Below are 41971 nucleotides of genomic sequence, written 5' to 3' on the forward strand. Positions count from 1 at the left end.
ATACCTGCGGCGATAGCCGACGCGACCTCGTCGGCACCGAGAGATTCCTTGAACCCGGACGGGGCGACGACGAAACGAAGTGGAGTGGAAGACGGCATGGTGATCGGTTCCTTGTCGAGAGTGGGAGATCAGGTGATGGGGGTGCCGAGCAGGGGCCACACGGCCACGGCGAAGAACAGCACGGTCGCTGCGGTCAGCGGCGCGAGAAAGGCGGACAGGCGTAGCAAGTCCTTCGGTGAATACGTCTCCACACCTTCGGCTTTGGCAAAGATTGCCACCGGCTTCGCCGACGACGGCATGGTGTGACAGAAACCCGCTGCTGCCGTCGAGGCGAATGCCGCGGCCACGGGATCGACTCCGAGCGCCAGAGCCGTGGTCACGACCAGCGGAACGAGGACGGACGAACGCGCCGAGCGAGATTGAATCAGAAGGTGCGAGGCAACCGAGACGACGATCACCACCGCGATGAACACCCAGGGCGGTGCCGACCCGATCGGGACCACCGTGAACAACCCGTCCGAGAGCCACCTTGCCGCACCGGACGTCGTCAACGCGGTCCCCAGGGCCAGCGTCGCCGCCATGAACAGCAGCAGCGACCACGGCACAGTAGCGAGAGCCTTCCCGAACTCGATCGTACCGAAGCGCGGTGACGTGGAGATCAACGCACCCAGCAGAGCGATGACGGCAGGGTGCACGCCGTGCAACGGTTCGGAGCACCACAGCACCATGACGACGGCCAGCAGGGTCGCGGCCCGGTTCTCTGCGATGGTCAGCGGTCCCGTCACCGGGGTAGGCAGCCGCGACGCCAGATCGGACACGTCGACCGCCAGTGGGATTCGACGATCCTCACGATCGGTGAACAGCAGCAGCACGAGTTCCGCTGCGCAGTGGCTGCTGACCACGGCCAGCGGAACACCGAGCAACAACCACGCGGTGAAGCTGATGCCGGTGCCCGTGGCGCTCTCGAGCACCTGGCTGGTGATCAGATGTGCCCCAGCGCCGATGAGGGTCGCCACGGCGGACAGCAGGATGACGGTAGGAAACAGGATTGCCAACGCCCGCACCACTCGCTTGCGCTCGGTTAGCGCCTGCGCCAGCGCCAGAAATACGGGCAGCGCAAGTGCCGCACGACCTGAGGTGGCGGGGATCGCGAAGGCGGTCACGATCAGTGCGGCCGTCACCAGGTGCGCCAGCTGGCGTACGGTGCCCGCGCCGCTGACGATGAACACTGCTGCGCGCGTTGCCAAACCGGACTCGCGAACTCCAGCGGCAATGATGAACGCCGCGATGAGAAGCCAGATGGTCTCCTCGCCGAGGGTGTCGAACAGTCCGTCGGTGCTCACCACACCGGTCAGTACCAGAGCCAGTGCGGCACCGAGGGCGACGTAGGTGTCGTCGATCTTCGTGAACACCCAGAGTGCGACAGCTGCAGTGAACACCACGAGCGTGGTGCGTCCCGCGGCGGGTAATCCGTCCGCCGCGCCTGCGAGTACGGCCAGGAGCACCAGCAGCGCAACCGAACTCGAGACGACCTGAAGCACCCTGCGGGTCACCAGGTCGCGAAAGCGCCACGACTGCAAGGGTTCCGGGACCGGAGGTGGCTGCGTTCTGAAGCTGACCGTGTTCATGTGAACCAGTCTCGGGCCGACCGATGAAACGTCGATGAACAGTCGATGAGCGTTCTTTCATGAGCGATCCGCTCAGGCCAGTCGATACCCCATCCCGCGCACCGTCTCGATTCGGCCGGAACCGATCTTCTTGCGCAGCATACGAACGTAGACATCGACGACGTTGGAACCGGGGTCGAAGTCGTATCCCCATACGTGACTGAGGATCTGCTCACGCGAGAGGACCTGCCGCGGGTGACGGAGAAACATCTCGAGCAGAACGAACTCGCGTGAGGTCAACGACACCACCGCATCGTTCACCACGGCACGTCTGGTGAACAGGTCCACTGCCAGAGAGCCCGATTGCAGAACGGAGACCGAGGGCTCTCGGTCACCGCCACGCAGACGCAATCGAATACGTGCGAGTAGCTCCTCGAATCGGAACGGCTTGGTCATGTAGTCGTCCGCTCCGCCTTCGAGGCCGGTCACGGTGTCGTGCACCGAATCACGGGCCGTCAGGATGATCACGGGAACTCCGACACCGGCGCCGCGCAGTGATGCGATCACCTCGAACCCGTCTTTGCCCGGCAGGCCCAGATCCAGCACGACGAGGTCGAAGTCTCCGGTCGACGCACAGTCGATCGCATTGATGCCGTCGGCAACAGTGGTGGTGGTGAAGCCGTTGGCCTTCAATCCCTTTTCGACGAAGGACGAGATGCGCTCGTTGTCCTCGGCGATCAGTATTCGGCTCATCGTCGCTCACTCATCGGGCCGGCAGGTCGAGCCCGAATGTGGCACCCGCACCGGGCCTGCTGTCGAGCGTCGCGGCACCGTGGTGCCCATCGGCGATTGCACGCACGATGGACAGACCGAGACCCGCGCCGCCATTGTCCGAGCGACTCGATCCGGTACTGCCCCGGGCGAACCGCTCGAAGATGGTTCTCGCGTCCTCGCTGGACACACCGGGTCCGGAGTCACTCACCCACAACAGAACTCGATCTTCGGCACGCTCCGATCCCACCACGATCCGGTCACCGGTCCTGGTGTGCGACACCGCGTTCTGCGCCAGCTGAAGCACTGCCTGGGTGACTCGTTGCGGATCGACCCGTACCGAGCCCGTACCGACGTGCCCCAGTATCCAGTCGCGGTCGGCGAGCGCGCGGACCTTCGCGTCGATGTCGCGCGTGAGGGTTTCGAGATCCACCGGCTGCTTGTGGACGAAATCCGGGCGCTCGGCTTTGGCGAGGAGCAACAGGTCCTCCACGATCCGGTTCATTCGGTCCAACTCGTCGGTGACGAGCCGGACCGTCTCTTCGCGCTCACGGGGATCGTCGCCCATCAGTTCGAGATGCCCGAGGACGATCGTGATCGGCGTTCGTAACTCATGGCTCGCGTCGTCGACGAATTGTCGCTGCGCGGCGAACGCGGCCTCCAGTCGATCGAGCATGTCGTTGAACGTGTCGGCGAGCTCGGCAACATCGTCGCGACCGCCCACCTCGATCCGCCTGGACAGGTCGTCGGTGGTGATTTGGGCCGCGGTCCGGCGAACCAGGCGCACGGGCGCAAGGATCTGTCCGGCCACCACCCAGGCGATGCCGCCCGTGAACAGCAATGCCATCAGTGACACTCCGACCACTACGCGAACGGTGTCGGACACGTCGCCGCGCTCGCGGTCGACGAGAATTCCGATCGCGAAAGTTCCGGCCTGGCCCCCGCCGGACGGTTCGGCGACCTGTTTCGCCCAGGCGACTTCGCCTTCCGAAGTCTGCGTGGATCCAACACTGTCGGGTGAGTTCACGATGGCCGACACGACAGCCGCATCGGCGACCAGATCTCCTGGACCGCTGCGTTCCTGACGCAACAGTCGATCGGTGTAGCCGAACAGGATCTCGTCATCGTCCGGGTATTGGCGCTGCAGGTGCAACTGGAGCAGATCGGCGACGTTGCCGAACGGCAACCCGTCGTCCGGGTCGCGACCGGTGGCAGCGAACTCGCTGAACTCGCCGATCTCCTGCTCGAGAGCTACTGCGGTGTCTCGCTCGACCTCCGCGAGGAGGATCGTTCGCACGGCAACCCCGACGGCCAGCATGGCCAGCGCCATGACGAACAACAGCCAGCCGAGAATGCGCACCCGCGCCGGAACCCGCGTCCCTACCCGGGCGCTACGGAGCGCAGGCTCGGGCACCGGCCCCTTCGGCGCGAGCGCCTCGGTGCGAGCCTTCGTGTCGTCGATCAATTCTTCGGTCGAGTTCACCCGTCGTCGTCTTCCGCGTCGTCGCTGTCCGCATCGTCCTGGTCGCCGAAGTCGTCGTCGTCATCCCGGTCCGGGTCCGGTAGGACTTCGACAGGCGGCGGGGCGGGGACGACGATGGACTGCGGCGCTGCCGGAGGGTCTGCTGCTGCCGCCGGAGTCGTCGCGCCCGCTGCGCCCGTGGCGATGGGAGGAGCTGCGGTCATCGATGGGCCCGGGTCGGCCGATGGCGCCGTATCGCCCAGTGGGGCCGGGGCGGTCGATGGGGCCGCCGACGGTGCCGCGTCGGACGGCTGGGGCGACGCGCTCGATGGCGCAACTCCGACGGTGACCCGCGGCTCGAAGCTCGGTGCCTGCGGGGTATCGGCAAGTACGGTGCTCGCCAGCGCTACGCCCACCGGAACGATCACCACGGCTGCCAGGACTGCGATCTTGGGTGCGAACTTCACGTCACCACGGTCTCTGCGGTGTGTGAGACGGCGATGAAGGCGACATGAGTAATGTCTCATGTCCGTGCCGAAGTGGGTGCCTACCCCCCAGCTGCGTGAGTGAGCGCACCGGCGCAGATCGTGGCTCTGATCTCCGTCTCGGCGAGATCGTGCACCGAGCGGTGCACGGGATGCTCGACGAGCACGGCGATGTCCGCCGCATCCCCCACTCGGAGTGGCCCACGGCCACCGCACGCCGCGCGCAGAGCAACCTCGAGGGGTACTGCTTCGTCGACGTGCCATGGAGGTCGCTCGTCGTCGGTACGGAACACCGCAGCCGCGACTCCCGCCAACGGCTCCGGCGGACTGACCGGGGCGTCGGAACCGAAGAGCAGCCTCGCACCGCTGCGGTGCAACGTTCCGTAGCCGTAGGCCACCGAACGCCGTCCTGCCCACAGATCCTCGGCGATGTCGCGATCGGACATCGCGTGCTGCGGCTGCACCGATGCAGCGACACCCAAGGCGGCGAACCGCGTGATGTCCTCCGGCAGGATCTGCTGCGCATGTTCGATTCGACCGCCGCAGCCGGCGCGCTCGAACGCATCGAGCGCGACGGTGTTGGCGCGATCACCGATCGCGTGGACGGCCGACTCGATGCCGCCGCGTGACGCCCGCGCGACGAGATCGAAGAGACTGCCCGGGGTCTCGAGCAACAGCCCGTACGCGTCGTCCCCGTCGATCCCCGGGTATCGATCGTGGCAACACGCGGTTCGGGTGTTGAGCGAACCGTCGAGCATCACCTTGAGCGGGCCGCGTCTGATCAGGTCCGAGTGGGCCGAGACGTCTCCGGTCCGCTCGCCGCGATCGAGTGCCTCGTCGAGCCATTGGGGCCACACCGTCGTGTCGATGCGGACGGCAGGCGAGCCGGCCGTCAACCGTCGATCCCAGACCGTCTTGTTGTCCGCGAACTCGAAATCCACGACGCCGGTGACACCGCGGACCGCCAGTGCTGCGGTCGCGTCGAGCACGGCCCGATCGAGTTCGGCCGGGTCGTCCTGCTCCTCGAGCGCCATGACCGCTTCGAGGCCGTCGACATCGCGGAGCACACCGGTGGGGTGATCGATACCCAGATCGTCGAGCAGCGCCGGGCTGAGCCACAACGTGTGCAGGTCCATGCTCGTCATCGCCACGCGGGCACCGGGCAGCGCATTCTCGAGCAGGTCCTTGTGCGGCTCCTCCGGCCAGTGCGCGTCACGAAAGCCGTTGGCGCGCACCACCGATTCGCCTGCTGTCCGAGCATAGGGATACACCAGTGCGACGGCATCGGCCGCCGACGCCGCGGGCCCGACGTCGATTCGTCGCCGCGCCGCCGCCCACTGTGTCAGGTGCACGTGCGAGTCCACGAACCCGGGCAGCGCCACCCCGCCACCACCGTCGAGTACCTCGTCGCTCGATGCGCGTCGGGTGCCCGCAGGGGTGATCGACGCGATGACCGAGCCCGCGAGTTCGATGTCGACGAGCAGCCCGGAACCATCCAGTGCGACGTTGGCGATAATCACTCCTGGGACTCTAGAGCGTCCTCCGCACGGGCGCGCATGCCATCCTCTAGCGATGAAGCCAGAGCCTGTTGCGATGCGGACAGAGTCGACCGAGCCCGTCGGATATCACGCGAGCGTGACGGTGCGCTGGTCCGATATGGACGCCTTCGCACACATCAACCATGCCCGGATGGTCACCCTGCTCGAAGAAGCGCGCATCGAATGGCTGCTCAGCGAGGGCGAGGCCAACGAGTCTCTGATCAAGAGTGCGTTGATCGCCGATGTCACCATCGCGTACAAGAAGCCGCTTCGGCACTCGGACGGTCCGCTGGACGTCACGCTGTGGTTCGAGAAGGTGCGCGCAGTCGATTTCACCATCGGGTACGAGGTCCGTGCCGCGGGCGCAGCACCCGATTCACCGCCCGCCGTGGTGGCGACGACCCGGATGGCGATGGTCGACGTCGGTGCCGAGACCTTGCGCCGCATCGCGCCGGAGGAAAAGGCCTACCTGGCCCGCTGGACGCGCTGAAACTCGGTCGCCCGATCCAGGAACCACGCCAACGCGGCCGGATCGTCGACGGCACTCGCATCGAGAGTGCCTGCAGCAGTGGCACCTTGGAAGAGGCGTTTCAGTGGTACCTCGAGCTTCTTCCCGGTCCGGGTGTGCGGTACCGCGGGTGCGGCGATGATGTCGTCGGGAACGTGTCGCGGCGATGCCTGTGTTCTGATGACGGATGCGATGCGCTCCCGCAGTTCGTCGGTCACACCGTCCGGGACCACCACGAACAGGGGCATCCAGTATCCACCGTCGGGTAGCTCGATGCCGAGGACGAGCGCCTCGGTCACCTCGTCCAGAGATTCGACGGCCTGGTAGATGTCGGCGCTGCCCATGCGAATTCCGTTGCGGTTGAGCGTCGAATCCGATCTTCCGTGCACGACGACGCTGCCGCGGTCGGTCATCGTGATCCAGTCACCGTGCCGCCAGATTCCCGGATAGGTGTCGAAATAGGCGTCCCGGTATCGAGATCCGTCGGCGTCGTTCCAGAAGTACAGCGGCATCGACGGCATCGGTTCGGTGACGACCAGTTCGCCGACGGTACCGCGGACGGGTTCGCCGTCCTCGTCGTAGGCGTCGAGCGCGACCCCGAGAAAGGGCACCGACAGCTCCCCTGCCCAGACCGGGGCGGTCCGCACTCCCCCGGCGAACGCCGACACCACGTCGGTCCCGCCGGAGATGGAGAAGACCGGCAGGTGCGCTCCGATGTTCTCCGACAACCAGATCGACGACGATGCAGGCATCGCGGACCCAGTGATGCCGACGGCCCGCAGCGCCGACAGATCGTGGTCGGTGCCGGGATGCGTGTCGGCCTTGATGCACGAGAGCACGTACCCGGGGCTGGTACCGAGGTACGTCACACCCAGCCTAGCGGCGATGTCCCACAGCGCATCCGGCGTGGGAAACGCCGGACTTCCGTCGGCGCACACGATTGTGGATCCGACCAGCAGGCCGGCGATCTGGAAGTTCCACATCATCCAGCTGGGGCTGGTGTACCAGAAGAACACGTCTTCGGGGCCCAGATCGGACTGTAGGGCAACGGATTTGAGATGCTCGAGCACCACACCGCCGTGACCGTGCACGATTCCCTTCGGCAGACCCGTGGTGCCCGAGGAGAACACGACCCACAGCGGGTGGTCGAAAGGCACCGACGCCGGGGCCAGTTCACGACTGTGCTCCGTTGCGGCAGACCAGCTCACTGCGTTTCCCGACGCCTCGCCGACCGTCACCACGACCTGCAGTGTCGGCAGCCCCGACGTGAGCGCGTCGACGTCGGCGGCCTTGTCTCGGAACTTCCCTCCGTACACGTACCCGTCGGCAGTGATCAGTGCCGTGGGTTCGAGCTGGCCCAGACGGTCGAGAGCCGCCGAGGCCGAGTAGTCCTGCCCGCACGCGGACCAGACCGCCCCCAGGCTCGCGGTCGCCAGGAAGGCGATCACCGCCTCGGGGACGTTGGGCAGGTATCCGACGACGCGGTCGCCGCGTCGGACTCCCGCGTCGGCCAGCATGCCTGCCAGCGCCCCGGCCTGATCGATCATCTCTTCCCACGTCACGGTCCGCGTCGAACCGTCTTCGCGGGCGTGGACGATCGCGGCGCGGCCCGATCGAGCGTGCCGAACGACCTGGTCCACGTAGTTCAGTTCGGTACCCGGAAACCAGTGTGCTCCCGGCATACCGCGCTCTGCGAGCACCGTCGTCGGCACGCTGGAGGAGCGAACCTCGAAGAAATCCCACACCGCTCGCCAGAACAGTTCCAACTCGTTCGTCGACCATCGCCACAGAGACGAGTAGTCCGGTAGCAGCACATCGTGGCGTTTCTCGACGAATCGCGCGAACTCGGTCACCCGAGCCTCGGCGACGTCGGAATCCGTCGGTGTCCACAGCGCACTGGTCATGGCAGCGAGTATGGCAGCCCGAGGGCGATAGTCAGATCAATCCGAGCGACCGTTCGCGCATTTCCACCTTGCGCACCTTGCCGGTGACCGTCATCGGGAACTCGTCGACCACGTGCACGTATCGCGGGATCTTGTAGTGCGCCAGCCGTCCGTCGCAGAAGGCGCGCACCGCAGTCGAATCGAGAGGCGCTGCACCGTCTTTCATCTTGATCCACACCATGAGCTCCTCGCCGTACTTCGGGTCGGGCACACCGATCACCTGGGCGTCGAGGATGTCGGGGTGGGTGTAGAGGAACTCCTCCACTTCGCGGGGATAGATGTTCTCGCCGCCGCGGATCACCATGTCCTTGATCCGCCCGGTGATCGCCACGTAGCCGTCTTCGTCCATCACCCCGATGTCGCCGGTGTGCATCCACCCCTCGCCGTCGATCGCCTCCGCGGTCTTGTCTGGCTGCTGCCAGTAACCGAGCATCACCGAATAGCCGCGAGTGCACAGCTCGCCGGCCTCGCCTCGGGGCAGCGTCTCGCCGAGGACGGGGTCGACGATCTTGACCTCGAGGTGCGGACCGACGCGTCCGACGGTCGACACCCTCTGCTCGATGGAGTCCTCGCTTCGAGTCTGCAGCGACACCGGAGACGTCTCGGTCATGCCGTAACAGATCGACACCTCGGCCATCCCCATTCGGTCGATGACCTGCTTCATCACTTCGGTGGGACACGGCGATCCGGCCATGATGCCGGTACGCAGACTGCCGAGGTCGAATTCGTCGAAGTTCTCCAGTGCCAGTTCGGCGATGAACATCGTCGGGACTCCGTAGAGCGACGTGCACTTCTCGGCGGCGACGGCCGTCAACGTCGCCACCGGATCGAACGAGGGACCGGGAATCACCATCGCTGCACCGTGCGAGGTGCACGCGAGATTGCCCATCACCATGCCGAAGCAGTGGTAGAACGGCACCGGAATGCAGACGCGGTCCTCTGCGGTGTAGTGGCAGAGCTCGCCGACGAAGAAGCCGTTGTTGAGGATGTTGCGATGGCTGAGAGTCGCACCCTTGGGGAATCCCGTTGTCCCCGAGGTGTACTGGATGTTGATCGCATCGTCGGGACCAAGTCGCTCGGACACATCGGTGATCATCCGCGGAGTCTTCGCCAACGCTCGATGCCCGCGATCGGTCATCGCCTCCCACTGGATGCTCCCGATGAACAGCACCTCACGCAGGGATTCCACCTCGGGGCGCACGTCGTCGATCATCGCCACGTAGTTCGATCCCTTGAACTCCGTGGCCGACAACAACACCGACACCCCGGCCTGCTTCAGCACGAACTGCAACTCGTGTGAGCGATAGGCGGGATTGATGTTGACCAACACGGCACCGATCTTGGCCGTCGCGTATTGCGCGAGAACCCATTCCGGGCAGTTCGGAGCCCAGATTCCGACACGGTCCCCCACCTCGACTCCGGCCACGAGCAAGCCGGCCGCCAACAGGTCGACGTCGGCGACGAACTCCGAGTAGGTCCACCGCCGCCCGGACGCGACATCGATCAACGCGTCACGATCCGAGTACAGCGCCGCGGTGCGATCCAGATCGGCACCGATCGTGTCGTCCAGAACTGCGGTATCCGACGCGCCGGAAGAATAACTGTCCATGGACCCCACGGTAGTGAGCCCGGTCACGTACAGCCACCCCCGAATAGGGGGACGTCACTCGAGTGTGAGGGCCTCGGCCGCTTCGAGCACATCGGCTCGCGAGGTGTCCTTCAACGCCACACCCGACCGCCCGAGTCTCCTGGCACCGGCCAACAGGCCGGCCACGATTCGTGCCGACTGTGCGTACCCCTGTCCCTCCGGCGGATGGATGTTGGAGATGCAGTTGCGATCGGCGTCGGTGCACCCGGGTTTCGGCAGATGCGTCAAATAGATGCCGAGACTGTCGGCAACCGACAACCCCGGACGCTCCCCGATCAGAACCAGCACCGTCCGAACACCCATCGCCGCGGCGATGTGATCACCGAGCGCCACCCGCGCCTCGGTCGCGATCACAGGAGCCGCGATCGAATAACGATCGGAGAGCTCTGCTTTCAACGCGTCCAGCATCGCCACACCGTGATCGGCGAGCGCACGCGGGGACAAGCCGTCGCCCAACACGATGCCGATCTCGTCCTCGGAATGCGGCACCGCCGACAGATCCTTCGGCTGCCGACCCAGATCGGGCCGTCGCAGATACTCCGCACGACTGGTCGCCAGCGACGTCACCACCGACGGTGCACCGAGACCGACCTGCTCGACCCGGCCCACGAACTCCTCGACCTCGAGCGGCATGTGCACCGCATCGCGCGCGGCGGCATGTGCGGAGCGAAACTCGAGCACCCGCGTGGTCGGCAACGAATCACCGATGCGCCCCAGTCCGATCCGGGCCTGCGTCATCGCCCGCATCTCGCCCCAGAACTCTGTTTCCGATCGTTCCGCGGGCTCCACTCCTGCACTCCCTGGTCGTTCCGCGGGCTCCACTCCTGCACTCCCTGGTCGTTCCGCGGGCTCCACTCCTGCCACCTCCGATTCACCGGTCATCGCGCACTCATCAAGGCCCGTAGCGGTGAACCCGCGGCATCGACGTCGAGGACCCGGCCGTCGGCGTCCACCATGCCCAGACGGGAGAGCCACGACTCGAATTCCGGTGCCGGCCGCAGACCCAGAACCTGTCGGACGTAGAGCACGTCGTGGAAGCTCAGCGACTGGTATCCGAGCATGACGTCGTCGGCACCGGGAACCGCGATGACGAACGCGACTCCGGCCGCGCCGAGGAGCGTCAGCAGGGTGTCCATGTCGTCCTGGTCGGCCTCGGCGTGGTTGGTGTAGCAGACGTCCACTCCCATCGGCAGTCCAAGCAGCTTGCCGCAGAAGTGATCTTCCAGGCCCGCCCTGATGATCTGCTTGCCGTCGTACAGGTACTCGGGCCCGATGAATCCGACGACGGTGTTGATCAGTAACGGCTCGAGATCGCGGGCCACGGCGTACGCGCGCGTTTCGAGGGTCTGCTGATCGACGGGGCGGTCGCCGGTACCGATGTGCGCACCCGCCGACAATGCCGAACCCTGACCGGTTTCGAGATACATGACGTTGTTCCCGACGGTTCCGCGGTGCAGCGATCGGCCGGCCTCGTTGGCCTCCCGCAGCAGCGGAACGTTCACTCCGAAGCTCGAATTGGCTCCTTCGGTGCCCGCGATGGATTGGAAGACCAGATCGACCGGAACGCCCTTGTCGATCAGTTCCATCGTCGTTGTCACGTGCGAGAGAACGCACGACTGCGTCGGAATCTCGAAGCGTTGCCGAATCTCGTCGAGCAGATGCAGCAGGTCGGCCGTCGCCTGCGGTGAGTCGGTGGCCGGGTTGATCCCGATCACCGCGTCGCCCGATCCGAGCAACAGTCCGTCGAGCGTGGCCGCGGCGATTCCGCGGGGGTCGTCCGTCGGGTGATTGGGCTGGAGTCGCGTGGTCAGTGTTCCGGGCAGCCCTATCGTCGTACGGAACGCCGACGTCACCTGCGCGGCCCGCGACACCGCGATCAGATCCTGGTTCCGCATGATCTTGCTGACCGCCGCCACCATCTCCGGGGTCAGTCCGGCAGCAACCGAGCGCAACGTCGCCGCCGCGTTCGGCCCTGCGGTGACCTGCAGCAGCCAGTCCCGCAGCCCTCCGACGGTCAGGTGCGAGACCGCCCCGAACGCGATTCGGTCGTGTGAATCGATGATGAGCCGGGTGACCTCGTCGCTCTCGTACGGAACGAGCAGATCGTGCAGGAAGACATCGAGCGAGACCTCCGACAATGCCCACTGCGCTGCAGCTCGTTCGGCATCGGACTCGGCTGCGCAACCGGCCAATTCGTCTCCCGACCGCAGCGGGGTCGCCTTGGCCATCAGGTCCACCAGACCGTCGAAGGTGTAGGTGGTACCTGAGACCTGTTGGGTGTAGATCGTCATTCCAGTTCGGCCTCGGCCTCGGCCAGTGCGGCGAATTCCTCGTCCGGCGAATTCGCAACCAGATGATGCCTGCTGTAGATGCCGAAGTAGGCCATGAACGCGACGAACACGGCCAGGCACCACAGCGCCGCGGTGGAGTCGACGACGAAGGTGGCGACAACGGCGAGGGCTGCGATGACCAACGCGAATCCGGTGGTCACGACGCCGCCGGGGGTTCGGTACGGGCGTTCCATGTTCGGCTCGTTACGACGCAGCACGATGTGGCTGACCATCATCAGAACGTAACTCAGAGCCGCGCCGAACACGGCCATGTTGAGCAACATTCCGCCCTGACCGGTCAACGAGAGCAAGAAGCCGATGACGCCCGGCACGATCAACGCCAGTGTGGGGGCCTTGCGAGAGTTGGTGATGGACAGCGTCTTCGGCAGGTACCCGGCGCGCGAGAGCGCGAACAGCTGGCGTGAGTACGCGTACATGATCGAGAAGAACGACGCGACGAGTCCGGCCAGGCCGATGTAGTTGACGATCTTGCTCGCGGTTCCGTCACCGAGAGCTTCCACCAACGGGTTCCCCGATTCCTTGACGGCGTCGGCACCGCCGGCCCCGGTCACCAGGAACAGCACGACGGCACCGGTGACGAGCAGCACGCCCATGGCGGCGATGATGCCGCGCGGGACGTTCTTCGTCGGATCCTTGGCCTCTTCCGCGGCCAGCGGAACACCTTCGATGGCGAGGAAGAACCAGATGGCGAACGGAACGGCAGCCCAGATTCCGAGGTAGCCGAACGGCAGGAATCCGGAGGCTCCTGCGGCGTCGGTGGGGGCGATGTCGGTCAGGTTGCTCGCGTCGAACTGTCCGATGGCGGCGATGGCGAAGACCACGAGTCCGACCAGTGCGATTCCGGTGATGACGAACATGATCTTGAGGGCTTCGCCTGCGCCGGACAGATGGATCCCGATGAACACGGCGTAGACCACCAGGTAGACCCACCAGCCGTCGGTGATACCGAACAGTCCGAGTGATTCGACGTAGGCACCGATGAACGTGGCGATTGCCGCCGGGGCGATCGCGTACTCGATGAGAATGGCTGTGCCGGTGGCGAATCCGCCCCACGGCCCGAGCGCTCGGCGGGCGAAGGTGTAGCCACCGCCCGCTGCAGGCAGCGCCGAGGACATCTCTGCCATGCCGAGGACCATGGCCAGGTACATGCCCGCGATGATGATCGCCGCAATCAGGAGGCCACCGAAACCGCCCTCCGCGAGACCGAGGTTCCACCCCGAGTAATCGCCGGAGATGACGTAGCTGACTCCGAGGCCTGCCAGCAGGACCCAGCCCGCTGTCCCCTTCTTCAGGGTACGTTTGGCCAGGTAGTCACCGCCCTCGACGTGCGACCGAGTGCCCTCGTGAGAGCCGGATTTCGATTGAGACGACTGGGGGTCTACCACGGACATTGCAAGCCTCTCGTAGCAAGTTCGCTCGGAGCGGGGTCACGCCCGAGGGGACGATTCACAACACGTGTGGCGCGCGAATCGGTTCAAGATAGGCCCGTGATGTAAGCGCCGCGTCATCGGTGAGTGACGGGCGAATTACGTCAGGTTCCGACGGCGTTGACGTCGCCGATGTCTCCCTCGTCCGGTTCGGCGACTGTCAGTACCGCGTCCACCACAGCCCTGTTGGTTTCCAACTCACGCTCCAGCCGCCGGAGCGTGTGCGCGATGCGTGATTCTGCGAAATCACCGACGAGATCGACACTCGCCACCACGTAGATCTGTTTGGGACCGACGAACTCGATGCGCACGAATCTGACCGACGCCACCTCGGGAAGTTGCTCGATCCGCTGCACCACCGCGTTCCATAATGCTCTCGATCCTGGTTCGCCGGTCAGGAATCGGCGGTTTCGATCGATCAACACGAAGGCGACGATTCCGAGCAGTACACCCACCAGAATGGATCCGATGGCATCGAAGGCCGCGGACCCCGTCAGTTGATGCAACCCGATTCCCGCACCGGCGATCACGATGCCGATCAATGCGGCGCTGTCCTCCGCGAACACCGCGCGCAGCGTCGGATCCGAGGTCTCGAGTGCGTAGTCGAGGAAGTCCTTGTCGTATTCGGCCGCTTCACCGCGAATCTGCCGAACCGATTGCAGGAACGACACTCCCTCGAGCAGAAATGCGACGGCGAGCACCACATACGCGACGAGGTAGTTCTCGCTGCTCGATTCGCCGGCGAGCAACGAGGTGATGCCGTGCCACACCGATACCGCAGCACCGGCGACGAAGAGACCGATGGCTGCGAGCGTCGACCAGAAGTAGGTCTCGCGCCCGTAGCCGAGCGGCCGCCGATCGTCGGGCCCGCGCGAACCTCGACGATTGGCGACGAGCAGGAAGATCTCGTTACCGGTATCCGCCCACGAGTGCGCGGCTTCGGCAACCATCGACGCCGACCCGGTGAACACTGCGGCGAACGTCTTGGCGATCGCGACGCCGAGATTGGCGACGAATGCGATCACCACGGTACGCAGGCTTTCGCCGCCCTCGGCCGCGTCGGATTTCGATGAACTCTTCATCGCTCGCACTGTATGCGCTGCGCGCAGTGGTGCGGTTGTGTGCCACCTGCGGCATCCAACCGCACCACTGCCGCAGGCACTCAGCCCTGAAGCATCCCAGGGACGGGACACGCATCGACGGCCTCGGCGACCACCAAGGGGTCTGCGGGAACCTCCGGCCGTCGACCTTCTTCCCAGTCGACTCCCACCAGTGGTGGATGCTGCGCGAGAATGTCGTTCTCCTCGGCGGTGTATGCACGTCCGCGGCTGAGGAACCGCACTCCCTCGGGCGATTCGAGCGAGAATCCACCGCCGCGGCCGGGAACCACGTCGAGCACGAGCTGGGTGTGCTTCCACGCCTGGAACTGGGATCCCGAGATCCACACCGGCACACCGTCGCTCCCGGTCGGCAGGTCCTGTGGGACCTCACCGACCCCCAGTCGAAGGTCGATGTACCCCAGGAGAACGTCCCGGTCGCCGACGATGAATTCGCCTGCGGGATAACACATCGGCGACGACCCGTCACAGCATCCCCCGGACTGATGCATCATCAGTTCCCCGTGGATACCGCCGAGGCGACGGAGCAGGTCCATCGCCTCGACGGTGGTCTTCAGCCGCGCGGGCTGCGCAGCGCTGTTCATCAGAAGAAGCCCTGGGCCTTCTGGGCGTAGCTGACGAGCAGGTTCTTGGTCTGCTGGTAGTGATCGAGCATCATCTTGTGGTTCTCGCGGCCGATACCCGACTGCTTGTAGCCACCGAACGCGGCGTGCGCGGGGTACTGGTGGTAAGTGTTGGTCCACACGCGGCCGGCCTTGATGTCGCGTCCGGCTCGGTAGGCGACGCCGCCGTCGCGAGACCAGACGCCTGCGCCGAGTCCGTAGAGGGTGTCGTTGGCGATGTCGATGGCATCGTCGTAGTCCTTGAAGGACGTGACCGACACGACCGGGCCGAAGATCTCCTCCTGGAAGATGCGCATGTTGTTCTTGCCGGTGAAGATCGTCGGCTGGACGTAGTAGCCACCGTTCAGATCTCCGCCGAGCTGCGCACGCTCACCGCCGGTGACGACCTGTGCGCCCTCGCCCTTGCCGATCTCGATGTACGAGAGAATCTTCTCGAGCTGATCGTTGGACGCCTGTGCGCCGATCATGGTCTCGGTGTCGAGCGGATCTCCCTGTCGCACAGCCTTGGTGCGGATGGCGGCCAAGGCGAGGAACTCGTCGAAGATGTCCGCCTGGATCAGCGAGCGCGACGGGCAGGTGCACACTTCACCCTGATTGAGGGCGAACATCGTGAAGCCCTCGAGCGCCTTGTCCTGGTAATCGTCGTTGGCCTGCAGCACGTCGGAGAAGAAGACGTTGGGGCTCTTGCCGCCGAGTTCGAGCGTCACCGGAATCAGGTTCTGCGACGCGTACTGCATGATGAGACGGCCGGTGGTGGTCTCCCCGGTGAAGGCGATCTTGGCGATGCGCGGGCTGGACGCCAGCGGCTTGCCTGCCTCGACTCCGAATCCGTTGACGATGTTGACGACGCCCGGAGGCAGGAGATCGCCGATGATCGAGATCAGGTGCAGGATCGATGCGGGAGTCTGCTCGGCGGGCTTGAGCACCACGGCATTTCCGGCCGCGAGAGCGGGCGCGAGCTTCCATACGGCCATGAGGATCGGGAAGTTCCACGGGATGATCTGCCCGACGACTCCGAGCGGCTCGTGGAAGTGATATGCCACTGTGTCGCTGTCGATCTCGGAGAGTGATCCCTCCTGCGCGCGGATGCAGCCGGCGAAGTAGCGGAAGTGATCGACGGCGAGCGGAATGTCGGCGTTGAGAGTCTCGCGAATCGGCTTGCCGTTGTCCCAGGACTCCGCCAGTGCGATGGACTCGAGGTTCTCGGCGATTCGGTCGGCGATCTTGTTGAGAATCACGGCGCGCTCGGCGGCGGAGGTCTTGCCCCATGCGGGCGCTGCGGCGTGTGCGGCATCGAGCGCGAGCTCGATGTCCTCGGACGTGGAGCGGGCGACCTCGCAGAAGTTCTCTCCGGTGACGGGAGTCGGGTTCTCGAAGTACTGACCCTTGACCGGCGGTACCCACTCGCCGCCGATCCAGTTGTCGTAACGCGCCTGGAACGACATGACGGAATCGGCGGAACCTGGACGGGAGTAGACGGACATTGAAAATCCTCCTGATCGACACGTGCTTCACAGTTGATGCGGTGTGTGATTCAGGACACTAGGGCTTGCAACGTTGCAACTACGTTGCCGATGCGACTGCATATGTGTTGCCGCTGCTGCCGGAGGTACCGACAGTGGCGACAGCGTCAGATTCCGAGTTCGCGGTCGAGGAGATCGATACGCGCACTGACCTGCCCGTACAGCGCGGAGTCTCGGCTCAGGGTGGCCCGGTAGGCCTCCCACGCGATCACGTCCGATCGACCGTGAATCGACGACGTCCACTGCGCCAGTAACACCGGATCTCCGAGTCGGAGCAACGCGGCCTGCATTCGGGACCGCAGTTCCTCGCGGATCTCCTCGATGCCGGGCGCGGACGATCCGGGCAGCACCGGTCCCGAGTAGATACGAAGAGCAGCCTCGACGTCGCCGCGGTCGAGGGCACGCCGGATGTCGCCGACGTCCGAGGACAGCTCGCCGACCAGACGGTAGGGCCGCGACGCCAGGCCGGCGGTACCGAATGCCTTGCGCAATCTCGACATCTCGGCGCGAATCGTCACCGAGTCCAGCTCCTGCTCGTCGAGCAGCACGGCGAGGTGGTCGGAGCTGAGCCCTTCGGGATGCTCACCGAGTAGAAGCAGTATCTCCGCGTGTCGCTGGGAGAGCGGTATCCGGCCGGAACCACGCACCACTCCCGGCCGTCCGGATCCGAGAACCTCGAGCCGAGGAGCAGTGTCGCCCAACGATTTCGGCGAGTTCATCAGATGCAGGCGCAATTCGGACTCGGCGGCGGCGACGGTGGCACGCACCAGCGAGAGCACCTCGGGCACCGCGACGCGCGGGCCACCGGTGATGTCGATCGCCCCCAGGATGTGGCCACTGGTGGGGTGGTGAACCGGTGCTGCCGAGCAGCTCCACTCGTGCACCGACCGAGAGAAATGCTCGGACGCGAAGATCTGCACACTGTGGTCGACTGCGAGCGCGGTACCGGGGGCATTGGTGCCCTTGTTCTCCTCGCTCCAATCGACCCCCTCGGCGAAGTCCATCGTGAGCGCTCGGTCCTTGGCTGCGGAGTCACCCTCGACCCACAGCAGCCGGCCTTCGGCATCGGAGATGGCGACGAGTAAGCCGGTGTCCGCCGCGTCCTCGACCAGCAGCTTTCGGATGACCGGACGAATGATCGCCATCGGATGCCCGTTGCGGTAGCGCTCGAGATCCGGCCCAGTCAATGCGGGGGTGTCGTTTCCGCCGTCGGGATCGACCCCCTTGGTGCGACTGCGCATCCACGAGTCGAGTACGACGGACCTCACCGTCGAACCGTGAGTACGGAGGTCGTCCACGAAAGATTGGTGGGCACTGGACATCTGGCGCGCGAGCACAGCGACGTCCTCGCCGGGACGCACTGCGACCCAGGGGTTGCCGCCACTGTCCGATCGGCTTGCCATTCGACGCTTCCTCCGTGACCTGTCCACATCGTTGTTACCCAGCTCACAGACCAGGATACAGCCGTGGCCGGCGCGCGCGGCTGTGGCCGGTCGCGCCGACCCCGGTTGCCTACTTCTTCTTGGCGCTCGACGTGATGATGTCGTTGCTGGTGTCACCACTCGACTTGGCCCGCTTGTCCGCGCGCTTGTCCTTGAGAGATTTGCCGGATTTCTTGGTCATCGTGTTGCGGGGCGATTTGTCCGACATGGCAGTAACCCATCTATCGGGGAACCCGAACGGTCCCCAGACCATGAACGCTACGCCTCGACACCCCTACTGTGGTCTGCAATCAAGGCCGCTGCGCGCTCGGCGAACATGATCGCCGTCGCATGCGGGCCGCGGCTGGGCACCACCGGAAACGCCGAGGTGTCGACGACGAGGACACCGTCGACACCGCGCACCCGGCAGTGGTCGTCGAGCACCGCCTCCGGGTCCGATTCCGGGCCCATCTTGGCGCTGCCGGACAGATGCAGGGAGGTACCGAGTGCCGCGAGGGGGTCGTCGATCGCGGGCACATCGACGGTCTCCGCCATGATCGGCGACGCCAGTAGATCGCGCGCGAGTTCGACGCCCTCGCGCATAGCGCGCCGGTCGACCTCCGATTCGAGATAGCGGTATCGCACGTCCGGGGACTCGAACGGATCCAAGCTTCGCAGCGTGATGCTCCCTCGTGCCGTCGAGCGCATGAGGCCGACACCGAACACGTGCGGCCCACGCGAAAGACCGGAGATCAATCGATCGAATCTCCTGGTGTACGGCCTGATCTCGACGTCGCCCGAGTGCAACACCGCTTCCAGAGCACGAGATACCGTCGAGAATTCTTCGGTCGTCGCTACCGGAACGGCAACCTCGGGGTGGTCGCTGAAGCCACGGCCGACGCCCGGACTGTCGGAGATCACCGGAATCCCGAGCGCAACACTGCTTTCGGCCGGACCGATGCCGGATCGAAGCAGCAACGCGGGGGTGTGCACAGCACCAGCAGACAGAATCACCCTGTCGGACTTCACGATACTGCGTACACCGTCGACGATGATCTCGACCCCGGCCACCCTGTTTTTCTCGAACATCAACGACGACACCGTCGTATTCCCTTGTACCCGTAAGTTCTTTCGATCGATGACCGGCAGAAGGTATGCCAGAGCGGCACTTACACGGGTACCGTTTCGGATGTTCGACGGAACTGCGCCCACTCCTCCCACGGCCGCGTCGGGTGCGTTCATGTCCTCGTGCAATCGAAAACCTGCGTTCGCGGCCGCCTGCACGAACGATGCGGTCAGCGGATGTCGGTCCTGCTCCGACGTGCGCGAGACCGGCATCGGCCCGCGGGAACCGTGCCACCGATCGACCGCGTCGGCATCGAGATCGGTTTCGGAGCCGATGTAGAACGGCAGCACCTGATCGAACGACCACAACGACTGCGGCCAGGCATCGAAGTCACCCGGCGTGGCGCGGACGAAGTAGCCGCCGTTCACTGCGCCGGAGCCTCCCAGCACCCGGCCTCGCGCGATCGTCCGGGACACACCGGCCGCGAGTTCGGCCGTATAGGTTCCCACCCATTCGCTACCGGGGCCGATGGGAAGTATCGACGCGTCGAGCACGGCCGCCGGAACGTCGGCGACGCTGTGGAACGCAGGCCCGGCCTCGAGCAACAGCACCGACCGATCGGGGTTCTCACTGAGCCTCGATGCGAGAACGCAGCCGCAGGAACCACCTCCGACGACGATGACGTCGGCGAACTCGATCGGATTCACACCGTCGACGGAGCAGACCGGGGTGGCACCACGTCAGCCGTCGAGGCGGGGCTTGAGGGCGTCGACGCTGCGGGCGGACAGTGCACCGTGCCACAGCCCCGCTCCGTAGGCGACGTCATCGGCTCGTTTGTAGAAGGCATAACGCACCGGATCGAGACCGCCGGGCTCCCGGTGCTTGTACCAATCCGAGAACGCCTCTGCCACAGCCAATCCCAGTGCGATTCTACGAATACGACTCGACAACAAGACGGCGAGCAGGGTGATCGGCCAATAGTGCCGACACAGGGCCGACGCCAGTTGCCACAACCCCGCCACGAAACCCTCGGCCGCGAGGATGGCCGCGATCCGAGTGGGCTGGTCCAGACCGACGAACATCCTGCGCAGACGAACGATCGTCACGCCGAGTGTGGCGGCAGCGCCGACAAGACCGATCCGCGTCAGACTCGCCGCGAGCAGACATGCAACCAACGTCCACGGGGACATCGCGATGGGCGGCACCATTCCCGGATGACGTGCCGACAACGGTGTGGCACCGGTGCCGTAGAACAGCTTGCGGGCGAACCATTCGGCGAAGGTGACGCGATGCTCGTGCGCGACGTGGGCGACGGGTTCGTAGCGCAGCCTCCACCCCGCTTCCTGCAATCGCCAGCACAGGTCCACGTCTTCGGCCACGTGCATCGACTCGTCGAATCCGTCGCAGTCCATCGCCACCGACCGACGCATCAACATCGCGGCGCTGGGAACGTACGACACCGAACTGCCTGCCCGTACCGCCGCTTCCTTGCGACCCAGGTCGAGCGACGAGCGGGCATGTTCGTACCTGGCCAGCGCACTGCCCTCGGGCTCGAGTGCGACGATGCGGGGGGCCACCAGGGCGACCGCCGGATCCGAGAAGTGGCCGAGCATCACCTCCAGCCACCCCTTACGTGGCACGACGTCGGAGTCCAAGAAGGCTACGAAATCCGTTGTTGCACATCGCAAGCCAGTGTTTCGTGCGGCAGCAGGTCCACGTGAGCGCTCGTGCCGCAGCACCGTCATGCTGCCCACGCTCCAGGAGATCCGCGGTACGGCGACCGGCACGTCCGAACCGTCGTCGACGATGATGACATGCAGCCCGTGGAGCGACGCGATCAAGCGCTCCAACCCCGCCTCGTTGTTCTTGAGCGGCACGACGACGGTGACGTCGCTCGGCGAGGGAATCGACATCGGCCGCGGATTCCCGACTCCGGAGTCGAGCAATTTGCGGGCCACGAGCGCGGACTGCGAGTCGGTCACTTCGATGAACCCGTCGCCGATCATGGCCGCAGCGGTCGGTGCCAGCTTGAGCATGCGGGTCGGTGAACCACCGATCAGGACGCGCCCTTCGGAGAAAGTACGTACGCGTGGATCGACTCGCACCCCGAAGCCGTCAGGCAACCGACCTTCACCCATCAGGAGATCGTAAGCGGACAAGCCGCCGGAGCGTCGGCCACCCGAGAAATCGGACGGAACATACCTGTTCCCCGTTTTCCGCAGCTTCTGCTCGGGGTCGCGACCAGGCGTTTCACCGGGTTCGGTCATGAGATCACGCCCTGCTCGGAGGGACTCCATCGCCCGACTGCATCGGCCGCTCGGGTGCACATCTGCTCGAAGGCGCGACGCCCTTCCTCCGCATCGGCCCCGGTCGGATCGCCGAGCACGCCGTTGGCGGTGACCGGAGCCAATCCACCGTCGCGAAGTGCCGGGAGCAGGGCGGCGATATCGGTCACATTTCCCACCTGCGCCTTCGTCATGTCCACCGCCTCGGGCGAAAGATGCAGCAGCAACGACGTTTCGGTCCGGCCTGCGTGAGCATCTGCTCCGGGTATCGCGCACGGAAACCACACGACATTGCGGCCCTCGTACCGGAGCTGCAGCACTGCGGTCCGCACCGTCGGTGCGTTTCCGCCGTGGCCGTTGACGAACACCACCCGCTCGGCCCACCGGCAGGCGGAGCGTCCGTACTCCACCAGAAGCGTTTCGAGCGCGGCCGCACCGATCGAGACGGTGCCGGGAAATCCTTCGTGCTCACCACTGGCTCCGTACGCGATCGGCGGGGCAACGGTTGCATGCGGAACGGTTCGCGCCACGGCGTCGGCGATACGAGTGTCGGTGTCGAGGGGAAGGTGCGGTCCGTGCTGCTCGATCGAACCGACCGGCACGACGAGGGTTCTCGACCGGTCGACGTCCGGCCAGTACTGAGCACCGAGTGAGTCCCTGGACATGGATGCAGATGATATCGGATGGAACGAAGCCGTCACGCCGCCGAAACACACGGTCGTTAATCTTCCATTCGTGCCACCCCGCCGTCGGTCCATATTGCTCTCGCAATTGTCGATATCGGCACCCGGTGGCCCGCAGCCGTCGATCCTGCGCGAATTGCGTCGGGTAATTCTCGCGGGCGACGCTCCACCGAATACCCCTATTCCGCTCAACGAAGTGGCCGAACTGTTCGGGGTGAGCAGAATACCGGTGCGCGAGTCCCTCAAGACGCTGATCGGCGAGGGCTTGGTCGATCATCGGCCGAATCTCGGCTACACGGTCGCCCAATTGACCGCGGCCGAACTACGCGAAATGTACATCGTCCGAGAGGTTCTGGAGACTGCAGCGCTGCCGATCGCCGTCGAATTCGCCACCGATGCCGACCGTGAACACCTCATCGAGATCAATCGGCAGCTCGAAGCGTCACTGGCTCGCGACGACTCGCGGGAGTATCACCGACTCTCACGTGAATTCCATCTGTCCCTGACGCGGCCTTCTCGGATGCACCGGTTGCTGCACATGCTCGAATCCGCCTGGAACATCACCGAACCCGTGCAGCCGATGGTGCATGTCGCCGGTTCCGACAGGGCATCACTGCACAGCGACCACGCCGATATGCTCACGGCATTCCTGGACGGTGATTCCGCGGGACTGCTCGGCGCAGCACAACATCACCACACGCGTCTCAATTCGGTCATTTCGACACTGTCGAACGACCATGGATTGTTTGCCGATCCGCCGTCGGAATAGCCGAGGGACGAATCCGAAAGATATATCGCTCGCGTCACGAGTGCGCAACACTGCGCCGCTAGCTTTTCCTCATTCGCTCGTTCACCTCCTTCGTTCACCTCAATGCCATGCCGTCAGGAGCATCGATGACAGATACAGCGCACGGTCCCGCTCAAACGGGAGATCTCGTGGAAGCCGCGGGCCACCCCGTCGGCGGTGGCCTGATCAAGGACAGCTACGACCCGCGGCTGACCAACGAGGATCTCGCTCCGCTGAAGAAGCAGACGTGGACCTCGTACAATCTCTTCGCCTTCTGGATGTCCGACGTGCACTCGGTCGGTGGCTACGTGACCGCGGGCAGCCTGTTCGCGCTCGGCTTGGCCAGTTGGCAGGTGCTGATCGCGCTGCTCGTCGGCATCACGATCGTGTACTTCTTCTGCAACCTCGTCGCCAAGCCGAGCCAGGTGTCCGGAGTTCCGTATCCGGTCATCTGCCGCAGTGTCTTCGGTGTTCTCGGTGCCAACATTCCGGCGATCATTCGTGGCTTGATCGCCGTGGCCTGGTACGGAATTCAGACATTCCTGGCCTCGGCCGCTCTCGACATCGTGTTGATCAAGCTGTTCCCGTCTCTCGCTCCGTATGCCGTCACCGCCGACTACGGTTTCGCCGGACTCTCGCTGCTCGGCTGGGCGAGCTTCCTGTTTCTCTGGGTCGTCCAAGCGGCGGTGTTCTGGCGGGGCATGGAGTCCATTCGCAAGTTCATCGACTTCTGCGGCCCCGCTGTCTACGTCGTGATGTTCATGCTGTGCGGCTACCTCATCTGGAAAGCCGGCTGGGGCGCAATCGATCTGAACCTCGGAGAAGTCGAGCACACGGGTCTGAGCTCCATTCCGGTCATGCTCGGTGCGATCGCTCTCGTGGTGTCCTACTTCTCGGGCCCCATGCTCAACTTCGGCGACTTCTCGCGTTACGGAAAGTCCTACGCCGCCGTGAAGAAGGGCAACTTCCTCGGTCTACCGGTGAACTTCCTGGTCTTCTCGATACTCGTCGTCGTCACTGCGTCGTTGACGCTTCCGGTGTTCGGTGAACTGATCACCGACCCGGTCGAGACCGTGGCACGGATCGATAGCACGTTCGCCATCGTCCTGGGCGCGCTGACCTTCACGATCGCCACCATCGGTATCAACATCGTCGCCAACTTCATCTCCCCTGCATTCGATTTCTCGAACGTCAGCCCCCAGCGCATCAGCTGGCGCGCGGGCGGAATGATCGCCGCCATCGGCTCGGTGCTGATCACGCCGTGGAACCTCTACAACAACCCCGACGTCATCCACTTGACGCTCGAGACCCTCGGTGCATTCATCGGACCACTGTTCGGCATCCTCATCGCCGACTACTACCTCGTCCGCAAGCAGAAGGTCGTCGTCGACGAGCTGTTCTCGATGTCGTCCACCGGGCTGTACTGGTACTCCAAGGGTTACAACCCGGCGGCGGTGTACTCCACCGTCGTCGGCGCGCTGGTCGCGATGTTCACCGTCCTCTTCAACGGGGCCATCGACGGCATGGAGATCGCCGGCATGTCGACGGCGTCGAAGTACAGCTGGTTCATCGGCTGCGGTATCGGATTCGTCATGTACTTCTACCTGGCGACACGAACCAAGCTGGCTGTCACCAACTTCGACGCCCCAGCGACGGCTTAGGATTTCTTCCGTGCTCATCAAGGTCATCAATCCGAACACCACCAGTTCGATGACCGCAACGATCGGTGACTGTGCCCGGGCCGTGGTCGGCCCGGGCACGGTCGTCGATGCGGTCAGCCCCTCGATGGGGCCCGTGTCCATCGAAAGTCATGTCGACGAAGCACTCAGTGTCCCAGGCATTCTCGCCGAGATCGCCCGGGGCGAGGCCGCTGGGGTCGACGGTTACGTCATCGCCTGCTTCGGAGATCCCGGCATCGACGCGGCCCGCGAGCTGGCGGCCGGGCCGGTCGTCGGTATCGCCGAGGCAGCCATGCACGCCGCGAGTTTCCTGGGTCGAGGTTTCAGCGTCGTCACCACACTCGGACGCACCATCGGACGTGCCCAGGATCTGGCGAACCACTATGGCTTCGGACGCCACTGCCTCGGCATTCATGCGTGCGAACTGCCGGTCCTCGATCTCGAGACCGATCCCGACGCCCGCAAGATCGTCACCGAGGCGTGCCGCGTCGCCGTCGAGACGGACGGTAGCGATGCTGTGGTTCTCGGCTGCGCGGGTATGGCCGATCTGTGCCGACACATTTCGGCCGAAATCGGAGTACCGGTGGTCGACGGCGTGGCCGCGGGAACGTTGTTCGTGCAGTCCCTGGTCTCGCTGGGACTGAGCACCGGAAAGCGCGGCGAGTTCGCTACGCCACCGGCCAAGCTCTACACAGGAATGCTCGAGGGATTCAGTAGGCAGTAGCGCCCGAAATCCACCGGAGTGCAATTTCTCGATCCGATCGCAAGATCGATGCACTCGAACAACTACTTGACCGCGTCCACTTCTACCTCGACGAGCCAGCCCGGAACCGGAAGCGAGGCGACCTCCAACGCGAATCGGGAAGGTCGCGCGGAGTTGCGTTCCAGCGGTGCCGCAGGCTCCGCGCTACCGAGCGGAACGAGTTCTGTCTCATCCGTATCGAGATTCGTATTTGCGAAGAACTGCCGATAAGCACGGTTCCAGCCCGCATAATCGGCGATGTCGGTGCCGGGCGCGTTGTCGAGAAACACGCGCATCGTCACGACGTCCTCGAGTGTGTAGCCCTCTTGTTCGAGGTTGTCGCGGATCTTCTTCAGTACGTTGATGCCTTGTGCTTCGGTGACTGTGACACCTGGAGGCAACGTGCCACCCGGGAACTCTTCGGTGTCGATGTAGGACTCGGGGGTACCGGTCGCAGCAGCGTCGTTCATGGCTGTACCTCCGATACCGCTGGTCTTGTATACAGTTGCATCGCCGGATATCTCGACGCCTTGCGCGATCATCGGGTTGTCCTCGCCGGGTTCGATCACCGACCGTGCGCCCGCGGTGGTTTCGGTTGTGTCGCCCGAGGCCTCGGAATCCGAGGAGCATGCTGCGGTGAACAGAATGGTTCCCGCTGCTGCAGCGGCGATGAGTGAGCGAGTGACGTGTGACAACGTGGTGCCTTTCGACAGGTATGGGATTTCGATCAGGACGTGGTGACGCGCTCGTGCAGCGCGGTGACGACCTGGCGAGCCGATGTGAAGGCACCGTGCTGCCAGGCAATTGCATTGGAGAGGTGATCGCCTGCGAAATAGATTCGCTCGACAGGTGCGAGCAGTTTCTCGTATTCCGGCGTGGCGGCACCGCCGTGCGAACCATCCGACCCCTCCCAATTGGCCCACGCACTCTCCGAATACTTGGTACGACGCCAACTGCCGGAGAAGGAACTCACGATATCGCGGGTGTATTTGTCGCCGTGAATCATGGATCCTTCGGCGATTGCTTTCGCCAACCTTTGCTTGTGAGTGAGGGATTCGAAGGCCTGATGCCTCTTGCCGCTGTTGTAGTACCCGACGACGACACCGCGATCGGAGTTGTAGTGGTCGTACGGGAACATGATTTGCGAAATGTCGAGGTCGGTGTTGCTGGCACCCCCGTAGATGCGCTCGTCGGTCTCCCACCATCGGCGTGAGTACTCGATCCCGAGCTTGCCCGACGAGAACGGCTTGGCCGCTCTGTTCGCCGCCAACACGTCTGCGGGTAGATTCGTATCGAGGCGTCCGATCAGGTTGGGTGGAATCGTGCAGATCAGGTAGTCGGCGTCGATCGATTCCGCTGTTCCGTCTTTCGTGTATTCGACGGCGACGCGCTCGCCGGCGTTCTTCATCGACGTGACCTCGGCTCCGTAGACGATGTTGTCGACGCCGATCGACTCCTCGAAGGCGTAGTAGATTCGGTCCATGCCACCGACAGGTGAGAACATCAACATCGCTTGGTCGTAACCGAACTCGAAGCTGAAGTTGCGGCCTATCCCGCTGCGGATGACGTCGGACATGCTGTGCGGCTTCGTTTCGGCACCGAAGTCGACACCTGCGCCCGGTTCGGACGAATAGCCGCGCCGCGTCGATCCGAGATACCGCCCGTCATCGGACAGGTCACCGAAATCGCTGAGGAACTCGGACAGGGCGTCCTTGTCGTCGCGGCTGAGCACGTCGTCCAGAGCACCCCGGTTTGCGGCTTTCTGAAGCAGTTCCGACATGTATCCGTACGTGTCTGCTTTCGCCGCTCGGTAGCTCACCGACTGCTGATTGAGCGCCGTGTCGCTCTTGTAGTTGACTACGGTGTTGGCATTTTGATTGCCGAATGTCTGGAGCTCGACACCGAGCTCCTTGCAGTAGTCCATCGTGATGTGGCTCTGCGGTATTCGGGTCGCGCCGACGTTGTAGAAGTGGCCGTCGGAGAACGTGCACGTTTGAGTTTCCCCGTTCAGATCCGTCTCCTCGGCACCACCGCGGACAGACCACACACGGCCGCCCGGCCGGTTCCTCGCTTCGAGAATCGTCACCGAGTATCCCGCTTTGCGGAGCTCGTAACTCGCACACAGTCCTGCAGGACCACCGCCGAGCACGACCACCGAAGGACTTCCCTCGACCCTCCCGATCAGGTCGGACCTCGCCGGCGGTCTGAACCGTGTGGGCACCGCCTGAGCGGATGGAGCGAGGCCGATCGTCGACATCGCTCCATAGGCGAGCCCGGCCCCTCCCGTGACTCCGAGACCTCGCATGAACGATCTCCGTGTTACTGGCAATTCATGCTCCCATTCGTGCTGCCCGGTGCCTCGGTGATCCGGGATCGAAAAGTTTCGAGTGCAATCCTGAACGGCAGGTAATTCGGGAAGATCAACCTCGGGAAACCATCGAGAAAGCGCGAGTGAGAACGGACAGGATTTCGGACGAGGCATTCCCACTCGTACGGTTCCAGCTGATTCATGTTCGCAATGCCCGTGCAACATGCGCCCACTATTTTCGGCAACCATGTCCGCACTCGAGCACGCGATCGCCAGGTCGTTCTCTGCCGGTGAGCCGGCGCAGCCCGCACTGTCACCTCTCCGCGCGCTCGGAAGGCGACAGCTGTCAGGGGTCGAGGTACTCGCCCAGTCGATCGCCACTACTGCACCCGCTGCATCGATGGTGGTGCTGCCCATCGCCATGCTGACGAACGACACAATGCTCGGAGGTGTGTTGACGATCGCTGCCGCGACGATCGTCGTATCGCTCATCGCATTCTGTATTTCGCAGTTCACCCGCAGGCTCGCCGCATCCGGAGGGTTGTACAGCTTCACCTTCCACGGCGCGCGAGCTCGCGCTGCGCTCACCGTCGGTACTGCCATGCTCGTGAAGTACTGCGCCAGTGGAGCGCTGACTCTCTACAGCGGCGGCCAGGCCGTCATGACTGTGCTCGACCAGTTCCACATCGATGCGCGCGGAGGCATTCCTACGATCACCATCTACCTGCTGATCGCCGCATCGATCCTGGCCTGTCTGCTGCGCGGTGTCAGGTTCGCCGCAACGGCGATACTCGTCGTCGAAGTATGTTCACTGGTTTTCATCCTCGTACTGCTGATGATTCCCGATGGTGCGGGCCGCGCAGTCGATGTGGAGACCGCAGAGTCGTCACACGGGCTACTGCTGGTCGCGCTGGCGGCGATGTTCTCACTGGCAGGCTTCGAGAGCGCCGCGTTCTTTGCTCCCGAGGCACGTCGCCCGCTCGTCAACGTCACTCGCACTGTGATGCTCACCCCCATCATCTGCGGAACACTGTTCACCTTCGCTGCGTGGGCTGTGTGGTCCGGCCGAGGCAGCACTCTCATCGAGGCGTACCTGCACGGTTCGTCCACCGGCATCGATCCGTCGCTCGTGATCGCGGTGAACGTAGGACTGAGTTGCTCGTGGCTGGCCTCCTCGATGGCCTCCTCCAATGCGGCGTCTCGCTTGGTCTACACGCTGGGGATCGAAAGGGTGATACCCCGAATATTCGGCTCTGTTCACCGACGATTCCGCACTCCGTCCGTGGCGCTGGTCTGTGTTGTCGTCGGCTTCGCTTCGGCCAGTATCCTGTTCTCGGTCGTGTCGGAAGGGCCGCTGATCGACAACGTAAAACTTGCTGCCCGCGCCGCCCTGATCGTCGGATACGTACTCGTCGCGGTCGCCGCCGTATTGTTCCTGCGCCGCATCGGTGAACTCGAGACACCTGTTGTCGTCGCAGCCGCGCTCGCCTCGGGCTGCGGCGTCGGGGTCCTGATGCTGCTGTTGTTCACCGACGGGATCACCGACAACCTCGTTCTGATCTCGGTGTTCTCGGTCATTGCACTGTCCGGAACGATATGGGCCTCGTGGCTGCGTACGCGCTCACCTCTCGGCCTTCGATCCATCGGTGTGTTCGACAGCGCGGAAACCACGGACGTGCTGCCCGGTTCCGCGTCCTACGGTGAGAACTCCCGTGGCGCTGTCGCTTTGGTCAAGCAGCCGCGCAGGGAGCGATGACAGTGGCCGTGCGTACACCGCGGGTCGCCGAGGTCTCGGGTCACGAGCCGCGCGCAGTACAGAAAGCGCTCGCTCTCCTCGAAGCCGTCGCACACATCGGACCAGGGGCGAGCGCCAAGGAGATCGCACAGGCAACAGGGGTTGCGCCCGCAACTGCATACAGGCTGCTCAATCTGTTGGTCGCAGACGGGTACCTCGTACGCATCGACGACCTTTCCGGGTTCGCGCTCGGTCGACGTACGCGCGAACTCGCGGGACCCGATCCCGGTCACGATCCCGATTCCATTCGCCGCGACGTGTTGGACAGTCTGCGATCCCACATTCGATTCGGTGTGTACCTCGCGTCGTACGAAGGCGGCCGCATCAGTCTGGTGGATCGAGATCCGGACCACGATTTGGTCGCAGAGAGCGCCATCTTGATACATCCCCATGCATCGGCCATCGGAAAAATGATGCTGGCACGTCGCTCCGAGACCCTCCCGACCGGGAAACTGCGGGTTTTCACGTCACACACCATCGCCGACAGCAACGCACTGTCCGCGGAGCTGACCCGAGTTCGCACGTCGGACCTCGCCACCGAAACCGACGAGATGAGAATCGGGCGTTCGGCCATTGCGGTTCCACTTCGAGACGAATCGGGCTCGGTCAGTGGATGTCTGGCAGCGATCGGCAAGACCGGACGACTACGGACGGACGACTCCGATCTGATCGATCTGCTCCGAGCATCAACGGGGAGGCTGCGCCCATGACAGTCCAATTCAGCGACGAACGGACGCGATCGTGTAGCCGATCGCTCCGCCGGCGACCAGCACGCCGACGAGCAGCAACACAACCTGCAGAGCAGTCGACATCGAGTCCTCGAACGACGCTACGTAAACCACGACACAGGACGCAACGATCGCGATGAGAGCAGACAGTGTCGGGGGGGACCTTCGGAGACTTGTCGGTCATGGTGCCAGTACACCATCTCCGAGTCCATCAGGTCTCGCACAACCTCCGATAGGCAACACCGGGTAGGTACTGTGCCCATTCGGTTTCCGTCACCACCGACCCCCCGGATTCGCACAGCTGAGTACGAACCGCGTCGGGGTCGGTCCGCCAGATGCGGACATCGCGAGCCGTGCCACCGCCGAACAGCACTCGTCCGTCCGCGGCGAACACAGCATCGTTGACGCGCATGCCATACGCGGTGAGGGCAGCGTACTGCGATGGCGCGGCACGGTCCGTGACATTCCACAGCCACACCGAGGATCCCCCGTCGCCCGCGGCCAACCGCGTGCCGGACCGATCGAACGAGAGCGAGTAGATCGGGCTGGAGGGTCCGACGATGCGAGATAGGTGTTGCGGGGCAGCCGTATTCGTCATGTCCCACAGTCGAATCGAACGATCCGCACCGCCGGCGGCGAGAGTTCGCCCATCCGGTGAGATGGCCACGGCCTGGACGTAGCCACCGAATCCGCCGAGTGTGGTCGTGCGGCGCGGGTCGGTCGGGTTGCTGATATCCCACAGTTCGACCACGCCCCCGACGCTGGCGATGGCCAGTACCGAGCCGTCGGGAGACAGCGCCATGCCCGCCGGATAGTTCCCGGCCTGCAGGGTCGACATCTTCATCGGGGCAGCCGGATCCTGGAGCGACCACACCGACACGTCGTTCGAGTTCTGACCGGACGCGACCAACATCGTCCCCGAGCGATCGAACGCCAGCACCGCGGTCAGGCTGCCGGTCGCCTCCCGGACGAAACCCAGGGCCACCGGATCGTCGAGATCGGTTGTGTCCCAAAGCTGAAATCCCCCAGTTGCGGTGCCGACCGCGGCCAGAGTGCCATCGGCCGTGAGCGCCACCGCACCCGTCTGCGCCATTCCGTCACCGAGGACCAACGGCTTCGACGGCACCGGATGCTCCACGTCCTCGACATCCCAGAGGGTTGTTGCGGACGCGCGACGACCTGCACCGACCAGTAGCCGGGTGCCCGCTGCACCGACAGGATTCTGGAAGATCGTGTCTCCGGCGTCCACGAGGGCCGGACCCGGAAGCGGCCAGATTCGGGTTGTGCCATCACCACTGGCGGTCACGATCGACGAGCGATCCGGCGTGAATGCCAGCGAACTCACCTCGATCGGACCGGGAAGCGTGAGCTGCAGCGTCCCCGATGCGGCGTCCCATACCTTGGACGAATTGTCCGAGCTCGCCGCAGCGATCTGGATTCCGTCGCCGCTGAACGCGACATCGTTGACGTAGCTGGTGAATCCCGTCAACGCAGGCAGAGGAGAAAGTCCGCCCGCGTCGACGGCCCACCGCAGAACCTCACGACCGGTGGTACCCGCTGTCAACGTCCTGCTGTCGGGAGAAAATGCCAACTGCAGTGCGGTGTAGGTGGATCCGTCCGAGGGGACGTCGATCAACGGCACTGTGGGGGCTGCCGGAGACGAGGTCAGCTGCCTCGCGTCCCACAATCGCAGCGCGCGGCCTGCACCGACCGTCACCAGGTACCGGCCGTCCGGGCTGAATTCCGTGGCCGACGGCGAACCTGGTTGGGCGATTTCACCGACCGTGCGGGGCGTGGCGGGTTCTGCCACGTGGAGAAGAGGCAATCTGTCGTCCTGGGTGCCGACGAGCAGAAATCGTCCGTCCGGCGAGAAGGACAGGTTCCCTACACCGACCACATCCGTGCTCGACAACTTCGTCGGTGTCGCCGGGTCCGATACATCCCACAGCTCGACACCGAAGGTTCCACCGACAGCGATGACTCCTCCGCGCGGATCGAACGTCAGCACCCGCGAGTCACGCGTGACTATCTCACCGAGCCGCGCATGGCCGTCGGCGAGCGACCACATCCGCACGTGCCCGTCGGAACCGCCTGTTGCCACCATGACTCCGCGTGGGTCGACCGCGGTCACGGCATTGCCCTCGACACCGAGCAGCCGCACCGGAGTATGAATCGCCGAGGAATCGAGCAGTGCCGATCGCGCCTCGGACGTTCGGTCCACCTCGTAGGACGCCAGCGCGAAGTAGGCCGCCAGGCCGGGATCCTGCGTTCGTAATTGCTGCGTGACGCCGGCGATCTGACGCGAGACGGCTTCGGCCTCGGCGTGTTCGGCCTCGAGCCGTCCGGCATTCGCGTCCGATCGGGCGACGAACGCCGTCACTGCCAGTGTCACCGACAGTACGGTCAGAATCGCCAGTGCGGTGACGAGCGTTTCCAGGGTGCGTCGTCGACGTCGGTCGTTTCTGTACTGTTGCTCGACTCGATTCGCGCTCGCTTCGAGGTAGAGCTTCTCGGTGGAGTTGAGGTCGCGCCGACGCACCGGTCCGACGGATTCCTGTACCACCAGCAGCCTGGACTCCGGCAACAGCGAGCCCTCGTCGCGGTCGTTGTTCTCCCACAGTTCGGCCGCCTGGGTGAGCCGACGGTGTTCGACCAGCCACTGACGGTCGTCGTCGAGCCACTCACGCAGCCGCTTCCATGCCGTGAGCAACGCCTCGTGCGTCACCTGGACCGTCTCTTCGTCGACGGTCAGCAGTCTGCGCGCGGCGAACCGTTCGATGACGACATCGACGTCGGTGACCACGTTCATGTCGTCGTCTCCGTGGAACAGCTCGACACGATCGACGCGGCGACGAGTGACCACGTCGTCGTCGAGATTGACCAGACGCATGAAGATGCGGCGTGCTTCGCGCTGCTGCTCGAACGTCAAGGCGGAGAACACTTCCTCGGCGCTCTGGCCGACCGCTCCGCCGATTCCGCCGGTTGCGAGATAGTCCTCGACGGTCAGCGTCCTTCCGCTCGAGACCTGCCACGTTGTCAGCAATGCGTGCGAGAGCAACGGCAGGGCACCCGAGTCGTGGGCGAACTGCGATCCACGCGGACCCAACTCCCCGACCAGTACCTGTACGAGAGCATCGTCGACGGTGACTCCCGCCTTCGCTGCAGGCGAGACGATGACTTCCCGCAACTGCGATTCGGTGAGGCGGCCGACGACCACAGGGTTGTCGGCCAGTCCGGCCAGCAGAGCATCCTCCGACACGGCGTTCTGGTAGAAGTCGGCCCGCAGACCGATGACGAGGACCGACCCGGAGTCGGTCGAGGCGGAGGCCGCACGAAGAAAGTTCTCGCGCTCGCGCGCTGTCGCCAGCGTCCACAACTCCTCGGCCTGATCCAGAACGACGACCGATCCCGACGCGAACGACCCGACTCGTTCGGGAAAGGCACGGATATCGCCCACGCCCGAACAGATTTCCGAACCGGCGAACCTCGATGCCAGGCCGGCGCGCAGCAGCGAGGACTTCCCCGAGCCCGATGCACCGACGACGAAGACGATTCCTCCACCGTTGTCGAGAGCACCGCGGACGCGCGTGCTCAGACGGTCGATGACGTCGTCGCGTCCGAAGAACCACTCCGAATCGGCGGTCCCGAACGCCTCCAGGCCCTTGTACGGTGGGCTGCCCTTCGCCGGGTCGACCGTGCGCCTGCCCGAGACGGACCGCACCCTCGACACCGCATCCCACCACCGCGCCCGCTCGTACTCGTCGTCGACTCCGCAGGCGACCAGGACCGCGGCGAACATCTCGGCGCTGGCCTTCGTGGGTACGTGGTGACCGGAGAACCAGCCGCTGATCGTGCCGTGCAGGCCACCGGAACGCTCGACGATGTCGCGGACCGTGGCATTCGCCTGGATCCTGATCACACGCAACGCCGCGGCGAATTCGGTGCGATCCGAGATCGACGAGGGATCCGGGCGATCGGAGGTCATGGGCGAAAACTATAGAGCCGGCAGATCATGCACCGATGCCTCGAACAGCCCACTGAGCAGGACAAACAGCAAATTGCTGCGTTTGAATGACGCACACGTGGAACCCGGAGTCGTCCGTATTGACCTTGTATGGACTTGCGCGCACAGCTGGATCCGCGACGCCATTGCTTCGACGATGGACGCTGAGGTCGGGGATGGACGGATACACGAGGGGGAGAATTTTCGTGCTCGAGCAGACGTCGGCATCGGCGGTACATCACCCGTTTCGAAGGCCGAGAGAGTTTCCACCCACTGCACTCCCGACACCGACCGACACTCGTCGCCCCAAGCCTGCGTTGAGCGCGCGCGAGATCGAGGTCATGCTGGCCTGGTTCGCCTCCGACTCGAAAACGGTCGCAGCTCGGTCCGTCTACATATCGGTGGGCACGATCAACACACACATCACCCGGGTCCGACAGAAGTACGCGGCAGTGGGCCGCAGCGCGCCGACGAAGGCGGCCCTGTTCGCCCGCGCCCTGCAGGACGGTCACACTCAACTGTCCGATTGGTGACCGCCGATGCGGCTGCCCCTCGCGCGGGATGGCCGGGCGCGAATCACCGGATGGGTTGTGCCGTCCTCGTTCGCATCGGCGTCGGGTATTCCGGAACGGGGAGTCGATCGGCGCGAGCGAAGTCGGTCGGTAGTACGACATCGGATGGTCCGAGCGTGTGCACCGATGCATGCCCGAGACCGAGTACCGCGGAATCCAGTCCGCCGCGGAGGATGTCGAGCACGTTCTCCACTCCTGCTCGACCGTTCGCGGCCAACCCCCATAGATAGGCCCGACCGATCAGCACTGCCCGCGCACCCAGCGCGAGCGCTTTCGCCACGTCGCTTCCCCGCCGGACGCCACCGTCGAGGGTGATCTCGACCTGCTCTCCCGCTGCCTCGGCGATGGACGCCAACACCCGAATCGACGCCGGGGAACCGTCGAGATTGTTGCCACCGTGGTTGGACACCGAGATCGCGGTGACGCCGGCGTCGACGGCCCGTAACGCGTCGTCGACCCGCGAGATGCCCTTGAGCATGAACGGACCGTCCCACTGCTGACGTAGCCAGGCGATGTCCTCCCACGTGGGTAGCGGCGTGGACTTCCATTCGCGATATGCGGCGAAAAACGTCGGCGCGGGCTTTCCGGGCGGAGCGAGGTTGGGTGCCGTCAGATCCGGGAGGGTGCCCGTGCGTGCCCATCGCGCAAGCCATCGCGGATGCGCGAGTGCTTCCGGTGCGAATCGGAGCATCGCCCTCGGATCGAGGCGATCGGGAATCACCGGACTCCCCCAGTCTCGCCCCTCGGAGAACGACCAGTCCATCGTCACGATCAGCCCGACGGCACCCGCATTGCGTGCCCGATCGAGCATGTGCAGCAACAACTCCCGTGATCCGACCCAGTGAAGCTGAAAGAACGTCTGCGGGTTCGCTGCGACGACCTCCTCGATGGGTTTGCTCGCGAACAACGACAACCCCATCGCCACACCGCGTGCCGCTGCCGCCCTCGCGACGGCAACCTCGCCGTCGGGGTGCACCGCTTGCACGCCCGTCGGGGAGATCATCACCGGAAACGACAGCGGTTGCCCCATCAGCGTCGTCGACAACTCACGGGTGTTCGACAGCCCTGCCACGTGCGGGGCGAACCCGAGTTCGGCGAACGCAGCGGTGTTGTCCGACGCAGTGATTCCGCGTTCCGATCCTGCCACCAACGCCGAGTAGACGGACTTCGGAAGACGCTTCTGCGCGCGCCGCTGGGCCTGCGCAACGGACTCGAACCAACCGGACTCGGTGAGCACGCAGCGCTCTAGACGCCGAGCCTGCGGTCGAACCCGGCCGGCATCACCACATCCGACGGCGAGAGGTCCTGTACCGAGGTGTGCCCGAGCCCGAGGACAGCGGAATCGACTCCGCCGCGCAGGATGTCGAGTACGTTCTCGACGCCCGCCTGACCGTTCGCCGACAGGCCCCACAGATATGCCCGCCCGATCAGCACCGCTCGCGCACCCAACGCCAGCGCCTTCACCACGTCGCTGCCGCGCCGAATCCCGCCGTCGAGGGTGATCTCGACCTGATCGCCCACCGCCTCGGCAATCGCGGGCAGCGCCCGGATCGGTGCCGGGGTGCCGTCGAGATTGTTGCCGCCGTGATTGGACACCGAGATTGCCGTGCACCCGGCGTCGACAGCCCTCTTCGCATCGTCGACGCGCATCACGCCCTTGAGCATGAACGGCCCACCCCACTGCTCACGCAGCCACGCCACGTCCTCCCACGTCGGCAGCGGGGTGCCCATCCATTCGCCGTATGCACCGAAGAACGTCGGGGCCGGACCACCCGTAGGCGGGGTCAGGTTGGGGGTCGTCAGATCGGGGATCTTGCCGGTCTTGGCGAACTCCCACAACCACTTCGGGCGTACGATGCCTTCCGGCGCGAACTGGACCATCGCCTTGAGGTCCATCTTCTCCGGGATCGACGGGCTACCCCAGTCGCGGCCGTTGGAGAACGACCAGTCCAGGGTCATGATCAGCCCGACCGCCCCGGCTGCGCGTGCGCGCTCCATCCGTTGCAGCAGTATCTCGCGCGATCCGACCCAGTACATCTGGAAGAAGGTCTGCGGGTTCGCCGCCGCGACCTCCTCGACGGACTTGCTGGCGAACGAGGACAAACCGATCGGAATCCCACGCGCCGCAGCAGCTCTCGCGACAGCGACCTCACCGTCGGGATGAACCGCCTGCACGCCCGTCGGCGAGATCATCACCGGGAACGACAGCGTTTGCCCCATCACCGTCGTCGACAGGTCACGCTTGTCCGATAGCCCGGCCACGTGCGGGGCGAAGCCGAGTTCACCGAACGCCGCCATGTTGTCATCGATCGTCAGTCCGCGCTCCGAGCCTGCCACCAGGGCGGCGTACACGGACTTCGGTAGACGCTTCTTCGCACGCCGTTGCGCTTCGGCAACGGTCTCGAACCACGCACTCTTCGCCATCAGCTTTCCTGTTCCATTCCTGCGAGCGGGTTCTCGTCACAGATCTTCGCCGGCGGACGCATCATCAACGTGAGCGGCACCGACTTTCGTGGGGTTTTGCGTTGCCCGGTCCGGGAATGGTCGACACTGGATTTGGGGATCTCCCCCGCCGCTGCCAACGCCATTTCACCGTTCCCGATGACGCATTCGGGGTCCGGGCCGTCCATGGGCAGACCGGTGAAGAATTTCGCTGCCATGCAGCCACCACGGCACGCGTCGAAGTGGGCGCACTTGGTGCACGCGCCCGAGGTCTGCGGCGAGCGCAGATCCTGGAACAACTCCGATGTCTGCCATACGGATTGGAATCCACCCATGCCGTCTTTCGCATCGCGGACGATGTTGCCGGCGAGGAAGTTCTCGTGAATGGCGAACGGGCACGCGTACACGTCGCCGATCGGATCGATCAGGCACACCACGCGCCCGGCACCACAGAGGTTGAGCCCGGGCAGAGCGTCACCGAACGCCGAGAGATGGAAGAACGAATCCCCGGTCAACACACCCTCACCGTTGGCGACGAGCCAGTTGTACAGCTCGCGCTGCTGACCGGCCGTCGGGTGCAGATCGTCCCATACATCCGCGCCCCGGCCGGATGGCCGCAACCGGGTGATCCGCAGTGTCGCAGCGTATTTGTCGGCCAACGCTTTGAAGTCGTCGAGCTGACTCACGTTGTGTCGGGTGACGACGACCGAGATCTTCGCGTCCCGAAAGCCGGCCTCCTTCAAGTTCTCCAACGCCCGGCACGCCATGTCGAACGAACCGGGTCCGCGGACCGCATCGTTGACCTCGGCGGTTGCGCCGTCGATGGAGATCTGGACATCGACGTAATCCGACGCGGCCAACCGCGCGGCCACCTTCTTGTCGATCTTGACCCCGTTGGTGGAGAACTTCACACCCACCTGGTGCGCGGTCGCATAATCGACGAGCTCCCAGAAGTCCGAGCGCACCGTCGGCTCCCCACCACCGATATTGACGTAGAAGACCTGCATCTTCTGCAGCTCGTCGATGATCGACTTGCACTGTTCGGTGCTCAGTTCGCGCGGGTCACGGCGACCCGACGAGCTCAGACAGTGCACACACGACAGATTGCAGGCGTAGGTCAGCTCCCAGGTCAAGCAGATCGGCGCGTCGAGTCCGAGTTCGAACTGGTCGACCAATTTGCCTACCGGAGCGGGCCTTTCGAGGGTGGAGGTCATGGGCGGAAGTCCTCTTCTACTAATGGGTCAGGCTCTACGGGCGAGTGATCATGCTCGAGTCGGCCAACGTTGCGAGGGCCTTCACGTATGGGGCCGACTGCTCTTCGGTGATCCCTGCGGCCTCGATCGCCGACCGCATGTCCGGATGATCGGGAAACGAGGTGATGATCGCCACGATCGTGCGGTTCTTCAGAAACGAGAGCTTGCGAGTTCCGAAGTGATAGAGCAGAGCCCCGAAAGACTCCGGACGCAACGCCACCTGTGGATGCAACACCCAACGCGAATCCAGATCCAGCCCGACCGCATCGAGGTCGTCGCGCACTGCAGTGGTCATGATCAGTACACGCCGCACATGCCGTCGATCGACACTTCCTCGACCAACGACTCCTCGACGAGATCGGATTCGACCACGGCCGTACCGACCACAGCGTTCTCGTTCTTCTTCGACATCTGGAACCTCCTGCGAAATATGCTCGGTCACAATCCGATTGGTTGTGTCTCGGATCACCACGCTAGCGGCCGATCACGACTCGGAACCGGCGTGAGAGAAGAACTGGTCGGCCGTCGCCATCAACCGTCCATATGGGTAGGTATCGTCCCGTCCGGCGTGCGGGGCCAGCAGCGTCCGAGCGGCCCGACCTGGTAGGGAGTGGCCGATTCGTCGACCGATGTGTGGAACGCTCGACCTCACCGAAGGGGCGGCCACGCCGAGTGGACGTGCGACGAACAGAAATGACATCGATGACCGAACTGGATGCACTCGCACCGAGCCCCGATGGAGTCTGGGCGCACGAGAACGTGGTGGTCCGACACCTGCATGGACTCGAGTTCGACGCGGTCCGAACCGGATCGACCGTGCAGGTGTGTCATGGCCTGACGTCGGCCCAGATCGGTGAGCGCCTCGTTCCGATCGTGACCGCACAGGCACGTCATGTGGGTCTTTCGCAGCGGGAATTCGAGTTGGTGCTGGTCGGGATCGTCCGCACCACCGTCGCCGATCCGGTCGACGCCTGGTCCACCTACTATCGCAACTCGCTCGACGAACTACTATCCGGCACTGCCGATTTCGCTCCCGTCCACGATCACGCAGAAAACCTGATCGTCGGATCGGTGCTCGATATGGGATCGTGTTTCGGCTTCTTTCCGCTCCGACTGGCAATGAAGGGGCACTTGGTGACCGCAACGGACCTCTCCGCCGGCACCATGCGGTTACTCACCGTCGTGGCCCCGCATCTCGGGATCACACTCGACACCGTGGTGTGCGACGCTGCGAACGTTCCCGTCGCAGACAGCAGCGTCGACACGGTGACTGCACTGCATCTCCTCGAACACGTCGACTCAGAGACAGGATCTCGCATCGTGAGAGAGGCACTACGCATCGCGCGCACCCGTGTCGTTGTTGCAGTGCCCTTCGAGACCGAGACCACCGCCTGCCACGGACACGTTCGCACGTTCGACGAATCATCGCTGGTGGAATTGGGTCGGTCGACGGGTTCGACGTTCGAGACCTCGGAGCACCACGGCGGGTGGCTCGTGATCGACAAGACCAGGGCACGCCAGTTCACCTGAACAGGTTTCGCATCCGAGGCGTTACCCCAGCACACCTAGAACGGCGGTGCTGCCGCGTCGTCTGCCTCGGGCTGTTGTTTGTCCGGCGGGTCGGGGTAGGCGATGATGCCGGAGTCTCTCGGTTGGGTGGGGATGTGTGGCCTGAGGTCGTTACCGAGGATCGGGACGGCGGTGCTGTTGGCGGGCAGGGTGATTCGGGTGGTCTTCGAGGTCGAGGTCCACAGGATGGCTCCGCCGGGGAGCATGGTGGCTTTCCAGTAGCCGGCGGTTTTGACGGTGTGGTGGTATTCGCAGAGGCATTGCAGATTGTTGACGGTGGTCCAGCCGCCGCCGAGGGGGTTGCTGTGGTCGAACGGGTTGATGTGGTCGAGTTGGCAGCGGGCGGCGGGGCGGTGGCAGCCGGGGAAGCGGCAGTGTTTGTCGCGAAGGCGGACGGCTGCGGTGGTGAGGGCGTCGGGTCGGTAGATCAGGGCGCGGTCGGTGAGGGGGTCGCGGGGTACCGAGTTTCCGAGAGTCGGGTCGGCGGCGATAGCGGCTTCGAGTGCGGCAGCAAGGGACGCGGTGCCGAGATAGAGGCCGGCGGGTGTGCGGGTTACCGGTGTGTGGATCGTGCGGTTGTTGGGCCGGATTGCGAAGGGCAGGTCGAGGGCAGAGCTGTGCCGTGTGCCCCTGCCGACAGGAGTGTGGGTACAGAACAGCGCTGCGGCGGAGGCCAGTGATTGCGTCCGCCGTTGCCTGTCCGCGCCTGCCCCGGTCTCGGAAGGAGCTGGATCGGCCGCTGAATGGGCAGAGGTGTCCCCCGCGGAATCCTCCGTCTGATGATTCTCCGTCTGATCGTGCTTCGAAGTCGGTGATGTCGCCGTCCCCGGTTCCGGCGGGATAACTGTTCCTGGCGTGGGGCCTGTTGTCGGTGGTGATACTGATGTCGGCGGGACCGTCCCGGGTCGCTCTGGAGCAGAGGTGGTCGTGTTCGCTGCCGGCGCATCGATCGGAGAGCGTACGGGTGCGGGCGATGCTGCGGTGACGGATTCGTTCGCCGCTTCCGCATGCGGGGCAGTGGTCGCATCGGTGATGACGTCGACGGGAGCACCTGTGGTCGTGCCGGTCTCGGGTTCCGGATTGCTGTCGGTGTTGCGGCGAGTCTCGGCCGCGGGTGTTCCCGAAGCAGCGCTTCTCCCGGAGTCGGCGTCCGTGTCCGCCTTCGCTGTTGTCGGATTCGACCCCGAGTCCGACACCTGAGCTCGGGTTTTCGGTGTTCGTTCCCATTCCCCGGTTTCCGGGTTCTGCACAGCCAGTCCGAGTTTCTCGGCGAGGGTAACTGCGTCGGTGAGCAGGATCTGCCACTGACTGCTGCGCGCCAACTCCCGAGCGAGGTCAGGATCGATGGAACCGTGCCCGGCCAGATACGCCGGGTTCGCGAGCAGCCCGATCAGGGTGGCGATGTCGACGGTGACCATCGTCAACGGCACCCGACTATCGGGCAACACCGCATCCGCTTTCGGGCAGTCCTCCCGTCGGCACAGGCACGCCAAGCGGGGTTCACCGTGCATCCGGGCCATGAACGCATCACACAAGCGTTCCTTCTTCCCGCGCGGATCTTTCGGGCACAAGGTGTCGGCCATCTCCTCGAGCAACTGCCACGCAGCGGCAGCTTCCGGGGCGGTCAACTCCGC

37 protein-coding genes (1 of these 37 only partly in view) are annotated in these 41971 nt (G+C 64.6%); 8 read left to right on the top strand and 29 right to left on the bottom strand.

What is annotated here, in order from left to right:
* The 6 genes from CH296_RS01490 to CH296_RS01515 form a co-directional block, all read right to left on the bottom strand.
* On the bottom strand, positions 1 to 98 hold the 5' portion of the coding sequence (locus tag CH296_RS01490; RefSeq protein ID WP_094658324.1) for a glycerate kinase. Its footprint begins 1096 nt before the window's first position; 98 of the gene's 1194 nt are visible here — the first part of the coding sequence; it begins with the start codon at positions 96 to 98; the stop codon falls past the left edge of the window.
* A 30-nt stretch (positions 99 to 128) separates the two neighbouring features.
* Positions 129 to 1628, bottom strand: a complete 1500-nt coding sequence (locus CH296_RS01495; protein ID WP_094683852.1) for an SLC13 family permease — start codon at positions 1626 to 1628, stop codon at positions 129 to 131.
* 72 nt (positions 1629 to 1700) lie between these two features.
* Positions 1701 to 2360: a response regulator transcription factor gene (locus tag CH296_RS01500; RefSeq protein WP_094645392.1), complete on the bottom strand. Its 660-nt coding sequence runs from the start codon at positions 2358 to 2360 to the stop codon at positions 1701 to 1703.
* Between the two features lie 10 nt (positions 2361 to 2370).
* Complete coding sequence (locus CH296_RS01505; RefSeq protein WP_094683853.1) at positions 2371 to 3861, bottom strand: ATP-binding protein; 1491 nt, start codon at positions 3859 to 3861, stop codon at positions 2371 to 2373.
* On the bottom strand, positions 3858 to 4307 hold the full coding sequence (locus CH296_RS01510; protein ID WP_094645394.1) for a hypothetical protein: 450 nt from the start codon (positions 4305 to 4307) through the stop codon (positions 3858 to 3860). The genes CH296_RS01505 and CH296_RS01510 overlap by 4 nt, the downstream gene beginning before the upstream one ends.
* An 80-nt stretch (positions 4308 to 4387) precedes the next feature.
* Positions 4388 to 5845 carry an amidohydrolase gene (locus CH296_RS01515; protein WP_094645395.1) on the bottom strand — a complete coding sequence of 486 codons (1458 nt, stop codon included), beginning with the start codon at positions 5843 to 5845 and terminating at the stop codon, positions 4388 to 4390.
* A 73-nt stretch (positions 5846 to 5918) separates the two neighbouring features.
* Between CH296_RS01515 and CH296_RS01520 the strand changes: the two genes are divergently transcribed.
* The gene (locus CH296_RS01520) at positions 5919 to 6353 is read left to right on the top strand and encodes a thioesterase family protein (RefSeq protein ID WP_094632367.1); all 435 of its coding nucleotides are present in this window, start codon (positions 5919 to 5921) and stop codon (positions 6351 to 6353) included.
* Here the strand turns inward: CH296_RS01520 and CH296_RS01525 are convergent.
* The 13 genes from CH296_RS01525 to mftE all read right to left on the bottom strand — a co-directional run bounded on the left by CH296_RS01525 (position 6329) and on the right by mftE (position 22441).
* Complete coding sequence (locus CH296_RS01525; RefSeq protein WP_094683854.1) at positions 6329 to 8275, bottom strand: acetoacetate--CoA ligase; 1947 nt, start codon at positions 8273 to 8275, stop codon at positions 6329 to 6331. The genes CH296_RS01520 and CH296_RS01525 overlap by 25 nt on opposite strands.
* Positions 8276 to 8306: 31 nt before the next feature.
* Entirely contained in the window at positions 8307 to 9923 is a 1617-nt protein-coding gene (locus CH296_RS01530) for an AMP-binding protein (RefSeq protein ID WP_179273178.1), read from the bottom strand.
* 54 nt (positions 9924 to 9977) lie between these two features.
* A complete protein-coding gene (gene eutC, locus CH296_RS01535; protein WP_373557265.1) occupies positions 9978 to 10844 on the bottom strand; it encodes an ethanolamine ammonia-lyase subunit EutC in 867 nt (288 codons plus the stop codon).
* Complete coding sequence (locus CH296_RS01545) at positions 10841 to 12253, bottom strand: ethanolamine ammonia-lyase subunit EutB (RefSeq protein WP_032397556.1); 1413 nt, start codon at positions 12251 to 12253, stop codon at positions 10841 to 10843. The genes eutC and CH296_RS01545 overlap by 4 nt, the downstream gene beginning before the upstream one ends.
* Positions 12250 to 13704, bottom strand: coding sequence for an ethanolamine permease (eat, locus tag CH296_RS01550; RefSeq protein WP_032397557.1), 1455 nt, complete (start codon positions 13702 to 13704; stop codon positions 12250 to 12252). The genes CH296_RS01545 and eat overlap by 4 nt, the downstream gene beginning before the upstream one ends.
* A 140-nt stretch (positions 13705 to 13844) precedes the next feature.
* Positions 13845 to 14822 carry a cation diffusion facilitator family transporter gene (locus CH296_RS01555; protein WP_032397558.1) on the bottom strand — a complete coding sequence of 326 codons (978 nt, stop codon included), beginning with the start codon at positions 14820 to 14822 and terminating at the stop codon, positions 13845 to 13847.
* Positions 14823 to 14902: 80 nt separating this feature from the next.
* A complete protein-coding gene (locus tag CH296_RS01560; protein WP_045195996.1) occupies positions 14903 to 15442 on the bottom strand; it encodes a DUF779 domain-containing protein in 540 nt (179 codons plus the stop codon).
* The gene (locus CH296_RS01565; RefSeq protein ID WP_094683855.1) at positions 15442 to 16965 is read right to left on the bottom strand and encodes an aldehyde dehydrogenase family protein; all 1524 of its coding nucleotides are present in this window, start codon (positions 16963 to 16965) and stop codon (positions 15442 to 15444) included. The genes CH296_RS01560 and CH296_RS01565 overlap by 1 nt, the downstream gene beginning before the upstream one ends.
* A gap of 146 nt (positions 16966 to 17111) precedes the next feature.
* Positions 17112 to 18407, bottom strand: coding sequence for a transcriptional regulator (locus CH296_RS01570; RefSeq protein WP_032397560.1), 1296 nt, complete (start codon positions 18405 to 18407; stop codon positions 17112 to 17114).
* Positions 18408 to 18516: 109 nt separating this feature from the next.
* Positions 18517 to 18654: a hypothetical protein gene (locus CH296_RS28750; protein WP_176459466.1), complete on the bottom strand. Its 138-nt coding sequence runs from the start codon at positions 18652 to 18654 to the stop codon at positions 18517 to 18519.
* Positions 18655 to 18704: 50 nt separating this feature from the next.
* The gene (gene mftG, locus CH296_RS01575; RefSeq protein WP_094683856.1) at positions 18705 to 20198 is read right to left on the bottom strand and encodes a mycofactocin system GMC family oxidoreductase MftG; all 1494 of its coding nucleotides are present in this window, start codon (positions 20196 to 20198) and stop codon (positions 18705 to 18707) included.
* A 33-nt stretch (positions 20199 to 20231) separates the two neighbouring features.
* Positions 20232 to 21629, bottom strand: a complete 1398-nt coding sequence (mftF, locus tag CH296_RS01580) for a mycofactocin biosynthesis glycosyltransferase MftF (RefSeq protein WP_094632433.1) — start codon at positions 21627 to 21629, stop codon at positions 20232 to 20234.
* Between the two features lie 125 nt (positions 21630 to 21754).
* Positions 21755 to 22441, bottom strand: a complete 687-nt coding sequence (gene mftE, locus CH296_RS01585; protein ID WP_094645401.1) for a mycofactocin biosynthesis peptidyl-dipeptidase MftE — start codon at positions 22439 to 22441, stop codon at positions 21755 to 21757.
* Between the two features lie 70 nt (positions 22442 to 22511).
* Between mftE and CH296_RS01590 the strand changes: the two genes are divergently transcribed.
* The 3 genes from CH296_RS01590 (at position 22512) to CH296_RS01600 (ending at position 25649) form a co-directional block, all read left to right on the top strand.
* Complete coding sequence (locus tag CH296_RS01590; RefSeq protein ID WP_032398253.1) at positions 22512 to 23228, top strand: GntR family transcriptional regulator; 717 nt, start codon at positions 22512 to 22514, stop codon at positions 23226 to 23228.
* A 125-nt stretch (positions 23229 to 23353) separates the two neighbouring features.
* Positions 23354 to 24907, top strand: a complete 1554-nt coding sequence (locus CH296_RS01595; RefSeq protein WP_094645472.1) for an NCS1 family nucleobase:cation symporter-1 — start codon at positions 23354 to 23356, stop codon at positions 24905 to 24907.
* Positions 24908 to 24917: 10 nt separating this feature from the next.
* Complete coding sequence (locus tag CH296_RS01600; RefSeq protein ID WP_094683857.1) at positions 24918 to 25649, top strand: aspartate/glutamate racemase family protein; 732 nt, start codon at positions 24918 to 24920, stop codon at positions 25647 to 25649.
* Positions 25650 to 25711: 62 nt separating this feature from the next.
* On the opposite strand, the gene CH296_RS01605 is transcribed toward CH296_RS01600, so the two are convergent.
* Positions 25712 to 26362, bottom strand: coding sequence for a Rid family hydrolase (locus tag CH296_RS01605; RefSeq protein WP_094645403.1), 651 nt, complete (start codon positions 26360 to 26362; stop codon positions 25712 to 25714).
* A 32-nt stretch (positions 26363 to 26394) separates the two neighbouring features.
* A complete protein-coding gene (locus tag CH296_RS01610; RefSeq protein ID WP_094683858.1) occupies positions 26395 to 27972 on the bottom strand; it encodes an FAD-dependent oxidoreductase in 1578 nt (525 codons plus the stop codon).
* 250 nt (positions 27973 to 28222) lie between these two features.
* Here CH296_RS01610 and CH296_RS01615 point away from each other — a divergent pair, with 250 nt between their 5' ends.
* Together CH296_RS01615 and CH296_RS01620 are read left to right on the top strand one after the other, a co-directional pair.
* Positions 28223 to 29731 carry an APC family permease gene (locus CH296_RS01615; protein ID WP_094632349.1) on the top strand — a complete coding sequence of 503 codons (1509 nt, stop codon included), beginning with the start codon at positions 28223 to 28225 and terminating at the stop codon, positions 29729 to 29731.
* Positions 29732 to 29733: 2 nt separating this feature from the next.
* Entirely contained in the window at positions 29734 to 30480 is a 747-nt protein-coding gene (locus CH296_RS01620; protein ID WP_256980291.1) for an IclR family transcriptional regulator, read from the top strand.
* Between the two features lie 9 nt (positions 30481 to 30489).
* On the opposite strand, the gene CH296_RS29385 is transcribed toward CH296_RS01620, so the two are convergent.
* Positions 30490 to 30612 (bottom strand): hypothetical protein, encoded by a 123-nt coding sequence (locus CH296_RS29385; protein ID WP_256980292.1) that lies wholly within the window; start codon positions 30610 to 30612, stop codon positions 30490 to 30492.
* 97 nt (positions 30613 to 30709) lie between these two features.
* Positions 30710 to 34483: a hypothetical protein gene (locus tag CH296_RS01625; RefSeq protein WP_094683860.1), complete on the bottom strand. Its 3774-nt coding sequence runs from the start codon at positions 34481 to 34483 to the stop codon at positions 30710 to 30712.
* A gap of 224 nt (positions 34484 to 34707) precedes the next feature.
* Here CH296_RS01625 and CH296_RS29390 point away from each other — a divergent pair, with 224 nt between their 5' ends.
* Positions 34708 to 35034, top strand: a complete 327-nt coding sequence (locus tag CH296_RS29390; protein ID WP_256980293.1) for a LuxR C-terminal-related transcriptional regulator — start codon at positions 34708 to 34710, stop codon at positions 35032 to 35034.
* Positions 35035 to 35077: 43 nt separating this feature from the next.
* Here CH296_RS29390 and mftD (CH296_RS01635) read toward each other — a convergent pair whose 3' ends face one another.
* The 5 genes from mftD (CH296_RS01635) to mftA are packed head-to-tail and all read right to left on the bottom strand — an operon-like array spanning position 35078 to position 39179.
* Positions 35078 to 36310 (bottom strand): pre-mycofactocin synthase MftD, encoded by a 1233-nt coding sequence (mftD, locus tag CH296_RS01635; protein ID WP_094683861.1) that lies wholly within the window; start codon positions 36308 to 36310, stop codon positions 35078 to 35080.
* Positions 36311 to 36318: 8 nt separating this feature from the next.
* Complete coding sequence (gene mftD, locus CH296_RS01640; protein WP_094683640.1) at positions 36319 to 37497, bottom strand: pre-mycofactocin synthase MftD; 1179 nt, start codon at positions 37495 to 37497, stop codon at positions 36319 to 36321.
* A complete protein-coding gene (gene mftC / locus CH296_RS01645) occupies positions 37497 to 38729 on the bottom strand; it encodes a mycofactocin radical SAM maturase (RefSeq protein WP_032397572.1) in 1233 nt (410 codons plus the stop codon). Before mftC ends, mftD (CH296_RS01640) begins: the two co-directional genes overlap by 1 nt.
* Before the next feature lie 34 nt (positions 38730 to 38763).
* A complete protein-coding gene (gene mftB, locus CH296_RS01650; RefSeq protein ID WP_032397573.1) occupies positions 38764 to 39063 on the bottom strand; it encodes a mycofactocin biosynthesis chaperone MftB in 300 nt (99 codons plus the stop codon).
* Positions 39064 to 39065: 2 nt separating this feature from the next.
* A complete protein-coding gene (gene mftA, locus CH296_RS01655; RefSeq protein ID WP_080730438.1) occupies positions 39066 to 39179 on the bottom strand; it encodes a mycofactocin precursor MftA in 114 nt (37 codons plus the stop codon).
* A 291-nt stretch (positions 39180 to 39470) separates the two neighbouring features.
* On the opposite strand from mftA, the gene mftM reads away from it, so the two are divergent.
* A complete protein-coding gene (mftM, locus tag CH296_RS01660; protein WP_094683871.1) occupies positions 39471 to 40298 on the top strand; it encodes a mycofactocin oligosaccharide methyltransferase MftM in 828 nt (275 codons plus the stop codon).
* Positions 40299 to 40333: 35 nt separating this feature from the next.
* Here the strand turns inward: mftM and CH296_RS28755 are convergent.
* A partial coding sequence (locus CH296_RS28755; RefSeq protein WP_218830234.1) for a hypothetical protein occupies positions 40334 to 41971 on the bottom strand: 1638 nt, incomplete at its 5' end.

This window comes from Rhodococcus sp. 14-2496-1d, assembly GCF_002259365.1.
GTDB lineage: Bacteria > Actinomycetota > Actinomycetes > Mycobacteriales > Mycobacteriaceae > Rhodococcoides.

What these genes read in the sequence shown, in the direction of transcription:
- CH296_RS01495 (WP_094683852.1), bottom strand. Translation starts at nt 1,628, where the DNA reads ATGAACACGGTCAGCTTCAGAACGCAGCCACCTCCGGTCCCGGAACCC.
- CH296_RS01500 (WP_094645392.1), bottom strand. Translation starts at nt 2,360, where the DNA reads ATGAGCCGAATACTGATCGCCGAGGACAACGAGCGCATCTCGTCCTTC.
- CH296_RS01520 (WP_094632367.1), top strand. Translation starts at nt 5,919, where the DNA reads ATGCGGACAGAGTCGACCGAGCCCGTCGGATATCACGCGAGCGTGACG.
- CH296_RS01525 (WP_094683854.1), bottom strand. Translation starts at nt 8,275, where the DNA reads ATGACCAGTGCGCTGTGGACACCGACGGATTCCGACGTCGCCGAGGCT.
- CH296_RS01530 (WP_179273178.1), bottom strand. Translation starts at nt 9,923, where the DNA reads ATGGACAGTTATTCTTCCGGCGCGTCGGATACCGCAGTTCTGGACGAC.
- eutC (WP_373557265.1), bottom strand. Translation starts at nt 10,844, where the DNA reads ATGACCGGTGAATCGGAGGTGGCAGGAGTGGAGCCCGCGGAACGACCA.
- CH296_RS01545 (WP_032397556.1), bottom strand. Translation starts at nt 12,253, where the DNA reads ATGACGATCTACACCCAACAGGTCTCAGGTACCACCTACACCTTCGAC.
- eat (WP_032397557.1), bottom strand. Translation starts at nt 13,704, where the DNA reads ATGTCCGTGGTAGACCCCCAGTCGTCTCAATCGAAATCCGGCTCTCAC.
- CH296_RS01555 (WP_032397558.1), bottom strand. Translation starts at nt 14,822, where the DNA reads ATGAAGAGTTCATCGAAATCCGACGCGGCCGAGGGCGGCGAAAGCCTG.
- CH296_RS01560 (WP_045195996.1), bottom strand. Translation starts at nt 15,442, where the DNA reads ATGAACAGCGCTGCGCAGCCCGCGCGGCTGAAGACCACCGTCGAGGCG.
- CH296_RS01565 (WP_094683855.1), bottom strand. Translation starts at nt 16,965, where the DNA reads ATGTCCGTCTACTCCCGTCCAGGTTCCGCCGATTCCGTCATGTCGTTC.
- CH296_RS01570 (WP_032397560.1), bottom strand. Translation starts at nt 18,407, where the DNA reads ATGGCAAGCCGATCGGACAGTGGCGGCAACCCCTGGGTCGCAGTGCGT.
- CH296_RS28750 (WP_176459466.1), bottom strand. Translation starts at nt 18,654, where the DNA reads ATGTCGGACAAATCGCCCCGCAACACGATGACCAAGAAATCCGGCAAA.
- mftF (WP_094632433.1), bottom strand. Translation starts at nt 21,629, where the DNA reads ATGGGTGAAGGTCGGTTGCCTGACGGCTTCGGGGTGCGAGTCGATCCA.
- mftE (WP_094645401.1), bottom strand. Translation starts at nt 22,441, where the DNA reads ATGTCCAGGGACTCACTCGGTGCTCAGTACTGGCCGGACGTCGACCGG.
- CH296_RS01595 (WP_094645472.1), top strand. Translation starts at nt 23,354, where the DNA reads ATGACAGATACAGCGCACGGTCCCGCTCAAACGGGAGATCTCGTGGAA.
- CH296_RS01610 (WP_094683858.1), bottom strand. Translation starts at nt 27,972, where the DNA reads ATGCGAGGTCTCGGAGTCACGGGAGGGGCCGGGCTCGCCTATGGAGCG.
- CH296_RS01615 (WP_094632349.1), top strand. Translation starts at nt 28,223, where the DNA reads ATGTCCGCACTCGAGCACGCGATCGCCAGGTCGTTCTCTGCCGGTGAG.
- CH296_RS01625 (WP_094683860.1), bottom strand. Translation starts at nt 34,483, where the DNA reads ATGACCTCCGATCGCCCGGATCCCTCGTCGATCTCGGATCGCACCGAA.
- mftD (WP_094683640.1), bottom strand. Translation starts at nt 37,497, where the DNA reads ATGGCGAAGAGTGCGTGGTTCGAGACCGTTGCCGAAGCGCAACGGCGT.
- mftC (WP_032397572.1), bottom strand. Translation starts at nt 38,729, where the DNA reads ATGACCTCCACCCTCGAAAGGCCCGCTCCGGTAGGCAAATTGGTCGAC.
- mftB (WP_032397573.1), bottom strand. Translation starts at nt 39,063, where the DNA reads ATGACCACTGCAGTGCGCGACGACCTCGATGCGGTCGGGCTGGATCTG.
- mftA (WP_080730438.1), bottom strand. Translation starts at nt 39,179, where the DNA reads ATGTCGAAGAAGAACGAGAACGCTGTGGTCGGTACGGCCGTGGTCGAA.
- mftM (WP_094683871.1), top strand. Translation starts at nt 39,471, where the DNA reads ATGACCGAACTGGATGCACTCGCACCGAGCCCCGATGGAGTCTGGGCG.